A 55581-nucleotide genomic window follows, 5' to 3' on the forward strand; every position below is an offset into this window, starting at 1 on the left:
AGTTGGTTAGAATACCGGCCTGTCACGCCGGGGGTCGCGGGTTCGAGTCCCGTCCACTCCGCCACTTATATTAAGCCCCAGTCGAAAGACTGGGGCTTTTTTCGTTTTGGTTCCCCGACTTACCTTAAACCCACTTTCGTATTGAAACCTTGCATCGAGAGGCCGGCTTCCCTCTGGCGATGCTTTCTAAGCCCTGTTATGAGTGAAGTGGAACTCAGTTTTGTGTGGTTTCTACTGAACCGGGTCCTAGTATCGAGCGCTAGTTCTCAGCCCTTGTGCTTACTTACCAAAGCTTCCTTTATTATTACCTGGAAAATTTATTCACTAGGTTATGTTATTTTCGGGGGAGATTTCTCTGCTTTAGATGTTTTGATTTAGCCATAGGCGCTTATTAATATAAACTCAGCGCATTTAAAACTTTCCAAACATGGATTTTGTTTTGTCGACCTATTTAAGCCAGTGTCTTAAAGTATATTCGCTACTTCTTCCCTCTAACCCTCTCCAACCTTCAAAGCCATCACTACGTACGTATAACGTGAGCGGTATAGGTGCTTTCATAGCTGTGTTTGCTGAGTAAGCAGTTCACCTGGCACATTGACTGAGGAAAAGTCTTCTTTCTGTGGACCTTCGTGTAAGTCACGATAGTTTTAATAATTATCTGGTACTTTTTATTCTAAAGGTGTACGCTTCACATCGAATATTTTTTCGACAGTAAATCATGTTATATCTCTTGTTTAAAAGCTTTGTAAGAAGGCTGAACTCCGTGCAAAAAACGCGATGAAGTGTTGCCCGGAGTCTTAAATTAATCTTCATCAGGTGTTTTATGCGTGAGTAACTTCGCTGAAGTTATACGCAGGCGTCTGTACACCTGATAAAAGAGAAGAGATGGCCGGTGATATTTCATCATCGGCCTTTTTGTATCTGTTAAGCAGCTACAAAGCATTATCCAGTATTGAAATAAGGGCCGGTATTGATCACCGGCCCTTTTTATTTGGTTAAAAGCATGAGTATTTTACAAGTTAAAAATTTGTCTTATCAGATCGCTGATAAGAGTTTATATAACAACGCGACATTTCGAATTAACGTGGGAGAGAAAATAGGTATCACTGGAGCGAATGGCGTTGGAAAAAGCACCTTATTAAAACTGCTTATTGGTGAATTATCTGCAGATAAGGGCTGCATTGACTGGTTACCAAACCTTGAGGTGGGGTATTTAGAGCAACATTTTAAGATGGATAATGCGCTGACGGTTTATGAATGCTTAAAGAGTGCTTTTGAGAACTTATACGCTGCCGAGCAGAAGCTTTGGACTTTGTATCAGGCGATGACCGAGTCTCACTCTACATCTCTTTTAAGCCAAGTCGCTCGGCTACAGGCATATTTAGAAGATGAAGACTTCTATGCAATTAATACCAAAATTGAACGAGTTGCTGTAGGTCTTGGTATTTATCAATTTGGCTTAGATACACCGCTTGTCTCGCTAAGTGGCGGTCAAAGACACAAAGTCCTTTTAGGCAGGTTGTTACTCCGCAACCCCGATGTGTTAATTCTTGATGAGCCGACAAACTATCTTGATGCTCCGCACATTGAATGGCTAGTCACGTTTCTCAATGATTACATTGGCACAGTTTTACTGGTTTCTCATGATGTTGATTTCCTTAATCAAGTAGCGACCAGTATTTGTGATATTGATTATCAAACGGTTCGAAAATACAGCGGTACTTATGTCAAAGCAATGCAGCAAAAGCAGCACGACGGTGCTTTATTAGAAAAGCAATATAAGGCTCAGCAAAGTGAAATTCGAAAGCTAGAGCAATTTATTGCCAAAAATGGTGCAGGAGTTAACGCGAGTCTTGCTAAAGGGCGTAAGAAAAAACTGGATAAAATCGAACGTATTCAACTGAATAATGTAGAGAAAGTATCGACGTTTGACTTTGCTTACCAGCCCATTGAGCAACCGAATGTGGTTGAGGCAAAAGCGTTGATGATCGGTTATCAGCAGCCTCTGCTTCCAGTATTTGATATCACGTTAGCGCGCGGGGAAAAGTTGGTTGTTGCTGGCTTTAACGGCGTGGGTAAGTCGACCTTACTTAAAACCCTGATGGGGGAGATCGAGCCACTCTCTGGTGAGGTGGTATTGGCAAAAGGTGCAATGATTGGTTATTTTTCTCAAGATTTGTCTTGGCGCCATCCTCAGAACACGCCTGAACAGGAGCTGTGCTCTTGTGCGCCAACAATCTCAAGCAAAGAGTCACGCAAGCTATTAGCTCGCTTTGGGATCTCGGGGGATAAGACGCAGCGCCACTTAGATACATTGAGCGGTGGTGAGCAAACTCGGGTGAAACTGTGTTGTTTATCGGTTCAGAAATGCAATGTTTTGCTGTTGGACGAACCAACAACACATTTGGATAGCAGCAGTAAAAATGCGCTTAAAGAGGCTCTCCAGCGCTTTTCCGGTAGCGTGATTGTGGTATCTCATGAGAAGGCATTTTTGCAATCTTGGCCTGATAGAGTTTTAGATATTTCGTTGCTCACTTGTGCTGAATCGGAAACAGAACAGGAGGTGGAGCTATGATGCAGTCCATGATCCTATTTCTCGTTGCTTTTCTTGTTGGTGCTGATGAGTTGATGCTTGGATCTATTCTTGAACCTATCGGAAATGATTTAAGTGTTCAACCGAGTCAGGTGACCTTATTTATTACGGCATATAGTTTAGCCATAGCAATTTGCGCTCCTTACTTGGGCCGTTTATCAGACCGAGTTGGGCGTATTCGTATCATGGTGCCTGCTTGCTTTGTATTTGGGGTTGCGTCTATTACGACGGGCATAGTTCATGATTTTGAACTTGCTATTGCAACTCGTGTGATCACTGGTATTGCAAGTGCAGGCATGTTACCAATTGCATTCGCGTTAGCGGGAGACGCGAAGGGTAATAGAGCGATGCGTCAAATTGTGATGGTTCAGGCGGGATTAACGCTAGGTATGATAACTAGTCCGGCGATCGGAGCATTGTTGACCCAGCTTTTATCATGGCGTACCGCTTTTATTATTTTGGGCGTGGCGGCTCTTTTTGTCGGTGCCATGAGCGTAGTGTCCATGAACAACAAGCATAATGAGTCCAAGAAGTCAGATACTCTGCCACCTATCACAGACGTCATTCATCTTCCAGGCGCGTTGAGGGCGATTCTAGCGATGTGTTTAGGCCTAGGGGGAGGTATTGGTGTATTTAACCTGATAGGCCTTCATATTCGAGATACCAGCGAGTTGGCGCTCGGTTGGGTGGGCGCTATTTATGCTGCTCTAGGGATCGTGAGTGTGGTTGGAAATATGTGCGTGGGGAGAGCTTGCCGTTGGCTTGGTAGCTCTCGAGCTGTTATGCGAGTGGCTTTAATGGTGTGCATACCTTGCAGTGCATGGGTGTTCTCAAGTGAGATGAGTACGGTTACCGCTTATCTTCCAGCTCTAGTGCTCTGGTCTCTTGCTGGAGGGGTTGGTTCTCCAGCATTACAAGCACATATAACAAACTTATCTGATGAATATCGAGGTGTGTTGATGTCTTCTGGAATGAGTATGATGCACTTTGGTGTCGCGATTTGGTCTGCCTTGGCGGGCTTCGCGTATTCTGTAGGCAATGAATGTGTCGCTGTCGTGGCTTTGCTATTGTTTGGCTCAGCAGTGGTTATCTTAAAGCCAGTTGGTAATACTGCACAAAGTGAGCGTTATTCGTAGTGTTTTAGTAGATAAAGAAAAGCCGTTACCTAAAAAGGTAACGGCTTGTTCCAAATACTTTTTGAAAAACGGTCTTAGTTCATGCCGTATTTCTTAAGTTTCTTGCGAAGAGTACCGCGGTTGATACCCATCATAGTTGCTGCGCGAGTTTGGTTACCGCGAGTGTACTGCATGATAGTATCTAGTAGTGGCTGTTCAACTTCAGCTAGAACTAATTCGTATAGTTCTGTTACTTCCTGGCCGTTTAGTTGAGCAAGGTAGTTTTTAAGAGACGCTTTAACAGAGTCACGTAAAGGCTTCTGAGTAATCTGGTCTTGTGACGTTACTGTAGTTACTGTTAATGCTTCTGAAGTCAGATTTTGTTCGAACATATTCGGTCTAGCTCTTCTCTTAATTATGATGCAACGTTATCAAAATAACCTTCTAACGCCTCAATTTGCAGCGGAGCTGCGTCGATAGCGTTGAAGGTACGGCGAAACTCACTTGCCTGTTCATGCTCTTTCAGGTACCACCCAACGTGCTTGCGCGCGATACGTGGACCTAAGAACTCCCCATAAAACTCATGCAGAGCATTTACATGACCAAGCATAATGGTTTTCACTTCCTCAGTTGGAAGCTCCTCCATTGTGGTGCCGTTTTCCAAATAGTGATGGATTTCCTGGAAAATCCAAGGACGACCCTGGGCAGGGCGTCCAATCATTAAAGCGTCCGCACCGGTGTACTCCAGTACAAATTTGGCTTTCTCCGGGCTATCGATATCACCGTTCGCGATAACCGGAATTGAAATCGCCTCTTTTACCGCTTTAATGCTGTCATATTCGGCCTCACCTTTGTACATACATGCTTTCGTTCTGCCATGCAGAGCAAGAGCTTGTATGCCGCAGTTTTCGGCTAATTTAGCGATCTGGACACAGTTCTTGTTGTCTGTATCCCAGCCAGTTCGAGTCTTTAACGTTACAGGAACGTCCACTGCATTCACGACCGCTTTCAAAATCTCTTCGATAATGTTTGGGTATTGAAGCAGAGCAGAGCCCGCTAGCTTCTTATTCACTTTTTTTGCCGGGCAGCCCATGTTGATGTCGATGATTTGTGCACCGTTCTCAACACTGAATTGAGCTGCGTCCGCCATAAGCTGTGGATCGGAACCCGCAATCTGTACAGAGCGAATGCCCGATTCGCCCTCGTGTACCATGCGCTGTTTCGACTTTGACGTTCCCCATAGTTTTGGGTTAGCAGACATCATTTCACTGACGGCCATTCCCGCACCATAGCGAAGACACAACTCGCGAAACGGTCTATCCGTTACACCAGCCATAGGGGCTACGATTAGATTGTTCTTAAGTTGATAGTTTCCGATTTTCAAAACGTCATCACAGTTCTGTACCAGCAAGGGCGCGCATTTTACGCATTTTTTCACTGCGTGAAAAGACTAATATTTGAGCATTTACAAATTGTTTTTGTAAATTGTATGAATTTCAAACAATTAGCTCTGAAAACCTTGTCTAGCCTTGCTTACGACCAGAGATGCGACACCATTCACTTTGCTCAACAATCGGGTCAATGTGAAGCTCGTCACGGTAATAGTTCGCAACATCTTCAGCTTGAGTGTCTAATACGCCGGACATAGCGAGGTCGCCATTTGGCTTAACTAGTCCTTTGATGATAGGTGCAAGTTCACGTAAAGGTCCCGCAAGGATGTTGGCCACAACGACGTCAGCGACGAGACCTTCAGGTTGATTTTGCGGTAAGTAAACTTCTAGTTTGTCTGCAACGCCATTACGCTCAGCATTGTCTTTTGAAGCAAGCAGGGCTTGAGGATCAATGTCGATCCCTATCACTTTTTCAGCGCCCAGTTTGATCGCTGCGATCGCAAGAATACCTGAGCCACAACCGAAGTCGATAACGGTCTTACCGCTTAAGTCCATGCTTTCTAGCCACTCAAGACAAAGTGCTGTTGTAGGGTGAGTACCCGTACCGAATGCAAGGCCTGGATCCAACATAACATTAACAGCGTCAGGATCTGGAATGTCGCGCCAGCTTGGACAAATCCATAAGCGTTCACCAAATTTCATTGGGTGGAAGTTTTCCATCCATTCGCGTTCCCAGTCTTTATCTTCAAGCTGTTCTACTTTGTAAGCAAAATTGTCAGCCAGCATATTGCTCGCTTTAATTTGGTCGATGATGAAGTTAGTGTCTGCTTCTGCATCATACAGTGCCAGAATATCAGTATCGCCCCATAAGCGAGTTTCGCCAGGTAGAGGTTCGAATACAGGTGTATCCTGCGCGTCTAAGAATGTAACAGACAGCGCGCCAGTCTCTTCCATTAGCATATCGCCGATTTGCTCAGCGTTTTCATTGGTCGCGTTGAGTTTGATTTGAATCCAAGGCATTGGTTTTTGCTCTTAAAGTGAATGAAGTGGCGCAGAGTTTACCAGAACTCTACGATTTGTTTGAGTATATACCCAAATAAGCCGATTTATATGTTGAGCCGTTCGCGTACATATAAAACAAAAATGCCCACGGGAGTGGGCATTTTTAAGACGTTTGCTTAGGTTTATTGTAAGCCAAGCTTCTTCTCTAGGTAGTGGATGTTTGCACCACCGTGTTGGAAGTTTTCGTCATTCATAATGGAGAATTGCAGTGGCACGTTAGTTTTGATGCCTTCGATGATCATCTCACCCAGTGCGTTCTTCATACGTGCAATCGCTACATCACGGTTCTCACCGTAAGTGATCAGTTTACCAATCATTGAATCGTAATGAGGTGGTACTGTGTAGCCTGTGTAGATATGAGATTCCCAACGTACACCCATACCGCCAGGAGCGTGGAAACGCTCGATCTTACCCGGAGATGGTAGGAAGCGCTCAGGGTCTTCTGCGTTGATACGACACTCAATCGCATGGCCACGGATCTTAATATCATCTTGAGTGAATGACAGAGGCTGACCCGCTGCAACGCGAAGCTGTTCTTTGATTAGGTCGATGCCAGTAACCATCTCTGTTACTGGGTGCTCTACCTGAATACGAGTGTTCATTTCGATGAAGTAGAACTCACCGTTCTCGTATAGGAATTCAAACGTACCTGCGCCGCGGTAACCGATCTCGATACATGCACGAGTACAGCGTTCACCGATGTACTTACGCATTTCTTCGGTGATACCAGGTGCTGGAGCTTCTTCCACTACTTTTTGGTGACGACGTTGCATTGAACAGTCACGCTCACCAAGGTGGATTGCGCCGCCTTGACCGTCAGCAATAACCTGAACTTCAACGTGACGAGGGTTTTCTAGGAATTTCTCCATGTAAACCATGTCATTGTTGAACGCCGCTTTTGCTTCAGCACGTGTCATTGCAATAGCTTGGATAAGGTCTTTCTCTGCGCGAACAACACGCATACCACGACCGCCGCCGCCGCCAGATGCTTTGATGATTACTGGGTAACCAATGCGCTTAGCAAATGCTTTGTTTTTCTCTTCGTCATTGTCTAGAGGGCCGTCAGAACCCGGTACACAAGGAACGCCTGCTTTCTTCATTGCATTGATAGCAGATACTTTATCGCCCATTAGGCGGATAGTGTCTGCCTTTGGGCCAACGAAGATGAAACCACTGCGCTCAACTTGCTCTGCGAAGTCTGCGTTCTCAGACAGGAAGCCGTAACCTGGGTGGATAGCAACAGCACCAGTCACTTCTGCTGCAGAAATGATGCGTGGAATGTTTAGGTAGCTGTCGATACCACGAGCAGGGCCGATACATACGGTTTCGTCTGCGAGCAGTACGTGCTTAAGATCGCGGTCAGCTGTCGAGTGAACAGCGACGGTCTTAATACCTAATTCTTTACAAGCGCGAAGAATACGAAGTGCAATTTCACCTCGGTTCGCGATGACTACTTTGTCTAGCATAAGGCAAGCCCCGCTTATTCGATTACAACAAGAGGTTGGTCGAATTCAACTGGTTGGCCGTCTTCAGCTAGGATTGCTGTAACAACGCCAGATTTGTCCGCTTCGATTTGGTTCATCATTTTCATTGCTTCAACAATACATAGAGTATCGCCAGCATTTACTTTCTGACCCACTTCTACGAATGCTTTAGAGTCTGGGCTTGGAGAGCGGTAGAAAGTACCAACCATTGGAGAAAGAACTTGGTGACCTGCAGGTGTTGCTGCTGGAACTTCTGCTGCTGGCGCTTCCGCTACTGGTGCCGCTGCTACTGGAGCAGGTGCCGCCGCTGGAGCTGCTGCGTAGTGAATTGGTGCTTGAGGGGCTGCAGTGCCATGACGGCTGATGCGCACTGACTCTTCACCTTCAGAGATCTCTAGCTCAGCAATGCCAGACTCTTCAACTAACTCAATTAGCTTCTTGATTTTACGAATATCCATCTTTTCTTTCTCTTTTATCTTGTGATTAAGACAACCCTCGTAGGGTTGCAGAGTGTTAGGGTTACTTTGCCTGTAGCTTATTGATCGCTGCAGACAGAGCAAATTCATAACCTTGTGCGCCTAAACCGCAAATCACACCCTCTGCTTTATCTGACAGGTAAGAGTGATGACGGAATGGTTCACGTGCGTGCACATTTGATAAGTGCACCTCAATAAATGGGATGGCGACGCCAAGTAATGCATCTCGCAGCGCCACACTAGTATGAGTGAAAGCCGCTGGATTGATGATGATGAAGTCAATCTTGCCATAGGCAGCGTGAATGGCTTCAATCAGTTCGTACTCACGATTTGATTGTAGGTGTTCCAGTTCTACCCCAGCGTTATGGGCTTGCTCTGTAAGAGTATCCACAACTTGAGCTAAGGTACTGTGACCATAGTGTGTCGGTTCGCGCAGACCCAATAGATTAAGATTTGGTCCGTTTAGAACAAGAATCCGTGACTTTGCAGACATTGTGTTGCTATCTTCCCTTATCGTGAGTGGAACGTTTATATTCCCAAATATACGATAGTTCAGCACGATTTTTTTGTTAAAACCGAGCAAATTTTAAAAAATCGACCAAGATTATAGCTAATTCATAGCAATTAGCAGCAATTTACTGGTCTAATCTCCTAATAGCCACTCTCGTTTCTGTAACCAAGTTAACAAAAACAACATAATTGCCATATTTTTTGTGTGGCCAATTTGTGCACTAAAGCAAAAAACCGCCATGAGTGATGGCGGTTTTTAAAGTGCTTTTAAAACAGTTGGTTGAATTTATGCCAATTCTGCTTTCTCTGCGATAAGTTTATCTACAACGCTCGGATCGGCAAGCGTTGATGTGTCTCCGAGGTTGCTAGTATCACCCGTTGCAATTTTACGCAGGATTCGACGCATGATCTTACCAGAACGAGTCTTCGGTAAGGAATCCGTCCAGTGCAGTACATCTGGTGTTGCAATTGGACCAATTTCTTTACGCACCCAATCTTTCACTTCTTTGTGTAGCTCTGCTGACGGGAATTCACCATCGTTCAAGGTAATGTAAGCGTAGATAGCTTGGCCTTTGATATCATGCGGAATGCCCACAATAGCGGCCTCAGCAATTTTATGATGTGCGACAAGAGCCGATTCTATTTCAGCGGTACCCATGCGGTGACCCGACACGTTTAGTACGTCATCAACACGGCCCGTGATCCAGTAGTAACCGTCTTCGTCACGACGAGCCCCATCACTAGTAAAGTACATTCCCTTAAAGGTTGAGAAGTAGGTCTGTTCAAAGCGCTCGTGGTCGCCATAAACAGTACGCATCTGACCTGGCCATGAATCAAGGATCACCAAGTTACCTTCTGCTGCGGTTTCTTCAATGATGTTGCCCATGTTATCAACCAGTGCAGGTTGGACTCCGAAGAATGGTCGAGTTGCTGAGCCTGGTTTTAAATCTGTTGCGCCTGGTAGTGGTGCAATTAAGATACCGCCGGTCTCTGTTTGCCACCAAGTATCAACGATAGGCGAGCTCTCGTTACCAATCGTTTTGTAGTACCACTCCCACGCTTCAGGGTTGATAGGCTCACCTACTGAACCCATCACACGTAAGCTTGAACGAGATGTCCCTGCTACCGCTTCGTTACCTTTTGCCATTAGTGCACGAATAGCGGTTGGCGCAGTGTAGAGAATGTTCACTTGGTGCTTATCAACCACTTCACTCATACGAGCCGTGCTTGGGTAGTTTGGAACACCTTCAAACAGAATGGTTTTGGCCCCGTTCGCTAGTGGACCATAAATTAGGTAAGTATGGCCTGTAATCCAGCCCACATCCGCGGTACACCAGAAGGTTTCTCCTGGTTGATAATCGAAGACATATTTAAAGGTCATTGCCGCGTAGACGAGGTAACCGCCTGTAGTATGTAGTACGCCTTTAGGTTTACCTGTCGAGCCAGATGTGTAGAGGATGAACAGCGGGTCTTCGGCTTTCATCTCTTCTGGTGGGCAAACGTCAGAAACGTTGGCTGTTGCTTCGTGCCACCAAACATCACGGTGTTCATGCCATTCAACATCACCACCTGTACGTTTAAGCACGACGACTTTATTGATGGTTTTTACGTCTGGGTTGGTTAGTGCTTCATCCACGTTCTTTTTCAGTGGAACAGCGCGTCCGCCACGTACGCCTTCGTCTGCGGTGATCACGACTTTAGCGTCAGAGTCGATGATACGGCCGGATAGCGCTTCTGGTGAGAAACCGCCAAATACTACGGTGTGAACCGCACCAATACGGGTACAAGCGAGCATAGCCACTGCAGCTTCTGGCACCATTGGCATGTATAGACACACCACGTCGCCCTTGCGTACGCCTTGCTCTTTCAATGCGTTGGAGAATTTACACACTTCTTTGTGCAGTTCGTTGAAAGTGAGTGTTTTGTCGTCGGCTGGATCATCGCCTTCCCAAATGATGGCGACGTCATCCCCGTGTTCTGCAAGATGACGGTCAATACAGTTAGCCGAGACGTTCAGTGTGCCATCTTCAAACCAGCGAATATCAACATGGCCAGTGTCGAAAGAAGTGCTTTTTACTTTGGTGAAAGGTTTGATCCAATCAACGATTTTGCCGTGTTCGTTCCAGAAGCCCTCTGGATCGGTTACCGACTGCTGATACATGGCTAAGTAAGTATCATTATCCGCGTGTGTATGAGTTTTAATATTTTCTTTTACCGGATAAACGTGGGCTTCGCTCATGGCTTCTCTCCTTGTGCCTTATTTCTCGGCCTTACACCAATCTAGATAAGATTTTGAATATATTTTTGTAGGGCTGTTTTTTGGTTCTAAATAACTTGGTCGTGGTAATGACGACGTTGTGCTTATAACTGTCAGTCACCGCGCGTATTTCCACAATTAGACTTTAGGATGAGAGTGATAGAAGCGCCGGGAAATCGCTGAAACAAAAGTATTTCTGGGAGCTAGGTCAACTGATTTTTATGTATACGGTGCGGTTAGGTTGGGTAAATCGCCTTTCGTTAAGCGGACAAAGACCAAAGCGGCAGAAATCGCGTCTTGCAAGGCGTCGTGTTTGTCTTGGATAGGAAGTTCGAGGTGTTTACAAATGGCATCCAGACTTAAGTCGAAATAGGCATTCGGCAAATGTCGTTCCAACTTATCGTGATAAATCTGACTGACCTCGATGAGTGGGTTAGGAAGTGGGAAGCCAAGTTGCCTCAGACAAGCAAGGTCTAAGATCTTTTTATCGTAACGAATGTGATAGCCCACAAGTGGTCGGTTGCCGATAAATTCGAGCAGCTCGAGCAGCGCCTCTTTTTCACTGATGCCATCGACTAAGTCTTGGTGGCGAATTCGATGGATCTTGACCGAGCCAGAGTCGAGCGATTGCGGCGCGCGTAAGCGGACTTCAAATGGTTGACTGGTGATGATGCGGTTGTCGATGATCTTGGTGGCTGCAATAGTCACCAGCTCGGCGCGATTTGGGTCAAGGCTGGTGGTTTCGCAGTCAAGAGAGACGTATTCTGTTTTATCTGGCGTGCAAAACAGCGACTGATAAGGCGAGCCTTTCAATTTGTAATGCCAGTATTTGCGTTGTAACCAGTTCATTGCTTACGCCTCTGTGATTTATGAAAATCAGGGTTAATCACGAATTTGATAATGGAAGCCTAAAAATTGCTTAAATTTCTTCACCACATGTAAGCTGTGGCGAAGCAAATCACGCTCAGTTCTATCCAGTTGTTTAATATCAATGTTATTCAACGCTTCTTGCTTTTTGAGTTGCTGATTGAGGCGAAGTTTAAAGAACAATTTCAGTGCTTCGTTGAGATTATCTGCCGTTTCGGATTCTAAGATGCGCTTATTTCTCAGAGCTTCAATGCGCTCAAACGTGTTCTTCTCCTCAATGGCATATTCCAAAGACAAGGTGCGAATGCCGTGTACAATTGGGAAAATACCGCCGCGTTTAATGTCCAATCCGTCTTTAGCACTTTTTACGTTGCCAAATAGAGTTAGGGGCACAGAAAACTGCAAGGCAGGGCGAGTAAAATCAGACAATATCAACATGCGATCTTTCATTGTGTCACGAAGATGCGCCGCAATTGGAGCCAGCAGCTCGCAATTCCCAGCAACAGCATGGGCGTCACTGAAAATGGCTAAGTCCATGATTTGTTCTGGTTCGGCTTTAGCTATCCAGTGGTTTAGGGTGCTTATCCATTCTTGCTGTGTTTTGACCCACTTCGGGTTGTTAACCATCACTTTGCCAAGGCAAAGTGGATAACCGAGCTGTTGTAGGGTGTGTGTGAAGGATTGCATCACTTGTTCGCAATGAGGCCATTCCAGACCATCTTGAATAATCAGGGCATTGTCTTGATCAGTTTTGAGAATTTGCTCTCCTCGGCCTTCAGAGCCGAGTACGATCAAGCAACAATGGTCGTGCAAGGCTGGTGGTATCACTAACTCGAACGCTTTCTCGATAATTTGTTCGTTTACGGCTGAGATAAGCTCCATGATGAAGCGAGTGCGGATGCCGTTTTTCAATAAGCTCTCGACCAATTGACGTTGGCGGTTTGAGGCCAAAGCGAGCTCTTCCACGCTGCTTGCTCGAGCAATACTGAGCGTTAACACGTGAGAGTGGGTTGAGAATGCGCTGAGAATTTGGGTCATATCCAGCATGCCGACAGCTCTGTTGCCTTCACATACCATGAGGCGTTTCATTCTATTTCTGGTCATTGTGATCATGGCGTTGAATAGAAAGTCTCCATCATCAACGTGATAAACAGGAAAGCTCGCGATCTCACCCACTGGTGTGTCGAGCGCGCAACCATCTATCATCACAGAATGCAGCATATTAGTACGAGTCACTATTGCGTACGGGTGGGCTGATGGCCATTTTTCCAATCGTGGATCATCGCCATGGAGTTGAACCAATGCAGCGTCAATCCCATTTTCTTTTAAGGAACGTGTTACCTCGTTAATTGGTGTATTTGGTTCAAGGATCATCGGTGGGTGATAAATGCTGCGGTCAACTTTAGTGAGAATAAACTCCGCTAAGTTTTGCTGTTGATGGGCCGCTTCGATGAGCTCTTGCCGTTTCGATAAATTGTTATCGAAATAGGCTGCAAACTGGCCATTTTCGTTGTAAAGGGCAAGGAAAATTTCTTTCGGCAGTAGGTAAGAGAGCGTGTCCTCAAGCGCGATGTAGTGATGACGTACCTTGTCTTCAAGTAACGAGCGTACATCGAACATATCGTCGTTGGCATAATGTGCGAACACTTCCTGTTGATCGTTGGAGCGCTCTTCTACCGCGCCTTTGATCAGAATATGTAAGTGGGGGTTCTTCTGTCCGCAGGATAAAATAACATCTCGAGCTCGATAGTAGGCGACGTCCAGAGAGGATCGCAGTCGCGTTTGTTGTGCTTCAGTTAAGCGATCGAACGGTGGAGACTGCATGTTAAATTTGTCAGGCATGAGAACACCCAATAATGATGGAAGGAACACTCTCTAAGTCTGACAAATTTCTTACCGGAAGCCAGACGACTTTGGTCTAAATTACGATGTTTTCGCTTGAAGATGCCAAATGTCGCAAAGTTAGTATTCCATCGAGGAAACGATAAGTTTCTTATTCTTCCCTTTTTATAATACGCATGGCGATCCATAATTCCCGGCTCGAACGTTGGTGTTCCCGTTTTAGGATATTAGTAATGTTGAAACCTTCTCCGTATGGCTGGATTTCCCAGTACTTTCTCGGATTCTTCTTTGCGTATGGCGTGTATCTGCCATTTTGGTCACTTTGGTTTAAGGATCAGGGCGTATCTTCGACAGATATCGGTTTGCTGGTCGGGTTAGGCCTTGCGACACGTTGTGTTGCCAATATCGTGATCACCCCACGAGTACACAAAGTCGAACATCTTATGCCTGCTTTACGTTGGTTGAGTTTCGCTGCCCTCCTTTTTGTTGGATTTCACTTTTTTACGGGTGGTAGCTTTTGGTTAATGGCACTAGCGACAGTGTTGTTCAATCTTTGTTGTGGACCGATTATTCCGTTGTCGGACGCGATGGCAAATTACTACGCTCGCCTGAAAATGCTCGATTATGGCCGCACGCGGCTATGGGGTTCGATCGCCTTTATCGCAGGCTCGACGGCAGTGGGCTACCTGGTGGCTGAATTTGGCTCCGATATGATCTTGTATACTGCGATGTTCGGCGTGTTTATCTCGTTGCTGTTTGCTATGCGACCGACTAACCCAATGCCTGTAACGCACGGTGGGCAAAGCGCAGAACGTCCAAAGCTGACCGCTCTTTTGACCGACAAGCCGATACTAAAATTCTTAGTGTTGGTGTCACTAATTCAGGGCAGTCATGCGGCTTACTACGGCTTTAGTGCGATTCACTGGAAGGCCGCTGGTCACTCGGAAGATGTCATTGGCTACTTGTGGAGCTTAGGAGTGGCCGCAGAAGTGGCAGTGTTTGCACTGAGTAAGCGCTTATTCGTAGGTTGGTCAATACGCGCGCTGTTTATTGCTGCTGCCGTTGGTGTAATGATGCGTTGGGGTATTACGGCGTCGACAACATCGATTATTGCTTTGGTGATTGTTCAACTACTACATGGTGTGACTTTCGCTACCGCACACATTGCCGCGATCCAATATATCCAAAACTCCGAAGAAAATAAGATCGTAGCGTTGCAAGCGTTGTATAACGCGATTCCGTTGGGCGCATTTATCGCGTTAATGACCGTATTGAGTGGTTGGGGTTATGAGCACTGGGGACCGCTTGTGTTCTGGGGCATGGCCGCGATGGGGTTATTGGCTCTGTTCATCAAGCTTGATTCACAAGACCCACATCAGGTGGTTGATGTATCAGACAAGCCACTTGAAACACAGAATTAGACTTATGTAACAAAGGTTAAAAACTAAGCTTTGTCTCCGTTATCAAAGCGGTGTTAAATGAAACCTCTCCCTCATGGAGAGGTTTTTTTATTCTCTTGCTTTAAAAGTAGCAAGAAAGGCAAGAAAGGATATCGGATGCAAGGATGGCTGGTGGTTCCCGTTTCTTTAGCGTATTTGGGAGCTTTATTTATCATCGCGTGGTACGGCGACATTCAGAAAAGGTGGCTAGCGCGCTGGCGGCCTTGGATTTATAGTCTTTCCATTGCGGTGTACTGTACATCATGGACCTTCTACGGCACGGTCGGGCAGGCCAGCAGTAATCCTTGGTCTTTCTTGCCCATCTATATTGCCCCCATTTTAGTGTTTACCATCGGATGGCGCGTTTTAGCTCGGCTTATTTTGATTGCTAAACGGGAACACATCACGTCGATTGCTGACTTTATCGGAGCACGCTACGGTAAATCCCAAGGTTTGGCCGTGGTTGTTACGCTCATAGCGGTTGCGGGAATTTTGCCGTACATCGCTTTACAGCTGCGTGGTATCACTATGGGGCTTGAAATTATTGCTCCGGAGCTGGCTACTGATTTTGGTTATCAAAACGATAGCGTGTCGTGGTTTGTTGTGGTCGCATTGGCGATTTTTACGATGCTATTCGGTACCCGCCACATTGATAACACGGAACACCATCGTGGGATGATGATGGCAATTGCCTTCGAATCCATTATCAAACTGCTGGCTTTTTTAGTGGTTGGTGTCTTCATTGTTTGGTTGGCGATGAACTCCGAGAATTTGAGCTTAATTGATGTTGCCGCACAGACGTATCAGTCACCAAATATCCCGACTATATTGATTCATACTGTACTGACCATGCTGGCGATAGTTTGCCTTCCGCGACAATTCCATACGATGGTGGTAGAAAATGAACGTGCTCAAGATTTGCATGTGGCTCGTTGGTTGTTCCCCATTTATCTGATCTTAATGGGGATTTTTGTCTTACCTATTGCGTGGGTAGGGCAAGGTCTCTTGAGTGGCGCTTCGCCTGATACTTATGTCATCAGTGTGCCGATGTCGGTAGGGGCGAGTGAAATCGCCTTGCTTGCGTTTTTAGGCGGTACTTCAGCGGCAAGTGGCATGGTTATCGTATCGACGATTGCCTTAGCGATCATGGTCTCGAATGACTTGGTTATGCCATTGCTATTGCGTCGCATGCGACTGACGCAGCGTAACCATCACCATTTTTCTGAATTATTACTGCGGATCCGCCGTGGTTTGATATTAGTTTTGTTGATTGGCGCGTGGTGTTTCTATCAAGCGTTGGACACTATTCATTCACTTTCTGCTATCGGCTTTCTCTCGTTCGCGGCTATCACGCAATTCGCTCCTGCGCTGGTTGGCGGTATGTATTGGCGTCAAGGGAATAAGAAAGGTGTGTATGTTGGCCTCGCGGTGGGTTTTGCTACCTGGTTGATTACGTTAATGAGCCAAACAGACATGCTTGCCGGAGACGCCAGTAATAACTTCCTGATCTGGTTGATTACGCCACCAGAGGTATTGGCTAGCTTTGATATCGCGATTTCAGATTGGGGGATGATCCTCAGCGTGGTCGCTAATGCAGTGTGTTTTGTTGTGGTTTCTATGGCTACCCGACCAAGCCTAAGTGAGCGCTTACAATCGGCATCATTCGTTGGTACACCGTTGCCTGAAAGCGAAAATATGAGTCTGTACCAGAGCCGCGTTACGGTTGCAGAACTGGAAATGCTAGCGTCCAGATTTGTAGGACGAACGCGAGTTAAAGCGGCGTTTCAAGCCTACTGGAGCCAACAACGAGAAGAGTTAATGCCGAATCAGCAAGCGCCATCTTCTCTGATTCGGCATACGGAGCGTGTGCTGGCAGGGGTATTTGGTGCATCTTCTGCTAAGTTAGTGCTTACTTCCGCTCTGCAAGGAAGAAACATGCAGCTTGAAGAGGTGGCGACTATCGTTGATGAAGCCTCTGAACTGTACGATTTTAGTCGGGGTTTACTCCAAGGCGCGATTGAGCATATTGGACAAGGTATTGCGGTCGTCGATAAGCAACTACGCTTGGTAGCGTGGAACCAACGCTATTTAGAACTCTTTGAATTTCCGCCAGGCCTGATTCAAGTAGGTCGACCGATTGCGGATGTGATTCGGCACAATGCAGAGCAGGGGTTGTGTGGCCCTGGTGACCCTGATGACCACGTCCGTCGCCGTGTTTATCACCTTGAGCAAGGGACTCGGCACACCTCTTCTCGGGTTCGTCCCGATGGTCGCGTGATAGAGGTGCAAGGTAACCCAATGCCAGGTGGTGGCTTTGTGATGAGCTTTACCGACATCACCGTATTCCGTGATGCAGAGCAAGCACTGAAAGACGCCAACGAGACATTGGAAGAAAGGGTACGTCTGCGGACTCGAGAATTAGAACAACTTAACAAGCAACTGGTGGAAGCGACGCAGCGCTCGGATTTGGAATCGAAGTCCAAATCACGGTTCTTGGCGGCAGTAAGCCATGACTTGATGCAACCGCTCAACGCGGCGCGTCTATTCGCTTCTTCACTATCGGAAGTCGCCAAAGACAGCGAAGCCAAAAAGCTGTCAGCACACATTGAAAGTGCTTTAGAGGCTGCCGAAGACTTAATTGGAGATTTGCTGGATATCTCGCGTTTGGAATCGGGCAAGTTGGAAGTCAACGTGCATGGCTTTGCGTTAAATGATGTGTTATCGAATTTGAATGCTGAGTTTAGTGCGTTAGCCAAACAGCAAGGTATAGAGTTCACGATGATTCCGTCCTCACTCATGGTTAAGTCGGATCCCAAACTGCTGCGCCGTGTGGTGCAAAACTTCCTGACCAATGCGTTTCGTTATAACCCGAATGGCAAAGTCGCACTCGGTGTTCGCCGCGTGAAAGGGCGAGTGCGTATTGATGTATGGGATAATGGAGTGGGGATTGAAGAAGAGAAGCAGCAAGAGATTTTTGAAGAGTTTAATCGCGGAACTCAAGTTCGTTCCGACCAAGGTCTCGGACTTGGTTTGGCGATTTCGAAAGGAATTGCTCAGGTACTTGGGCATGAAATTTCGATGCGCTCTTGGGTTGGAAAAGGCAGTGTTTTTTCCATCACCCTAGATAAAGCTGATCATGTTCAGCCTCATCCAGTTCACGTGGCGATGAATAAGCAATCTGAACTTGGTCATCTGAGAATCCTATGTGTCGATAATGAGCCTGACATTCTAGTCGGCATGGAAAACTTACTTTCCCGATGGGGTTGCGATACACGAGTTGCGATTGATTTAGTTGAAAGTCTACAAGCGCTTGAGGATGGTTGGATTCCGGATGTAATTTTCTCCGATTACCGACTTGATGATGGTCGTACTGGTTTAGAAGTGCTACAGCAATGCCGCCTGAGATTAGGCCACAGCTTTGAAGGCGTCATCATCAGTGCAGATCGTACCGATGATATGCTTGATGGCATCAAAGCAAATGGGTTCAGCTTTATTGCTAAGCCAGTTAAGCCGCTTAAGTTGCGTTCGGTGCTCAATCGAGTCGCTTAGGATTGGAGTGTTTGAAAAATCGCTATAAAAGAGACCTCCGAATGGAGGTCTCGATGTTTGTAATCTTAGTTGATAGGCTGAGTTTGCCGTTTATTCTGCGACGCCGCCTTGGGTCAGTTTGGCTGGATTAAGCAATCGCTCTAGTGTGGCTCTATCCAAATCAGTTTCTTCTTCCGCGACATCAATAATCGCGCGCCCCTGTTTGTAGGCTTTTTTCGCGACTTCTGCCGCTTTTAGGTAACCAATGACCGGGTTGAGAGCCGTGACCAAAATTGGGTTTTTGGCGAGTGCTACATCCAAGTTATCTTGGCGAACTTCAAACGTCGCAATGGCTTTGTCAGCTAAAGCGGTTGCGCTGTTAGAGAGTAACTCGATGCTCTCCAATACGTTATGAGCAATAACTGGCAACATGACGTTAAGCTGGAAGTTGCCCGCTTGGCCTGCGACGGTAATGGTGGTGTCATTACCAATGACTTGCGCTGATGCCATCGCTGCGGCTTCTGGGATCACAGGATTTACTTTGCCAGGCATGATGGAAGAACCCGGTTGCAAGCCTTGTAATTCTATCTCACCTAAACCAGCCAATGGGCCTGAATTCATCCAACGAAGATCGTTTGCGATCTTCATGATCGCAACTGCTGCTGTTTTGAGCTGTCCCGACAGAGCGACGATCGCATCTTGACTGCTTAAATTGAAAAAGAAGTTATCACTGGCCGTGAACTGAATACGAGTTGACTGGGTTAGGTTGCTAGCGAATAAGTCTGCAAAGCGTGGATCGGCATTGATCCCCGTTCCAACCGCCGTACCACCTTGGGCTAAGGCTTTTACAGCAGGAAGTGTTTGTTCAATCGCTTGTTTTGCATGCTCGATTTGGAACTGCCAACCGCCAAGTTCTTGAGCAAAGGTAATTGGCATCGCATCCATTAAGTGGGTGCGACCGGTTTTTACAACATCTTTCAATGCTTGTTGCTTAGACTCTAGTGTTTGGCTTAGGTGTGACAGGGCCGGGAAGAGCTGTTTTTCGATGGCTAATGCTGCGCTAACTTGAATGGCCGTTGGTACCACATCGTTGCTGCTTTGCCCCATGTTGACGTGATCATTAGGGCTGACAGTGCCGCCTAGATGCTGGGAGGCCAGTGTTGCAATTACTTCATTCGCATTCATATTTGAGCTAGTGCCTGATCCCGTTTGGAACACGTCAATTGGGAATTGCTCAATATGATTGCCTTCGATAATTGCTTGAGCTGCGTCAGCAATCGCGTTGGCAATATCTCCCTCAAGCAGCCCTAGCTGTGCGTTGGTGAGTGCCGCAGTCTGCTTGATGTGTGCTAACGCTTTGATAAAACCAGATGGCATTTTATGTTGACTGAATGAGAAGTTATCGACGGCGCGTTGAGTTTGGGCTTGGTAGAGAGCATCTGCAGGGACCGTTACTTCGCCCATACTGTCAGTTTCTATGCGGAATTCGGTGCTCATGGTAGGGATCCTTTTGGTTAATCGAGTGAGATTTGAATCAGGCGTAATTGTTGTTGTAGTGCGAGAAATTTCACGTCGCCTTGTTCAAACTGGTAGTAATAGCGTTTGAGGCAGAATAATGGCGTATGGATAGAATCGAGACAAACACGACGGAAGATACGACTGCGAGTTGAGTCTTGAATTGCGTCTAGTAAATGGAAATAAACCTGACGTAAAAACAGCTCACACAACAATAGATTTTCTTCATCGGCATCGTGTTCATAACAGGAAGACAACACCATTCCCCAATGAATATAGTCATGAATCACGTCTGGCTCAAAGCCATGTGGTGCGGCGAGAAGGAATCTATCTTGGGCTTTAAAAAATGCGTTAAAGATGTCCCGTTTGTTGTCCATAACCACCTCTCATTGAATGTAATGATAATTATTATCAATTAACTTGTGGGTTGGCAACCCTTTTTAGAGTAAGAGGTTGTTGAAGAAAGACTTACGGAAACAAAAGCCGACGCAAAGGCGTCGGCTGAGTAGGAATTCATTTATGCTAAGTGAAACTAATTCAATGTCGTTTGAAGACCGGTGAATTAGCTTGTCACCGTTATTCAGTAAATAAGGTTTCGTACTTCACAAATGCGGTTTGTGTTTCACCATAATATAGTGTGCCGCCTGATTGAATGACGACTCTTAACCAGCTTTCTGCAGATGCAGGCTTTGGTAAGGTGATGTACCAGCTTTGGCCTGCTTGATCGGCGGGCTTCATATCAATCGGTTGAGCGTTTTTTTCTTTGTCACTCACAATAGAAACTTTAACCCCTTCGAGTGGGTAAGCGGCGTTGAGTGACAATTCTAAGTTATTTTTAGTGAGTTTTTCCGAGCGAAATTTCACTTTAAAATCGCCATTTTCCATATCACACAGACCGCTGGTGTAACGACAATTAGACTTACTCGCGAGTTTGTAAGTTTCCCCTTCTTGCGCCGCGTGGGGCTTCTCGCTGAGGGCCATATCGGTACCGAAGTAAGCGATCAAAGAGAGAACTGGCGCAATCAGTAGAGCGAGAATAAAGTGCTTGTTTTTGAACATCTTGGCTTCCTTGCAACGACATACTGCGAATATGGTAACTGAAAAGTGAGAATAAAAAAGCCCCGGACGGCTGGTTCCAAACGGGGCTTTTGTGGTTTTGATTAGTTTTTAGTGATCCACTGCGCTACCAGCACCTACTGGTACGCGAACGTGTTCGACTAGGTCTTTTACTTCTTGTGGCGTTTCTGCAGTTACTTTGGAGACAGCGAATGCGACGATGAAGTTAAATAGTGCGCCGATAGCACCAAACGCGTTTGGCTCAATACCTAGGAACCAGTTTGTTCCCCAGCTTTCTAGATACTTCCAATCAGCAACGAAAAGGATGCCTTTGTGTTGGAATACGTAGAACAGCGTAATACTGATACCCGCAATCATACCGGCGATTGCGCCTTCTTTGTTGATGCTCTTGCTGAAGATGCCCATCATCAATGCAGGGAAGATGGATGAAGCGGCAAGACCAAAGGCGAGTGCTACCGTACCTGCGGCAAATCCAGGCGGATTTAGACCGAGATAGCCTGCGGCTGCTATCGCTACTGCCATTGATATTCGACTAGCAAGTAGCTCTTTTTTCTCGGATATGTTCGGATTGATAACCCCTTTGATTAAGTCATGGGAAATAGCTGAAGAAATGGCGAGTAGTAAACCTGCTGCGGTAGATAGTGCAGCTGCAAGACCACCTGCTGCCACAAGTGCGATCACCCAGTTTGGTAGTTTAGCGATCTCTGGGTTAGCCAATACCATGATGTCGTTATCAACGCGCAGTTCGTTGGTGGACGCATCTGAAGTGTATTGGATATTGCCATCGCCATTTTTATCGTCAAAACCGAGTAGTCCAGTTGTTTCCCAGTTTTTGAACCACGCAGGACGCTCGTCATACGCTAGGTGCTGACCCGGAGCTGGATTTACCGTATTCATTAGGTTGAGACGAGCCATCGCTGATACCGCTGGTGCTGTAGTGTAAAGGATTGCGATGAAGATCAGAGCCCAGCCTGCTGATGTACGTGCGTCGCGAACCTTCGGCACGGTAAAGAAACGGATAATTACGTGTGGTAGACCGGCAGTACCAATCATCAGTGACATGGTGTAGACAAACATATTAAGTGTGTCGCCACGTACTTGGGTCGTGTATTCACTAAATCCGAGTTCGGTCACAACTTGGTCAAGCCGATCGAGTAGATAGACATCGGTACCAGCCATGGTACTCCCCAGACCAATTTGTGGGATTGGGTTACCAGTGAGTTGCAGAGAGATAAAGATTGCAGGGATAGTGTAAGCAAGAATGAGTACGCAATATTGAGCAATCTGCGTGTAAGTGATGCCTTTCATGCCGCCAAGAACCGCGTACATGAAAACGATACACATACCAATTAATAGGCCAGTGGAGTAGTCCACTTCTAAGAAGCGACCAAACGCAACACCCACGCCTTTCATCTGACCGATAACATAAGTCACTGATGCGATGATAAGACAAACAACCGCTACGATACGTGCGGTATTGGAGTAAAAGCGTTCACCAACGAACTCTGGCACCGTAAACTTCCCAAATTTGCGTAGGTAAGGTGCTAGCAACAGCGCAAGCAGAACGTAACCACCAGTCCAACCCATTAGAAATACTGAGCCGCCATAGCCCATGAAGGCAATTAAGCCTGCCATTGAGATAAACGACGCTGCGGACATCCAATCGGCTGCGGTTGCCATACCGTTTGCAATCGGGTTTACACCGCCACCAGCAACATAAAACTCTTTGGTTGAGCCGGCGCGAGCCCAAATAGCAATCCCGATGTACAGGATGAACGTGGCGCCAACGACCAGGTAGGTAATAGTTTTCAAATCCATCTGAGTGACTCCTTATTCGTCCACGCCGAATTCACGGTCAATTTGGCGCATCTTCCATGCGTAATAGAAAATAATTCCTAGGAACGCATAGATGGAGCCTTGTTGAGCAAACCAGAAACCGAGTTTGTAACCGCCTAGTTGAAATTGATTTAGTACGTCGACAAATAAAATGCCGCAGCCGAAAGACACGACGAACCAGATGACCATTAGGCCGATCATGAGCTTCACGTTTTTGTCCCAATAGGCTTTGGCTCTTTCTTCGCTTTCAAATGCCATTGCCGTCTCCTTACGATTGGTATTGTTGTTAATGAAATGTTTCAATATGTACATTAGCAAGGTGTTGGCAATAACTCTTTTCAACTTTAGTCGGGGTGTTAAAAATGAAGAACCCCCATATTATGGGCTTTTGCAGCGAAAAAAGGGGTAAAACGTTATGTTAATAAACTGTTAAGTTAGCCAAAGGTCTAAAGGTTGATTGGATAAACAGGCATGATTAAGACGGGCCATTAATCTTTTCTTCATTGAACTTGGAGATGCTGTGTAAGTATTGGTGGTGATCTTGTGGCTCTTAAAGAGAGAAGGCGTAGATAAGAAAGCTCACAAGTAATTTATTTACATAAAGTTTTCGCATCAAATCACCGTTTTAACGCACAATAAAGTAATATAACTGAGTCATTCTCGTACAACCTCGCATTTTGAGACGGTGTAAAGGGGAGGCAGATTAGGGCATTACCTCATTAACGAAGTAGCCTTGCTCATCACAATTATTATCGTTTTTCATTAAGGGAGGGTGAGAATGGACGCAGACACCATTAACAGTTTTTTTCTAATAGGTGCGTTGTTAATCGCACTTAGCGTTCTTTTAAGCCCAGTGTCTTCTAAGTTGGGAATCCCAATTCTTTTGGTATTTTTAGCCGTTGGAATGCTAGCGGGGGAAGACGGCTTAGGCGGCATTTTATTCGATAACTTTTCGATCGCTTATTTGGTTAGTAACCTCGCATTAGCCATCATTTTGCTTGATGGTGGGATGAGAACGCGGGTCGCCAGCTTTAGGGTTGCGTTATGGCCCTCGGTCTCTTTGGCGACATTTGGCGTTGCGATCACCACCATTTTGACCGGGCTGATGGCAACGTGGTTATTCGACTTAGATTTATTGCAAGGCATATTGGTTGGTGCGATTGTTGGCTCCACCGATGCTGCCGCGGTCTTCTCTCTACTCAAAGGTCGTAGCCTGAACGAACGTGTTGGTTCAACGCTGGAAATTGAATCCGGCACCAATGACCCTATGGCGGTGTTTCTGACCGTAACTCTGATTGCTATTTTAGCGAACCCTGGCGCAGATTTAAGTGCGGGCTTTTTGGCGTTCAGTTTTCTTAAGCAGTTTGGTATCGGCGCGTTACTTGGCTTCGCTGGTGGCTGGATCTTATGGAAAGTTATCAATCGCAATCAATTACCAGATGGGCTGTATTCTATTTTAACGGTCAGTGGTGGCTTGCTTATTTTTGCTTTATCTAACACTTTGGGTGGCAGTGGTATTTTGTCGATTTACCTCGTTGGTCTTTTATTAGGTAACCGTCCAACACGCAGCCGCCACTCTATTCTTCATGTTTTAGATGGTATGACGTGGCTAGCTCAAATTGGTATGTTCTTGGTGCTTGGCTTGTTGGTTACACCATCTAATTTACTCTCTATTGCGTTGCCAGGTCTTGCGCTTGCTTTCGGGATGATTTTGTTTGCCCGACCAATCTCTGTTTGGATTGGTTTACTGCCATTCAAGAGTTTCACGCCACGTGAAAAGTGGTTTGTCTCTTGGGTAGGACTGCGTGGTGCTGTACCTATCATCCTCGCGGTATTTCCGATGATGGCAGGGTTGCCAGATGCTCAACTGTACTTCAATTTGGCATTCTTTGTAGTAATGGTGTCTTTGATAGTACAAGGGGGCACGTTGACTAAGGCGATGTCTCTTGCAAAGGTCGAGCTACCTTCTAAGCCTGAGCCAATTTCGCGTACGGGTGTAGAGATTTACCCGACCAGTGAGTGGGAGCTGTTTATCTATAGACTTAAAGCAGATAAATGGTGCATTGGTGAGCCATTACGTAGTCTTTCGATGCCGGAAGGAACGCGTATCGCCGCTGTATTTCGCAGTAAAGAGCTATTGCACCCATCCGGCAGTACGCGTCTTGAGGAAGATGATACCTTGTGTGTATTAGCACAAGAAAAGGATTTAGATGCACTGAGCTTACTGTTTAGTGAAGCCCCAGAGAAAGCGTCGCTAGCGCGATTCTTCGGTGACTTCTTCCTCGATATTGAAGTGAAGCTTGCCGATATTGCCGTGATGTATGGTTTGAATCTGGGGGATGAACCGCTGGATAAAAGTTTGAGAAACCTTGTCGAAGAGCAATTAGGTAGCACGCCAGTATTGGGAGACCATTTCGAGTGGCAAGGTTTGCATTGGATCGTCGCTGATGTTGTTGATCAGCAGGTCACTAAAGTCGGTATCCGATTGCCAAACGAAAAAAGTAAGTCTGACGATAAGATGTCAATCTAGTCGCTCATTTCCGTCAGCATAATCACGGCTTGCGTGCGGTTCTTTACACCGAGCTTACGGAAAATCGCTGTCATGTGCGCTTTTATGGTAGCTTCCGAAACATTCAATTCGTAAGCGATTTGCTTGTTCAGCAAGCCATCGGACAACATTCCCAACACTTTATATTGCTGCGGTGTTAGCGCAGCAATCTTTTCCGCTAAGTCATTACATGCCGCGTTATTGGTGATCAACCCTTCAGGGAAGTATGGGTCGCCATTCAGCACTTGATTGAGCGCGTTCACTAATTCGCGCATGTCGCTGGACTTGGGAATAAAACCAAATGCACCATGGCTTTTCACCTGCGTCACGATCGCCGGCTCTTCACTCGCTGAAACGACGACGATAGGTAAATCTGGATGCTCTGCTCGCAAATGAATCAAGCCAGACATACCATTTGCTCCTGGCATTTTGAGATCCAATAGCACTAAATCTGGCTCTTCCTCTCGCTCCAACAAAGCCAGAAGTGCGTCGAGTGAGTCCGCTTCCAGCAAATTTGCACCACTAATAGCCATGTGGATAGATTGAAACAAGGCATTCCGGAAGAGTGGGTGATCATCTGCAATAATGATGGTGTAGGTCGAATCCATGACGTTAAACACTTTTGACTATTTCGTTAAATTTATTATTGTCCAGCTTTGAGAGAGTGGACAATATTTATTCGCTAAAAGTCTGAACCAAATCGACTTTTATTAGGAAAATTGCATATAAACGCAATGTTCTTATTCAAATCTGAGCAATAAAAAACGCCAGTGGACATCACTGGCGTTTGAATATCTGGTTATCAGAACTGCTTGATATGCTCTAAGAAAGGCTCAGCTTGCATGAATCCCGTCAAACGAGCGTTTGAAACGTGTTCGCCACTGGCATCCCAAAACTCAATTGTTGGTAAACCAAGTACATTCATGTGCTTCAGTAGTTCGATGTCTTGCACTTGGTTTTTGGTCACGTCCGCTTGCAGAAGAACGAAGTCTTGCAGTTTTGCTTCGACGCTTGGGTCATGGAAGGTGTACTTTTCAAACTCTTTACATGCTACACACCAATCGGCGTAGAAATCGAGCATGACGGGTTTACCTGCCGCTTTCGCAAGTGCCAGTTGTTCTTCAAGCTCCGCCACGTTAGCAATGCGAGTAAAGCTAACAGTGGCTTGCTGAGTTTGTGTTGTGCTGTTGCCAAACCAGTAATTTAAGATAGGTTGTGCTGCGGCTAGCAAACCTAAGACGGCGATTATGCCCACGGCACTTTGTTTCCAGCCACCAAACTCTAGACTGTTTTTGATGTGGTATAGCCAACCAAAAGCAGCAATACCCAGTGCTGACCACAGAATCGTTGACCACATTTCTGGCATGATGCGTTCTAGTAAGAAGATAGGTGCGGCAAGCAGAATAAAGCCGAACAGCGTTTTCACGCGGTCCATCCAACCGCCGGCTTTTGGTAGCAACTTGTTGCCAAATACCGCTACAAGGATCAGCGGAATACCCATGCCCATCGCCAGCGCGTATAACGCGATACCACCGGTAAGCAAATCGCCGCTTTGTGCCACGTAAAGTAGCGCACCAGACAGAGGTGCCGTGGTACATGGTGAGCACACCAGTCCAGAAATCGCCCCCATGGCGAATACGCCTGCACTGCTGCCGCCCTGTTGCTTATTACTTAAGTTATTCAACCATGTTTGAACGTTGCTTGGTAGCTGTAATGAGTACAGACCAAACATAGACAAAGCGAGTGCGATGAACAGTACGCTCAAGCCAATCAGCACATAAGGGTGTTGCATTGCTGCTTGGAACTGCATACCTGCAGATGCCACCACAAGGCCGAGTAGGGTGTAAGTCAGCGCCATGCCTTGTACATAGACAAACGACAAGCCTAGCGCACGGCGCTGACTCAGTTTGCCACTGCCAAGCACGATGCTGGTCAGAATTGGGTACATCGGCAGCACACAAGGTGTAAACGCCAAGCCCACACCAAGCGCCAAGAACAGAAGTGGTGTCCACCAGTTATCAGCAAGGTTGGCTGCAAGGCTATCTTGCTGTGTTACTGGCGCTGATGATGTGTCATCAGACGTAGATGATTGCGCCGCTGGTGGCGTTGCTGTTGGTGCTTGTTCTGCTTTTGGTATTGTCGTCGCCGCTGTTGAATCTGAGTTCGACGAAGTAAACGCGCTGATAGGAATCACGCGAGTTTCTGGCGGGTAACAGAAGCCTGCTTTCGCACAACCTTGGTATTGCACCACCACGCGCGCACCGTCTTGCCAATCATGCATTGGTACATTAACGAAGAGAGGTTGAGTATAGATATGCACGTCACCAAAGAATTCATCTTTATGCGGTGTGCCGTCTTCCATTTGCAGTTCGCCTAGCGATACTTTCTCACCAGCTACAGACAAGCGCTCTTGATATAGGTAGTACCCGTCACGTACCTGCCAATCGAGCATCAATTTGTCATCTTGCTGGTAGAAGTTAAATGGAAACGCCTGATCAACCGGAACAAAGCTGTCGCTGCTGCTACCAAAACTGTTGTTCTGGCTACTGTTAAACTGGTCTTTGCCAAATAAAGCTAAAGACGGAGTGGAAAAGGTAATGAGCCCTAAGAGTAAAACGGAAAGTAATGCGCGCATAAAAGAGTCAATTCATCTTAGATAATTGCCGTTAGTGTAACTCAATCAGACCCGGAGGCGAGTCAATAAGTTTCATGAAAATGAAGATTTATTGAGCATAAATCAAGACAACAGGCAATAAAAAAGGGAGCCGAAGCTCCCCGAGTAAGACTCTGTTTCTACTAGATCAGTAGACCACCGAATGCGAAGCCAAGTGCTACCGCAGAAGCGATGGTTACCACACCAGGTACAAAGAATGGGTGGTTGAATACGTACTTACCGATACGAGTTGAACCCGTGTCGTCCATCTCAACCGCTGCTAGAAGCGTTGGGTAAGTTGGCAGCACGAATAGCGCACTTACTGCTGCGAAAGATGCAACTGCGGTAAGTGGTGCGACACCGATTGCTAGTGCTGCTGGCATCAGCGCAACAGTGGTTGCACCTTGTGAGTAAAGCAGCATTGAAGCGAAGAATAGAACGAGTGCTAGCATCCATGGGTAGTCTGCTAGTAGCGCACCAGCCACTTCTTTGATGCCGTCAACGTGCGCGTTAACGAACGTAGAACCTAGCCATGCCACACCAAGAACACACACACACGCTGTCATACCAGAGCGGAATGTTGCTGCGGCTGGGATTTTGCCAGCATCGATTTTACAGCTCATTACGATAGCTGCCGCAGCTGCTAGCATTACCGTCATGATAGCTTCGTTACGGCCTAGAGCAGGGTTCTCGATAAGACCCACAGAGCCAGAAATTGCTGCTGCGTAACACACGACAAATGCGATTGCGCCTAGGAAGATGAAGGTGGCTTTCTTCGCTGTTGGTAGGATTTCGCGTTTTGCTTCTGTATTTAGCTTGATTAAGCCTTTTTCTAGACGCTCTTGGTATTCAGCATCGTCTTTTAGCTCACAGCCCATGAAGTTCGCCACGAACGCACCGATCATGCACGCGATGAACGTCGTTGGGATACAGATTGCTAGTAGTGTTAGGTAGTCAACGCCAAATGGGTGCAGCATTGCCGCGAACGCTACAACAGCCGCTGAGATTGGTGATGCGGTGATAGCGATTTGCGATGCTACGACCGCGATAGACAGTGGACGAGAAGGGCGCACGCCTTGGCCTTTCGCTACTTCTGCAATCACTGGCAAAGTAGAGAATGCCGTGTGGCCAGTACCCGCCATTAATGTCATTAGGTAAGTTACGATAGGCGCATAAAAGGTGATGCGCTCAGGATGCTTGCGCAAAAAGTTTTCAGCAACTTGCACCATCCAGTCTAAACCACCAGCTACTTGCATTGCTGCGATAGCGGTGATTACAGACATGATGATCAAAATTACGTCAACGGGAATGTAAGCTTGGCTTGTTGGTACGCCCAAGATCAAAGACAACGCAATGACCCCTGCACCACCGGCAAAACCAATGCCGATACCACCGATTCTTGCCCCCAAATAGATGAAGAGCAGAACCACGAAGAGTTCGACCATGACCATATTGATACCTCTTTAGTTTTTTATTTGATTCTGATTTTTTGAACACTCAGGAACAGGAGTAAATGCTCAGAGAATGAGAACCTAGTGGTTTAGCGGCAATAAAAGCATATAAAAAATGTGGTTAACCGTATGAGAGCCTAAAAAAGGGGCCTGAGTGGCCCCCTTCGGATTCGTTATTACTCGTAACGTTTTGCTTTGTAAGTAGGATGCATGAAGTTTTCTACTGACAAGATTTCATCAAGCTCCTCTGCTGTAAGCAGACCGCGCTCTAGCACGACTTCACGAACACTTTTACCAGTTTCCGCACAAATCTTACCTACGATGTCACCTTCGTGGTGGCCGATGTATGGGTTTAGGTAAGTGACGATACCGATAGAGTTGTAAACGTAGTTTTCGCAAACTTCTTTGTTCACAGTGATGCCGTCGATACATTTATCACGTAGGTTCACACACGCATTGTGTAGTAGAGAGATAGACTCAAACACGCTTTGTGCGATAACTGGTTCCATTACGTTTAGCTGTAGCTGACCGCCTTCTGCTGCGAAAGAAACCGTGTTGTCGTTACCGAGAACTTTGAAGCAAACTTGGTTTACTACTTCTGGGATAACTGGGTTTACTTTAGCTGGCATGATTGAAGAGCCTGCTTGCATTTCAGGTAGGTTCAATTCATTTAGACCCGCACGAGGACCAGAAGAAAGTAGACGAAGGTCGTTACAGATCTTCGATAGTTTCACTGCTAGGCGTTTTAGTGCGCCGTGAGTCATTACGTATGCACCACAGTCAGACGTTGCTTCGATAAGGTCTTCTGCTGCAACAACGTCAAGGCCTGTTACTTCCGCTAGGTGTTTTACTGCAAGCGCTTGGTAGCCAGTTGGTGTATTTAGACCAGTACCGATTGCGGTTGCGCCTAGGTTGATTTCTAGGAGGAGTTTAGATGTGTAATCTAGAGCACGAATCTCTTCGTTTAGTGTTACCGCCCACGCATGGAACTCTTGACCTACTGTCATTGGTACTGCGTCTTGAAGCTGAGTACGGCCCATTTTCAGTACATCTTTAAACTCAACGGCTTTAAGTTCGAATGCGCCTTTTAGGTACTCAATTGCTTCCATTAGCTTGTGTACGCTGTTGTATACCGCAATACGGAAGCCTGTTGGGTACGCACAGTTGGTTGATTGGCTCTTGTTTACATGGTCATTTGGATTAACAAATTCGTATTGGCCTTTCTCTTTACCCATCAACTCAAGCGCAACGTTTGCGATCACTTCGTTCGTGTTCATGTTAACTGAAGTGCCTGCACCGCCTTGGAATACGTCTGATGGGAACTGATCCATACACTTGCCAGTTTCTAGGATCAAATCACACGCTTCGATGATGTAGTTTGCAACGTCTTTTGGAATAGCGCCAAGTTCTTTGTTTGCTAACGCTGCTGCTTTTTTGGTCATTACCATGCCGCGTACAAATTCTGGTACGTCAGAGATGGTCATATTGGAGATGTTGAAGTTCTCGATCGCACGTAGCGTATGAATACCGTAGTACGCATCTGCAGGGACATGACGTTGACCTAATAGATCTTCTTCAATACGAGTGGCTGGGTTTGCTGTTTTTGGAGCATCAGATAGGGTAGCCATAGCAGGATCCTTAGATGATAATTCTGATAATAAAGTTATTTATTAGCCATTTCTGCAATCTAGAATCCATTCATCAGAATTTTTGGCTGGAAAATCCGTCCTGACTTATGTGGCACATGATACTGCACCTAGCGCATAAAAATAGTAACTAGATCACCTTTTTCGTTTTTCATGAGTCAATAATTTGCAAAGTATGAACGGGTTATTAATAACCCTTTATGGGTACTCGATTTTCCTCGACAAACATGAGTTTTTAGAGTTCGAAATTAGCACTTTAAAAGCACGAAAAAATCGGTATGCAATTGAATGAAACGCGCTCCCGCTACTTTGTCTAAAAAAGAAGGAGACCAGTATGAACACGCTTTTTTACAACGATTCGTTTGAGCTTAGTCTGCTTTTACCATTACACTGAATTAAACAAAGGAGGGCGTGTGTTTCCTATCTTATTATTAGCGTTTATTTTTGTTCCGATCATTGAAATCGGCTTATTTATTCAGGTGGGCGGCTTTTTAGGTTTATGGCCGACCATTGCACTAGTCTTAATCACTGCATTTGTTGGTGCGTCGTTGGTTCGTAGCCAAGGTATACAAACACTGATGTCAGTACAGGGGCGTCTTGAACAAGGTGAAATTCCAGCCCAGCAAATTTTTGAAGGCGTAATGCTAGCGGTGGCTGGCGTGCTACTGTTAACCCCGGGCTTTATGACCGATGCCCTTGGTATGTTGGTGTTGCTTCCTGCGCCACGCGCCGCGATAGCTAAATACTTGATGAGCAAAATGGTGGTGAAAACCATGCATGGCGGTGGCTTCCAAGGTGGTTTCTCTAACCAGGGGCCATTTGAGCAAGACCCGTTCCGTCGTGACCCATTTGATTCCCAGTCAGATAATGGCAATACCTTCGAAGGGGAATACGAGCGTAAAGACGATGATGATCGCAACAAGCTCAACTGATTGAGTTAGTCAGCAAAGAAAACAAAAGGGCGCACCAAGCGCCCTTTTCTGTATTTGGAATTCGTGTCGCTTACAATGCGCCTTCAAAGCCCATTTGACGCCATGCTTCAAAAGCGATGATCGCAACGGCATTCGAAAGGTTTAGGCTGCGCGCATCTGGCATCATTGGAATGCGAATACGCTGCTCCATTGGCAAGCTATCGATGATTTCAGCAGGCAAGCCACGAGTTTCTGGACCAAACATCAAAACATCACCCGCTTGGTATTGTGCATCAACGTGATGACCTGTGGTCTTTGTCGTACACGCAAACAGGCGGTAGTTGCCTTGCTTCTCTTTCTCTAAGTATTCCAAGAATGCTTGATAATCTTTATGACGCGTTACGCGAGCTAAATCATGGTAATCCAAACCAGCGCGGCGGACTTTTTTCTCTTCAAGATCGAAACCCAGAGGTTCAATTAAGTGAAGGTTTGCACCGCAGTTGGCGCATAGTCGAATGATGTTGCCGGTGTTCGGCGCGATTTCTGGTTCGTATAAAGCGATATCAAACATGGTATTGAAATAGAGTTGGTCAAAGAGAGGGGCAGTATATACCCAAGTCACCGAAATATGCGAGATTCAGCAAGATTGACCTGGGTATGAAAGCAGGCATTAGCGCGGATGTTAATACCGTAAGGCTTAATGCTTCTTATAAGAGAGCGTGAGCATAGTTTTCTTCAACTGCTCGCCAGTTGACGACGTTCCACCACGCATCAATATATTCTGGGCGACGGTTTTGGTAACTGATGTAATACGCGTGCTCCCACACGTCTAATGCGAGGATTGGTTCACCGCGCACATCCACTACGTCCATCAGAGGGTTATCTTGATTGCTGGTGGACGTAATGTGAATCTCACCATCTTTTACGATCAGCCATGCAAAGCCAGACCCAAAGGTATTGATGGCAGCTTGGGCAAATGCCTCTTTAAATTGCGCAAAGCTACCAAATTTATCGTTAATTGCTTGAGCAAGCGCGCCTTGAGGCTCTCCGCCACCGTTTGGTGACATGCAATTCCAATAAATGATGTGGTTGTAATAGCCGCCACCATTATTACGTACTGCTGGACTGAGCTTAGAGATATTGTCAAAGATCTCGTCTAATGACTGAGTTTCGAGCTCGCTCCCTTCAACGGCATTTACAAACTTATCAAAGTACGTCTTGTGGTGTTTGCTGTAATGCACTTCCATGGTTTTCGCGTCGATGTACGGCTCTAGTGAATCGTACGGGTAAGGCAGAGCGGGAAATGTATGTGACATAGTAAATCCTCCTTAATTGGAAAATTTACTTTAATGCTAACGATAATTATTATCAACTTTGATCTTTGTAAGGGTATTCTAAGAAGCCTCACCAATTTCTAAAGTGAGGGTGGGGCTGTGAATCACTCACTCTAGAAATATGGTGCGAATTATTGTTAGTTCATCAAATTGAGACTAACAATTGATCGGTAAGGTGATACTCATGCGCAATCCGCCTAAAGGACTTCGGCTGGCTGCGATCGTGCCACTGTGCTGGCGAATGGCACTTTCGGTAATGGTTAGGCCGAGACCTGTGCCGCCAGAGTGGCGATCGCGTGCCGTGGAAACGCGATAGAACGGGCGAAAAATCGCGGCCAGTTCCTCTTCTGGTACACCTTCTCCATTATCGTCAACCGTGATACGAAGCGTATCGTCATCGGCTTTGATGTCGATTTGTACCTCATCTTTTCCGTAGTAAATGGCGTTACGAACGATATTTTCCACCGCACTCATCAGCAGTTTAGGGTTACCGGAAATATTGCGCTTAGGTAATTCTGAATAGTGTAGCTGTTTGCCCATTTGCTCTGCTTCAAACTGCGCATCTTTAATGATCTCTTCCCATAAACTTTCTAATGGCTGTGTTTCGCGAGTCATATGACTGTTCGCCTGCATGCGAGAAAGCTCTAGTAGTTCGCTGATCATCTGTTCCAAGCGCTGCGCTTCGGTATCGATACGAGTCAGTTCTGGGCTTTCGCCTTGTTTACGCGTCGCTAATGCGCTTGCCATGCGCAGACGAGTTAAAGGTGAGCGCAGCTCGTGAGAGATATCGGATAGCAAACGTTGTTGTCCTGAAATCATCTGATTAACCGCTTCGACCATCTGGTTGAAGCTGCTACCTGCTTGACGAAACTCCGCCGTGCCTTTTTCTAAATTTGGGTCTGTGACAAATTCACCTTTCGCCACACGTTGAGCAGCGGCTTCAAGACGACGTGCTGGTTGACTCAAAGCCCAAGCAAGCCATAACAGCAATGGTGTACTAACCAGCATGACCGCAAGCAAGAGCTGGAATGGGTGATCAAACAGACGCAGGAGTAGAGGTGGTGGCTCATTCCACTTGAAGCCCACGTACATCAAGATATCGGAACCTGCCAAAGTGATAGGAATTGGGCCCGCAATCATGTATCGACCATACAGCTTCTGCTTTGGATTATTGTAATCTTCGATACTGGTGACAAAGTTTTGCATTGCACGCAATTGAAAATTGCTGCGTTTTTCTGTCGTAAGAACATTACCGCTGTAGTCAGAAAAAAACACTCGTGGGCGAGGGTCGTGCTTGCCGTGGCGGTTGCCCTCGATACGAAAAAGTATGCGGCCTAAATCTGTTTGCTGGCTGTATTTTTGTTGGATTGAGTCACGCGTTTCTACCATACGTTTGTAGTGTTCTTCTGGAATATCGCGAGCTTTGCGTGGGTCCAAATGTGGCAGTGATAGCACGGCTATCAATACTAATAACATGGTGAACCAAAAAATGGCAAAGATGCGTCCATACAGGCTATTGATGTTTGGCAGTTTGATGCGTGATAGGCGCATTAATCCTCCTCAAGCAGCATGTAGCCACGACCACGCAGGGTTTTGATTCGCGGCTTGCCATTGCTTTGATCTGGTAATTTTTTACGTAAGTTCGAGACATGCATATCGATAGCGCGATCAAAAGCAGCGAGTCGTTTACCAAGCACATCTAAGCTCAGTGTCTCTTTGGTCAGCACTTGTCCTGGGTTTTGTACGAAGTGGGTGAGTAGCGCAAACTCGGTTGCTGTGAGGTCGAGTAGCTGTTGCTCACAATACGCTTCTTGCTTACCGGGATAGAGGCGGATTTCTTGATACTCAATGCAATCGCTGTTTTTGGTATTTTTTTGTGTGCTGCTAGTGCGGCGTAAAATCGCACGGATACGCGCCAACAGCTCTCGGTCACTAAAAGGTTTTGGTAAATAATCATCCGCGCCCATTTCCAAGCCGATCACGCGATCAATTTCTTCCCCTTTAGCGGTCAGCATCAAGACGGGAGTTTCCCAATTTTCACGTAAGCGTTTCAGCGTTTCCATGCCATTGAGTTTTGGCATCATGACATCCAACAAAATCAAATCAATCTTATCATTGATCGCGGCTAAGCCGGCTTCACCGTCATTTGCTTCGCTGACGTCAAACCCTTCGAAACTGAGTACTTCTTTTAATAAGCTGGTTAGCTCGATATCGTCATCGATTAAAAGAATGTTTGCCATGGGGGCACCTATAGTAAGTTACCGATAGCCTAATATTACATTGGAATGATGCGCAACGAAGAGGAGAAAAATCACTCTTTACGATTCTTTACGCTCCCTATACGTCGCTTTACCTAGCGGGTCGTATTCTATACTCAAGCGCTGTGAGAACAGCTCAGAAGAACCACTCACCTGTGTAAGGAATCGTATTATGAAGTCTGCAAAAAAACTTGTGTTAGCTGCTGTTGTTCTACCTCTTACTCTTGGCGCCGCAAGCGCATTCGCTTACGGTGGTAAAAACCATCATAAAGGCCCTCGTGACGAATGCGGCATGGGTATGGACCGAGGTGTCATGCGTCAACTAGACCTGACTGATGCACAAAAAGATCAGCTAAAAGAAATGCGTGAAGCAAACAAAGCAGAAATGAAAGCAAAATTCGCTGATGGCAAAGAAGCACGTATGGCTGAGCGTCAAGCGCATCACGCAAAAGTACAATCGCTTTTGCTGGCGGATAACTTTGATGAAGCTCAAGCTAGCGAATTAGCAAAAGAGATGGTTGAGCGCCAAACGGAACGTCGCGTGCAAATGCTAGAAAGAAAGCACCAAATGCTTAGCGTATTAACACCTGAGCAGAAAGCGAAATTTGTTGAGCTACAAAATGAACGTATGCAAGAGTGTGGCGACAGAATGCACAAGCGCATGGAAAAGTCGCGCAATAATTAAGTCATGAATTGATGTTATATAAAGAGGCAGCCATTGGTTGCCTCTTTTTGATCTGGTTATTTCATGGTCATTCAATATACTCAACGTATGGTTTTAGTTAACTCTTTGATTATGAAACAGCAATACGCACGTTTAGTTACGACCGCCGCTTGGACTGCAACCATTGTGGCGACGCTTCTTCTGATAGTAAAAGTCATCACGTGGTGGGTAACTGGCTCAGTGAGCTTATTGGCTTCATTGATTGACTCCATGTTAGATATCGCGGCTTCAGTTGTGAATCTTGTGGTGGTTCGTTACGCCTTACAACCTGCAGACCGCGAACATACTTTTGGGCATGGTAAAGCTGAGTCCTTAGCGGCCCTAGCCCAAGCAATGTTTATTTCGGGCTCGGCAGTATTTTTGATTCTTAACGGGATTGACCGATTTTTCCGCCCGCATGCTTTACACGCACCGGAGTTAGGTGTGTATGTATCGCTGTTTGCGATTGTGGTCACACTTGGCTTGGTGATGTTCCAAAAACATGTGGTTCGCGTGACGGGGAGCCAAGCAATAGCGGCGGATTCTCTGCATTATCAGACTGACTTGTATATGAATGCTGCGATCATGGTGGCTCTGGGGCTCAGTTATTTTGGAGTGACTCAAGCGGATGCTGTGTTTGCGATTGGTATTGGTGTCTTCATTCTTTATAGCGCTTTCAAAATGGTCAGCGAAGCGATTCAAACCTTACTTGATAGAAAGTTGCCCGATGAAGAACTTGAGCAAATTAGCCAAGCTTGTTTGAGCGTAAAAGGGGTATTGGGTGTGCATCAGTTACGCACACGAATGTCAGGACCGACGCGCTTTATACAGTTGCATTTAGAGCTAGACGATAACTTACGATTAATTGAGGCGCATTACATCGCTGATAAAGTGGAAGATAATTTATTGGCTCTGTTTCCTGATGCGGATGTATTGATCCATCAAGATCCATTGTCTGTCGTTTTCGGACCTGAGAAAGAGCAGAAAGCGCAAGATTGGTAGGCTTGAAAAATCCATCAGTGCCCGACGACAAACAGGTACTTATTGACTATCTTTCCATCAATACTTATTAAGATTCGTGATCCTGATATGAATCAACAAAGTTTCATAGAGAAACTGTAATACTCTTACATAAGTAGAAAAGTTACATAAAAAAGTGCGTTTTCATTGGTAATCCTGTAGAGGAAATGTAACATAACGCACAGTTCTGGATTATGCAGGTTGCTTGGTAACAAGGGGCCTAAAAGAAAATTAAATAATTGATTGCCAAAGATCGAGGGTGAGCATGATTAAGAAGATCGGTGTTTTAACAAGTGGCGGTGACGCACCTGGTATGAACGCTGCGATACGCGGCGTAGTACGTACAGCACTATCCGAAGGATTGGAAGTATTCGGTGTGTACGACGGCTACCTAGGCCTATACGAAGGCCGCATCGAGAAGCTAGATCGTTCTAGCGTTTCAGATGTGATCAACAAAGGTGGTACGTTCCTAGGTTCTGCACGTTTCCCTGAATTTAAACAAGTGGAAGTTCGTGAAAAAGCGATTGATAACCTGAAAAAACATGGTATCGATGCACTAGTGGTAATCGGTGGTGATGGTTCGTACATGGGGGCGAAGAAACTGACTGAAATGGGTTACCCATGTATCGGTCTTCCGGGCACAATCGACAACGATATCGCAGGTACGGATTACACTGTGGGCTACCTAAGTGCACTAAACACCGTTATCGATGCAATCGACCGTCTACGTGATACTTCTTCATCTCACCAACGCATTTCAATTGTAGAAATCATGGGCCGTCACTGTGGTGATTTGACTCTGATGTCTGCAATTGCGGGCGGTTGTGAATACATCATCACTCCGGAAACTGGTCTAGACAAAGACAAGCTGATCAGCAACATCCAAGATGGTATCGCTAAAGGTAAGAAACACGCGATCATCGCGCTTACTGAGCTAATGATGGATGCTAATGAACTAGCACGTGACATCGAAGCCGCGACAGGTCGTGAAACTCGTGCAACAGTACTTGGTCACATCCAACGTGGTGGTCGTCCAACTGCATTTGACCGCGTACTAGCATCTCGTATGGGTAACTACGCTGTTCACCTATTGATCGAAGGTCATGGTGGTCGTTGTGTAGGTATCGTGAAAGAGCAACTTGTTCACCACGATATCATCGACGCAATCGAAAACATGAAGCGTCCAGTACGCAACGATCTATACAAAGTTGCTGAAGAGTTGTTCTAAGCAAGCTTGAAATAGATAAACAAAACCGCGGCTTTCCGCGGTTTTTTTTGTATTTGAGAATCAACAAAAAAGAAACTAGCGATAGACGAGTGCTAAGACACGCTGCTCTGCTCTATGAGCGTTAATTTTCGCTCGCGCAGCGCAAACAAGTAGCCCAGTAGCCCACCCAACGTATTTCCAACCGCGATACCGATAAACAAGCCTTCAATGCTGTAGATTTGGCTCCCGATCCACGCCGATGGCAAGGTAAAAATGAACAGCCGCATAAAGCTCCACTGGAATGCACGCAATGGCTTGTGCATCGCATTCAAACCACTGACTAACATCATCACGATGCCTTGGAAGCCATAACTAAATGGCACCACCAGTAAATAATGCCAAAGCAGGTTTTTCACCGCATCTTCCTGAGAAAACAGCGCAGCCAGAGGAATGCTCAGTGGCACCATCATTAAGAAGATAAACCCTTGGAATACCACTGCAAAACGCATGCTAATAAATAAACCGGAAAAGGCTCGTTGCGGTTGTTTGGCTCCTAAATTTTGTGCCATAAACGGTGTGAGGGCAGAGGTCAGCGACATCAATACTAAAATCAATATAGACTCAATACGCTGCGCTGCGCCGTAAGCAGCAACCGCCGCTGTACCATGGTTGGATAACAGCATCATCAGAATGGCACCGGACAACGGATTCATCGCGTTTGATAGCGCAGCAGGGGTACCAATTTTTAGTGTCTGTTGCCAGTCTTGTTTCAGCAAAGCCCATTGGGGTTGAGCAAGCAATTTTTCCCGTTTAATTAGCACATAGAATGAGCCACACAAAGCACCTAACCAGCTAAAGGCACTTGCTATGGCTGCGCCTTGAATGCCAAGTTCCGGAAAAGGGCCATAACCGAAAATCAACAATGGATCGAGCATGCCATTAATCAAACCAGCCAACATCATGACTTTTGCTGGTGTTTTTGTGTCGCCAGTAGCTCGGATAGCACTGTTGCCCGCCATTGGGATCACTAGCAGAGGAATGGTGAGATACCAGACCTGCATATATTGCTCAATAAGAGGGATGAGATCATCAGACGCACCAAGAAAACGAAACAATGGCGCAATGGTGGTAAAGCCAATAGAAGACGTGATAGCCACAAGTAACACGGCTAACAACAAACCGTGGGTGGTGAACCGAGCAGCTTGTGGTGCATGACCTTGCCCAAGCAAGCGACCAATATTGGTCGATAGTCCCATCCCAATCCCCATCGTAATGCAGTTAACCGCAAAGGTGACAGGGAAGGTATAGCTGATAGCCGCTAGCGCTTGAGTGCCAAGCAGCGAGATAAAAAACGTGTCCACCAAGTTAAACATCAAAATTGCGATCATGCCCATAGTCATGGGGACGGTCATTTTCCGCAGCGTTTCAGGAATGGGTGCGGTCAACAAACCATGCTTATCGGTCGCTTGGGGTTCTAGCTTGTTATTTTCCTGCATGTGTGACAACTATCTGGTGAGCAAACTGCAAGGATACAAGAAAGCGAGATGCCGAGCGAGTGAGCATTTCTAACGCAAACCGTTGCCTAGTTGTTCGTTATTTTAACTAAGTCACAAAAATTTTGTGCCACCCCCTTGGGATCGCTGCTTCGACCCCTTATATAGGGATCACGTGTCTGGGGCTACAGTCCCTAAGGACAATTATCAAATAAACATGGAAATTTTCAGGAGAGACGACCGATGAACATTCGTCCATTACATGACCGAGTTATCGTTGAACGTAAAGAAGTTGAATCTAAGTCTGCTGGTGGCATCGTTCTGACTGGTTCTGCTGCAGAAAAATCGACTCGCGGTGTTGTTCTAGCTGTGGGTAAAGGCCGCATCCTAGAAAACGGCACCGTACTGCCACTAGACGTTAAAGTCGGTGATACCGTTATCTTCGCTGAAGGTTACGGTACAAAAACTGAAAAAATCGACGGTAAAGAAGTGCTTGTCATGTCTGAAAACGACATCATGGCGATCGTTGAATAATAGCAATCATTGAGTAATTTTTTGCTCAGATTCAATTACGAAATTACACACAAAGAATTTTAGAAAGGAAATCAAAGATGGCTGCTAAAGACGTTAAATTTGGTAATGACGCACGAGTTAAAATGCTGGAAGGTGTAAACGTTCTGGCTGACGCAGTAAAAGTAACACTGGGTCCTAAAGGACGTAATGTCGTTCTAGACAAATCTTTTGGTGCACCGACTATCACTAAAGATGGTGTATCAGTAGCGCGTGAAATCGAGCTGGAAGATAAATTCCAGAACATGGGCGCACAAATGGTTAAAGAAGTTGCGTCTAAAGCAAACGACGCAGCGGGTGACGGTACAACAACAGCAACGGTACTAGCACAATCTATCGTTAACGAAGGTCTAAAAGCAGTCGCAGCGGGCATGAACCCAATGGATCTTAAGCGTGGTATCGACAAAGCTGTTGCCGCGGCAGTTGAGCAACTAAAAGAGCTTTCTGTTGAATGTAACGACACAAAAGCGATCGCGCAGGTTGGTACTATCTCTGCAAACTCAGACGCAAGCGTAGGTAATATCATTGCAGAAGCAATGGAGCGTGTGGGTCGTGATGGCGTTATCACGGTTGAAGAAGGTCAGGCGCTACAAGACGAGTTAGACGTAGTAGAAGGTATGCAGTTCGACCGCGGTTACCTGTCTCCTTACTTCATCAACAACCAAGAATCAGGCAGTGTTGATCTAGAAAACCCATTCATTCTTCTGGTAGACAAGAAGATCTCAAACATTCGTGAGCTTCTTCCAACGCTAGAAGCTGTCGCGAAAGCATCTCGTCCACTGCTTATCATTGCAGAAGATGTAGAAGGCGAAGCGCTAGCAACATTGGTTGTGAACAACATGCGTGGCATCGTAAAAGTTGCAGCTGTGAAAGCACCTGGCTTCGGTGATCGCCGTAAAGCAATGCTACAAGACATCGCTATCCTAACTGGCGGTACTGTGATTTCTGAAGAGATCGGTCTAGAGCTAGAAAAAGTTGCACTAGAAGATCTAGGTCAAGCAAAGCGTGTTTCTATCACGAAGGAAAACACGACTATCATCGATGGTATCGGTGAAGAAGAGATGATCTCTGGCCGTGTTGCTCAGATTCGTCAACAAATCGAAGACGCAACTTCAGACTACGACAAAGAGAAACTACAAGAGCGCGTAGCTAAACTGGCTGGCGGTGTTGCAGTAATCAAAGTCGGTGCAGCGACTGAAGTTGAAATGAAAGAGAAGAAAGACCGTGTAGAAGATGCGCTAGCCGCAACTCGCGCAGCGGTTGAAGAAGGTGTTGTTGCTGGTGGTGGTGTTGCACTTATCCGCGCGGCATCTAAGATTGCTCACCTAACGGGTGACAACGAAGAACAAAACGTTGGTATCCGCGTTGCACTACGTGCAATGGAAGCGCCAATCCGTCAAATCACGAAGAACGCAGGTGAGGAAGACTCAGTTGTTGCGAACAACGTGAAAGCGGGTGAAGGTAGCTACGGCTACAACGCGGCAACAGGCGAATACGGCGACATGCTAGAAATGGGTATCCTAGATCCAACTAAAGTTACTCGTTCTGCACTACAATTCGCAGCATCGGTTGCAGGTCTGATGATCACAACTGAAGCGATGGTTACTGACCTACCGCAAAAAGACGCGCCAGCGATGCCTGACATGGGCGGCATGGGTGGCATGGGCGGTATGGGCGGCATGATGTAACAATCCATGCCATGACTTGCTGTTGATTTATAAGGGTTTTTTCTGGATGTGTAGAGACGCATGTAGAGACGTTTATAGCCCCGTTTGGGGTATCAATGGCATGGTCTAGGTAAGACGTTAAAACGCTCATTGTAAGCACTCTAAGAGGCTATCAGGCTTAATCGCTTGGTAGCCTTTTGTTTTAAGTTCTCTATGTTTTTGTTTGAGCCTGTTTTTGTAATATACGCCCTAAGAGATGGTAATTTGTCTAATGTAACTACTTCTGGTGAGACTACTCATACTTACGTTTACAAATCACGAATAGAAAAAATGTAAGGTTTGATTCTATACCGCTAGACTGTACTGACTCATACACGATCTGACACCTATGGTGGTGAAGCGTGACCTAGCCGTACAGACAGTCCTTTATGCCACCAAAATCGCTTCCGGACAAAGCTGAGTTAGGATGGGATTAGCTGCTGATAGAGATTAACGTGCTTCATAAGCTTTGATGAAGTGGCTGAAATCATCAATTAATCAGCGAAATGAACTATTCGTTTAGCTAATAAAATCGCACTGCGAATAGTAAAAACTGGGAGAAACCTCCCAGCTTTGAGACACTTTAAATTAGCTATATTTTGCTAAGGATTCTTTGAATAGGTTTTCGCTTTCATCCTTGAACCTATCTCGCTGATTATTAAGCTCTGCAAATTTTGCATATAGATGTTTGTATATTATTTCGTGTGCTTTGTTATGCACTGTAGCTTCAGAAGGATCGTCCATTTCAAAGCCATCTTCTAAGCACTTGTTCACAATGACTAGTATGTCTTCTTTAGATACTTCGTCGAGTACTTTCCAAGACTCGCCATCCAATGAAAAAACGCCTTTGCCATTATCGATCTTCAAGCACTTCATATTCTCTCCTTCTAGCTAAATATGGTTCGCTACCCGCTTCTAAGCAATCAAGTAGTACCGTGTGATTGTTCGTTTCTCGACCGTCAAGCCCGATAAGCACTTTGTCTGTTGGATGCCCAGTGTATAGCTCGTACTGCACTTTGCCTTCATCTATTCTCTTACTCGTATATACCAGATAGTCAGGTTTTATCGATGCGCCAACAGTACTGTTGTGTGTCACGAGAATCACGGGCATAAAGCCGGACATTTCCTTTATAAGGCTATTAACTTTTCTAAATAGGAATCTGTTATCAAAAGAAGACTCAGGCTCATCAATAAGCAGAAGATCAAACTGACTTGCATCACTTATTTCTTGTAGCAGCCTGTATTCCGAGCGTTCTCCGCCGGATACCTGATAGCCAGACGAGTTTAAAATATCGTAGCTAATTTTTGCGAAAAGCTTGTGATAGTCAGTTTCGGCCAGAGCTTCTATTTTTCGTAGTTCTTCGAGGTAAGCAAAACCACCCGAACCATACTGAGAGAACGCGTTGGAAAAAGCTATCTGCTTTCCTAGAACTGCACCAACATCACGAGCATTAGCAAATGCGCTTCTTCTTGCGACCTTAGAAAAACCTTGTATGTCTTTCCGGAGAAATTCTTTTTCTTGTTGAATAGAGTTGCACAAGGTGTCAAACCTACCAACTTTCTTTTGGTCCAGAGCAAGTTTGTATAAGTCGATCTCACTGATTGGTGCAGCCGCAGTGTGCATCTTCAGCTCACTCTTGATATTGTCCACAATATCATTGACAAATGACTTCTTGAGTTCCAATTCTCTGTTTTTGTTATATTCCTTTATCAAGTCGATGACCAAACCCTTTAGGTCATCACCTGAAATATGTCTATTGATAATCTCTTTGTACCCAATGTTATCAGCTAGAGTCATTGCGGCATTGACTAGTGATTTCAATGAATCCAAATCATCTACAGTAAAGTTTGACTCTGTAAAGAGCTTTGCCTTGGCAAAAGAGTCAAGTTTATGAGATTCCGCTGCGTGATTGAGCAAGGAGTCTACAAAGGCGTTGAGTTCTCTATTTGATCGGGCTAAATCAACATCTCTCATCAAATCTACCGATTCTTTAAACTCTTTTAAGTAATCTTCGGTAATTCTAGACTGACTTGTGGAAAGGTTTCTTGAGAACTCTTTTTCGTCATCTTCATCTCTCTGTAGGAGAGAAAATTGTTTAACATACTTAACTCGTATATCTTCAGTGTCATTCTGTTCTGCAATTAGATTTAGAGTGTGCGATTTACCTGTTGATCGTTCCCCTAGAACGACATTTAGCCCAGTAGATAACGTCAGGCCATTGCTTAAAACCTCAAAGAACTGGTGTCCATCGTCTTTTGATAGGTGTACTTTATGTTTGTCGGATAATGCAACCTTTAGAGCTGTCAGTGTAATATCGCCGATGTCTATATACGTTTGTCTCGCCGGAACAACTTTGAGGTTTTCTTCTATACGCAAGTCACTGAAGCATACAGGCACTAGTGCGCTTTCATCTTTTATGCAATAAGTAAATTTCCTCGGGCTAGTAACTTCTCCCGCTGTTACAAAATCAAAGAGTTTAATTAACGTTTCTTCTTTTACTTCAGGGGATTTCTTATAGTGAGGGATAAGAAGATATTTTGATAGATCAGTAAATACTTCGTGGAATTCTTCAAAAGTGATTGAAGTGTGCTTGTCAGGTATCAATTCCGTGATTTTATCGCAGCGAGCCTTAAAGTCATTGAGTTCATTATCTTCGGCTATAACCAACAGGTGCGTCCCTTCAACATCAACTTCGATCCCCGGAAATACTTTTATCTCAAGCTGTTCTTGGATTAACCGGAATTGAGTTAAGTCAAACATGTTGTGATTGGTTATTGCAATAGCATCTAGGTTGCCCTCTGTTACGTACCACTCCAACCGTTCCATACTAAAATCAAATCGCCTATCACTGGGCGTACTAACAGTATGAATGTGCAAGTCAATCTTCTTCACTAACTATCTGCTCCTATCGCGTTCTAGGTGATTAGAGATTAACATATGTAATTAATTTTAATGTGATGGCACTCATATGAAGTGTTAGCTGGAAGTTGTCACTTTAAGTAAAACAAGTTCACTACATAAAATAATTGGTTACTCAATGCTCTAGGAAAAGATAGCTATGGCGTCAGATCTTTGCTTTTGCTATCCATTACTTTTTTATCTCAAAAGTGGTAACTAATCTGAGGTAAGAATTAGGTCCATAACACACTTTGGGGCAAAAATGAGCTAGAGTAATCTGTCAGATCTGATTATATCTCTGTTAGAGAACTGGCAGAGCACGTCCTGACTAATCCAGATAAATTGTATTACTTAGATCGTCGTTGTAGCCGTTCACTTTGCGGTATTTTATTGCAAGATACCTTTGGATTTTACGGCTTATATCGTTATCAAATTATACTGTTGTGTACACCCTAAGCTCCCTCACTGTACACACGTGTACACCCAGACCAAAAATAGCCTGTAGGCCCCGTGTTACAAGGCTTTCAGGCTAATTTATGGATTTCTAAAAGTCGTCAATGTCAGCAGTGGTTTTTCTTGAAAAGTCTGGGTTTTAGAACTTCAAGCTATCTTCAGTTATCCCGTTCTTTTCACGCCACAGGTTACGCTGAGAGACTGATATACCTAACTTGCAACTTTTATAGCCCCTCACGGCTTTCCGTAAACCTTCTCTAAATATGTCCTCTCCATAATCTTCGATGAGACGGCTGAGTTTGTTTGAAGCATCCTTGATTTGATGCTTTTCCCATTCGTTATCCTCATCAATGGGGAAATTGTCTTTACCAGTGATAGCGTCTGATAGGCGTCTAATCTTAGGGAACCCCTTAGAGTCCCAACAGCTTCGGGGTAATGCATACTGACTTTCTAGGCCAAACTTGAGAGAGTCTACAAAATCATCCATATCAACGATTTCAATATCGGTATACCCTTTCAATGCTGCACCACAGACCTTAAGCCCTCTAGCAATATGTGCCGCTTGGCCTTGGCTACAACCAACCACTTCTTTTACTTCTGATATGCTGAGGTCAAACATTCGATTCACAATGAGTTTACGAAACTTTGCCTGCATTACCTCATCGTGGGTAACTCCAACCCCATGAGATTGATTGGCATCCTGTGCAGCAGAGAAAGCTTCTGCGTAGGTTCTATTATCAACGACTAACGCAGGCAGGAATAAATCCACTTCAGGATTCTCTTCAAGATATTTAAGGCAGGCTTTGGTACGGTGAAATCCGTCCACCACATAATGCCTGTCATCAACCACAAATACGGTAATAGGCTGTCGTATTTGTTGTCCATTACGTAGGTCTTCAAGAATCTCTTTATCTTGGCTTTCTTGCTTTGTTTCTTGTGCTGATCTCAAACGTTTATCCTTGATGAGCTCAACGTCACGAGCTTGCATCATTGGGTCTAAGATCAGGATTCTTGGGTCTAAATCGGAGTGTCTGCTATCTGCCATGAATTGGTTCATAATGTTCTACTTCTATTACTAATTCGTTCTAGGCTGTATGCGCATATGGTCAAAACTAAAATAATTTTTTCTGAGGTTTACTGTGCTGCCCCGTAGGGGAGGAGGGTGCGGAGTACGCTGGGCTATAAGCGATTGCGTCGTCCGGCTACGTTTACACAAAGTGTGATTTAAAAAGTTGATTTTTTTTGGTTAAAAGTTAAACATCTAGCGAGTTAATTAAAGATGACCCCAAGGCTCTCTACAAGCCCCGAGGTCTAATAGGGCTTTAAGCTGCTTCTGTTAAGTCGTGAAACTCATAAAGCTCACCTAGTTCACTATCCGGTATCAGGTGAGACCAGCAGTCCTCACTGAGCTTCCAAAGGTCTACAGTTTCAACTTTATTGACGTGACCACATTCAGGACAAGTACAAAGACTTAATTCATTATTCTTTTCTGTCATTGTGATTATCTCCGTTTGCTTAATGTTGGTTCTATTTTCTTGGAGTTGCCTGTTTGGCTAGCGCATCTGCTTCTTCATTCTCTTTATGACCCGCATGTCCCTTTACCCACTCCCAAGTAACAGACATCTCTTCATTTAGGGTATCTAACTGTCTCCACAGGTCAGCATTGAGGACAGGGGTTCTATTGGATTTACGCCAGCCATTCTTTTTCCAATTAACAATCCACTTAGTGATCCCATCACGCACGTATGTGCTGTCTGTGTAAACCGTAATAGGGTTGTTAGGGTATCTTCCCTTGAGCTCCTCCAGAGCCTTTATAGCGGCTGTTAGCTCCATTCTCTGGTTAGTTGTCTGCTTCTCTCCGCCAGACCTTCTCAAGCGTTTATCATCACGAGCCAGAACGAATCCCCAACCTCCCGGTCCCGGATTACCGCTACAGGCTCCATCGGTATACGCTCGGATAACGGTGTTTGTGTCTACAGTCTTTGCTGGTGGTGTGGTCGTTGTCATAACTCTCCTTTCTTTTTAGCTTCTGCTGATAAGCGTTTAACAGTTGCAATTGATATATTTAGCTTCTCTGCGGTTTTCGCTATGGAAAGCCCCTCAGAGCGTAGCTGAGCCACTTTTTGAGGCGTTGCCTTTGGAGGTCTGCCAATGGTTTTACCTTCAGCTCTAGCCCTTGCTTGTCCCTCCATCGTGCGTTCACGAATACGGGCTCTCTCGAACTCTGCAAATGCAGCAAAGATGTCTAACATCAACTTGCCTTCAGAGCTGCTCAGGTCTTTGTGTGGCAGGTCTAAGCAATGGACATCAATACCTTTTTCCAATAGGAGCTGAGTGGTTTGCTGGATGTCTATGTTGTCACGACCTAAACGGTCAAGCTTCAAGACCACCAGCGTATCGCCTTTTACAAGCTTATGTTCCACCAGCACTTTAAAGCCTTTGCGTTCCATAGCGCATACAGCACCAGAAATGGTGTCCTCAACCACAAAGTCAGGGTTGACCTCATAACCAGCTTTCTTAAAAGCTTCGATCTGGTTTGCTGTGGTTTGCTCTGTCGTGGAGACTCGGCAATAAAAATAAGTCCTAGCAGTCATAAGCAACAGCTCTCCGCCTCAAATAAAGTAGGGTTCATTTTATGAGCCTAGCTCAAAATGTCAATGGGGTACTTAGGAGACAGTTTCCTCTCCTATCAGTTAGGTAGGTTCATAAACGAATGGTTTTGAGCTAGGTATTTTCACGGTTGGTTAATCCTCTTCTTCTCCCATCCCTACATTACAAATGCGGACCAAAATTCTTCTTCCTCCGGGAGGAAGTTCACTGTCAATACGTAGCGCAGCAGATAGCATTACTAGTTTTTCTCCATCGAAGCGCTCTTCACACCTTTCTATTGTGTCAAACATTGGAGCCCAAAAGGCTTCCCACCCCTCTGCTTCTTCTTTATTCCGATGCCAGACGTCCACATGTATCATCATGCGCGAATCGAGATGCATATTCTTAAGCTCGGGTATTGGTTCATTGCGGTCCAAATCTAGGTAAAAGCGCTCCATGTGTAAATGTTCTCCTGTGGTGTAAAACATCTATGTTATCACGGCTTTTATGTGATGTGATGCATATGTGGCAATGCTAAACCTTTAACTAAGCGGAACAATGTGTTAAAAGTTTCAATTTGGCATGGTTTTTATAAAGAAAAGAAGGGGTTTTGCTAATAAAATACGGATTGGTGATCGGTAGGGAAAGTAAAAATTATTGTAGTTGATTAGGGAAGCAGCAACGCTGGTCAATAATATTTTGACCCGTAGGGCTGAGAATTTAAATCAACCCTCGGGTCTGCTAGGTAGAAACTAATTCTTTAGCTTAGCCAGTCACGTTTAATAACTTCTTCAGCTTTGTCTACATATTCTTTAAGGGTCGTTAGCTCATCCCCTTTAGCGTAATAACCATAAGTCATAGTCTTACCGCCTTCATGACCAACAATGAAGGCAGAGCGAACCTCCTGTATTCCTGCTCTAAGCAACGCTGTTGAGAGATGAACACGAAGGCTGTGAAAGCATTGAGATGAGTCTTTGCTAACATTTGCTACTTTAAAGCGAGAGAAATCACGGCTAGCCTTGTCTCCATTTAAACCAAGTAACTTGGCTTCAGGGTCTCTCCCTTCTACCAGTTGTAATACTTCTGTAGCTAATGAATCTGTCAATGGCACCGTTCGTTGGGCTGCTGAGGTCTTACCAACTCTAACTTTGATTGCAGTAACCCCAGAATCTGTATAGACATCTTTAACCTTAATCCTACAGAGCTCCCCAATCCTACTCCCAGTGAAGAGACCAAGGCGGAATAGAAGACCCATGTTTGAACCTTTAGCCGTTTGTTCATCAGCCCATTGAGCCAATAATTGCATTTGCTCTCTAGTGAAGAGTTGCTTAGGTTTCTTTTCCTTCTGCGTTTCGAGGTGAGCCAATGAATGATCTGCAAAAGGGTTGTCTTTGTTCTTGATTCGTCCCATATCCCATGCATGTTTATAGACAGTCTTCAGCCTACTTAAGTGAGCCCTAATCGTTGATACAGAGCACTCGTCTGATAGCTCGTGAATGAAGTTAACAACAGAAGACCGCTCAATACTGAGCAGCGGCAAGTCAAACACTCCACAGTGCTTAAGAAAGCGTTCGGTTGTAGATTTAACTTTGGATATAGTGTCTTTATTTTTGTTTCTATTCAGCTCTAACCACTCAGTCATAGACTCCCGTAATGTACAGGTATATTTGAGTGGTGTTTCACCTGAATAGACAGCCCTCAACGCCTCCTGTTGTATTTCAGGGTAGAGGTCTGTATTGGTTACATCTTCTAAATCAATATTGTAGTGCTGTCCGTAAGGGTCATAACCGTGTATTTCTTTGGCTTCTTTGAGTGTTCTATAGAAGCTGATGAAAGTAGCTCGTCCTCCATCAATAGCTTGCTCTTCTTTTAAACTCATTTCTGCAAGAAGGGCGTTCCTACGTAGTCTGGCTGTTTTGATGCACGAGGTCTGTAAGGACTTGGTATAGACTTCTTTTCCTTCGTATAGGTGCTGGATCTGCTTAGGGATACGTTTAGAAAAAAGCCAAACATCTCGGTTCTTACGCTTCTTTAAATATTTGGTATCTTGAGGCATTGTGTACCCAAAAGTGGAGACTAATGTAGAGACAAATGATACCACAACTCCTTAAATATCGGTAGTTTAAGGCTTTTTTGTGTTTTTGGGTGGCATGATGTAAGCCAGCTTATCTCATCGCTCTAGGGAAACCTTATAGCGGAAAGATAACCGACCAAACCCTTAAAAGTCGAGGCAGATGCCTCGACTTTTTTATGCGTGTCACCTGAGAAACATGACGTTCTGGTGTGGCTTATCATGAAATTTTTGAGCGTAAAAAGCGCCATTTCAGAAGCAAAAAATCGAAGAGAAATATTTTTTCTTTTGAGTCAGATGGTTAAATCTGACCTATTGCTAACACTTTTTGAACGGGGACAGAGCAAAATCTGAACATTACACTATGTTGTAAATTGTTGCTTCCCATCATGGAGATGAAAATGAAAAAGCTTATGACGTCATTGGCGGTTGCAGCCGCTATCGCATCACCTGTTGCTTTTGCCGACAGTACACCTGTGATGTTCTCTACTATCGATAACACAAACGCACCCTCTAATTCTTCAGTAGGTGGCGTTCGTTTAGCTGTGTTGCATGGGCAGGTAAATGAGGTTAAAGGTGTCGACTTTTCACTGCTTGGTATGTCAGAAACGGATCGTACGACAGGTGTGAACTTCGGTCTGTTTTTTGGTGCAGCAAAAGTAAATCAAGAAATGAAAGGCGCGTCTTTAGGCTTAGTTAACTGGAACCAAGGTCAGACGACGGGTGTTAACTTGGGTGCTGTTAACATTACGAACAACGTAAAAGGCTTGAACTGGAGCGCGGTGAACTATTCTGAAGGCTACACCATGGCGGATGTGGGCTTAGCGAGTATCTCTAAGAAGTCTAATTTCCAGTTTGGTTTCTTCAACATGACCGATCAAATCGATGGTGTGCAAATTGGTCTTTTGAACTGTGCGGATAACGGTTTCTTCAAGTGTTTCCCACTCATCAACTTTGCTAAGTAATCCCTGAGAAAGTCAGAATCTTTATATACAGAAAGCCCTCGATGTTCGTCGAGGGCTCTTTAATTACTGATGAGATGAAGCGAGTTTCTCGGAGCGTTAACTATTTAATTAATCGTGATGAAGTTTTGCGTTGTTGAATTCTTTGATGAACACCGCGGCGTAATGCTTTGATGTGGTTTTCTGCTTTATCCACACCTAACAACACGGTTAATGTCAGGAGAGTAATAACCACCGACTGCGTTAAATAACCCAAACCTATCATCAAACCTAAACCTGCTAGCACCCATATTACAGCCGCGGATGTTACGCCATGGATTTTTCCATCAAGTGTCATCATAACGCCAGCGCCTAAGAAGCCGACGCCAGTAATGATCTGACCAAGCACTCGTGCTTGATCAAGAGTATTTGGCGATAACGACACTGCCATCGACATAAACAGGTAGGTGCCTGAAATAATTAATATTGCTGTGCGAATGCCAACCGGTTTACCACGAGTTTGGCGCTCTATACCGATCATGAGCCCATTAATGGCGCAGCATAGTAGGGCAGGCCAACTGAATGGGCCAAGATCGAAAATTTGTTCGAATGCTGTATGCATCTTGACCTCCAAAAGTGCGGAGTATGCATAGACTTACCGTGCAAAGCGAACAAAAATAATCAATCTAGACGACAAATTTAATTGAGTGTCAGAGCTTATTCTAAATGCAAATCCAACGGCGTTTTACTTGGCCTGCCACCAACTTCTCGTGTGAGTTTTGGTACCAGATAACCCGATACACGCGTGATGAGTCCGCGCATAATAGCTTTCGCTTCTTCGTCCGAAATAAAGTAGTGCGCTGCGCCTTGCACCTTATCAAGAACGTGGAGGTAATAAGGCAAGATACCCGCGTCAAATAAGGCCTCACTTAACGCCACTTGAGCTTCTACCGAATCATTCACGCCTTTCAGCAGAACGCCTTGGTTTAGAAGCGTAACGCCCGCTCTTTTGAGCTTGAACATCTGTTCAGCAAATTCGTCATTGATTTCGTTGGCATGGTTGATGTGAGTGACGAGGATGATTTGTAACCTTGATGCTTGCAGAAGTTGGCATAGTTCATCAGTGACTCGAGCTGGAATCACCACAGGTAAACGGCTATGAATACGCAGACGTTTGATGTGAGGAATGTGAGCAATGTGCTCTAAAAGCCAATGAATCTCATCGTCTTTTGCCATTAATGGATCACCACCTGAGAAGATGACTTCGTTCAACTCTGGTTGTTGTGCCATGTACTCTAAGCACTTGGTCCAGGCTTGTTTCCCGCTTTTGTTCTCTTGATAAGGGAAGTGACGACGAAAACAGTAACGGCAATTTACCGCGCAGCCACCTTTGACAATCATCAGGGCGCGGTTGCGATACTTGTGTAGCAGGCCAGGGACTTCATTGTCCTGCTCTTCCAATGGATCATTGGAGTAACCCGGATGCACCTCAAATTCGTCGCTCAGTGGTAAAACCTGACGTAAAAGAGGGTCTTTAGGGTTGCCTTTCTCCATCCTATCGACAAAACTTTGCGGTACACGCTGTGCAAACAGCTTGCGCGCGGCAAACCCGTCTTGCCACGGTGAAGGATCAATTTCCAGTATTTCGAGCAATTTTGCAGGATCAGAGATCCCATTCGCCAACTGTTTGAGCCAGTTTTGCTCAACAGATTCGACTTTTCGGGTTATTATGTGCGGCATTGAATTTAGCTCTAAGAATGTAAGAGGAAAAAATGGCTACAGTTAGCACCAATGAATTTAAAGGCGGTCTTAAGTTAATGCTTGATAACGAGCCTTGTGTAATTCTGGAAAACGAATACGTTAAACCAGGTAAAGGCCAAGCGTTCAACCGTGTTAAAATTCGTAAACTTCTTTCTGGTAAAGTGCTAGAGAAAACATTCAAGTCTGGTGACACTTGTGAAGTGGCAGACGTAATGGATATCGACCTAGATTATCTATATTCAGACGGCGAATTCTACCACTTTATGAACAGTGAAACGTTTGAACAGATCGCAGCGGATGCAAAAGCGGTAGGTGAAAACGCTAAGTGGTTGGTAGAAAACAACACTTGTATGATCACTCTTTGGAACGGTAACCCAATTACTGTTACTCCACCAAACTTCGTTGAGCTAGAAGTTGTAGACACAGATCCAGGCCTGAAAGGTGATACTCAAGGTACTGGCGGTAAACCAGCGACGCTATCAACTGGCGCTGTTGTTCGTGTTCCTCTGTTCATCTCAATTGGTGAAGTGATTCGCGTAGATACTCGTACTGCTGAATACGTAGGTCGTGTGAAGTAAGCACTTTATATGATTGTTAGAAAGGTCGCTTCGGCGGCCTTTTTTATTGCCTGTGATTCTTCTCTTTTAATCCCTCTGCGTAAAACATCGATATCCTCCGCAAATTTTTGATGATTTTGTATTATTCGTAAAAATCTTATTTGTTCCATGAATCTGTCGATTATTCCTTAATGTAACATTTTGATACATTAGTACTTGTTGCTGAGTTGCATAGCAATCTGATTTTTATCGATTTAACTCAGTAACAATCCAAAAAAGGAGAACAAAATGGAAAGCAGAGGTTTAGGAAGGGGTTTAAAGGTGGAAGAAAGACGTCAGTTACTACATAAAGGATTAAAAGCAGCCGTATTTGGCGTACCGCTGTTGGCAATAGGCTTAACGATTAATAGCTCGGTGCTGATGACCGATGCGGGTTACAGCTACGTGCATCAGAATAATATTACTGGTGAGTTGGATGTGTTTACTGAACCTGGCATTCATTTTCGTATGCCATTTCTGTCCAAAATCACCAAGTATGACCAAGTGATCACCGTGTCATTCGGTAACAGCAAGGGCGAAGATTTTTATCAACGTCTTGATGCGATTCAGGTTCGATTTGCCGACACCTATATTGGTCAGATCCCCGTAACATTCCGCTTTAAGCTCAGTAATGACCCTGAAGCGGTGAAGAAGATGCATAAAGAGTTCCGCAACAACAGTAACTTGATCGATGCGCTGCTTGTAAAGAACGCACGTAACGTAACGGTGATTACCGCAACCCAATACACGGGTGAAGAGTTTTTCCAAGGTGGTTTGAACCAGTTCAAATCGAAACTTGGCGATCAGTTACGAGAGGGGATTTATCTAACAGAGCGACGTCAGGTTGAAGTGGAAGAGTTGGATCTTGCGCCTGTTGGGGTGAATCAAGCTAATCCGAACCAATTACAGCGCACCAATCAACTGGTATGGAAAACTGTGCCAGTCGTAGACAAAACCGGGCAACCAATTCGTCAAGACAATCCGTTACAACAATACGGTATTCAAGTGACGCAGGTGACCATTGGTGACCCGCAGCCAGAAAAGCAATTAGATCAGCTATTGGCAGATAAAAAGCGTTTAGTGGCGGATCGTATTCGCGCGATTCAGGAACAAGAAACGTCGAAAGCACAGGCAGAGACCGAGCAGTTACGCAAAGAGATTCAACGAACACGTGAGGTGCAAGACGCCCAGCGTGGTAAAGAACTCGCAATTATTGCTCAACAAAAAGAAGTGGAAGTGGCGCGTCAGATTGCAGAGCGTGAAATCGTTGAAGTGGAAAAAACCAAACGACTTGCTGAAGTCGAGAAGGAGAAAGAGCTAGCTATCGCAGAGGCTAACTTAGCGATTCAAAAAGCGAACGCACTTTCTGCTGAGTTTGAAGCGAAAGCGATATTAGCGAAAGGTCGCGCAGAATCTGAAGTCCTAAAAGGTAAGTATGCAGCGTTAGGAGCAAACCGTGAAGTTTACTTGGCAGAATTGAATCGAGACGTAGCGAACTCGCTGTACAACAATTTGCAAAACTTCCAAGTTCAGATGCCACAAAATTACATTGGTGGAAGTGACGAAACGGGCTTGAAAACAAACCTAGATGTGATTACTGGCTTTGGTGCTCTGGGTCTTATGGACCAGACAAAGAAGGTCGCACAGCAATAAGATCATGGGTGGTCAAAAGCTTAAAAAGCAAAAAGATCATGGGTAACCCTGACCCGTCCTGATATGGGTTGACACTTTTTAACTAAAACGCTCGATGTACTTCATCGGGCGTTTTGTATTTTAAAG

General features: G+C 45.3%; 47 protein-coding genes. 14 read left to right on the forward strand and 33 right to left on the reverse strand.

The annotated features are described in order from the left end of the window. The first annotated feature begins 1003 nt into the window (after positions 1-1003). Together R8N47_RS21060 and R8N47_RS21065 are read left to right on the forward strand one after the other, a co-directional pair. The gene (locus tag R8N47_RS21060; RefSeq protein ID WP_064354390.1) at positions 1004-2575 is read left to right on the forward strand and encodes an ABC-F family ATP-binding cassette domain-containing protein; all 1572 of its coding nucleotides are present in this window, start codon (positions 1004-1006) and stop codon (positions 2573-2575) included. Then, positions 2572-3729, forward strand: a complete 1158-nt coding sequence (locus tag R8N47_RS21065; RefSeq protein ID WP_064354389.1) for an MFS transporter — start codon at positions 2572-2574, stop codon at positions 3727-3729. Before R8N47_RS21060 ends, R8N47_RS21065 begins: the two co-directional genes overlap by 4 nt. Before the next feature lie 74 nt (positions 3730-3803). Here the strand turns inward: R8N47_RS21065 and fis are convergent, their stop codons facing one another. The 9 genes from fis to R8N47_RS21110 form a co-directional block, all read right to left on the reverse strand. Next, entirely contained in the window at positions 3804-4100 is a 297-nt protein-coding gene (fis, locus tag R8N47_RS21070; protein WP_000462885.1) for a DNA-binding transcriptional regulator Fis, read from the reverse strand. 23 nt (positions 4101-4123) lie between these two features. Beyond that, complete coding sequence (gene dusB / locus R8N47_RS21075) at positions 4124-5092, reverse strand: tRNA dihydrouridine synthase DusB (protein WP_005382505.1); 969 nt, start codon at positions 5090-5092, stop codon at positions 4124-4126. Between the two features lie 139 nt (positions 5093-5231). Beyond that, positions 5232-6119: a 50S ribosomal protein L11 methyltransferase gene (gene prmA, locus R8N47_RS21080; protein WP_005382507.1), complete on the reverse strand. Its 888-nt coding sequence runs from the start codon at positions 6117-6119 to the stop codon at positions 5232-5234. A gap of 164 nt (positions 6120-6283) precedes the next feature. After that, positions 6284-7627 carry an acetyl-CoA carboxylase biotin carboxylase subunit gene (accC, locus tag R8N47_RS21085; RefSeq protein WP_005382509.1) on the reverse strand — a complete coding sequence of 448 codons (1344 nt, stop codon included), beginning with the start codon at positions 7625-7627 and terminating at the stop codon, positions 6284-6286. A 14-nt stretch (positions 7628-7641) separates the two neighbouring features. Next, positions 7642-8103 (reverse strand): acetyl-CoA carboxylase biotin carboxyl carrier protein, encoded by a 462-nt coding sequence (accB, locus tag R8N47_RS21090; protein ID WP_064354388.1) that lies wholly within the window; start codon positions 8101-8103, stop codon positions 7642-7644. Positions 8104-8164: 61 nt separating this feature from the next. Then, positions 8165-8614: a type II 3-dehydroquinate dehydratase gene (gene aroQ, locus R8N47_RS21095; RefSeq protein WP_005382360.1), complete on the reverse strand. Its 450-nt coding sequence runs from the start codon at positions 8612-8614 to the stop codon at positions 8165-8167. Between the two features lie 303 nt (positions 8615-8917). Next, positions 8918-10870, reverse strand: coding sequence for an acetate--CoA ligase (gene acs / locus R8N47_RS21100; RefSeq protein ID WP_005386359.1), 1953 nt, complete (start codon positions 10868-10870; stop codon positions 8918-8920). A 237-nt stretch (positions 10871-11107) separates the two neighbouring features. After that, complete coding sequence (locus tag R8N47_RS21105) at positions 11108-11737, reverse strand: 3'-5' exonuclease (RefSeq protein ID WP_064354387.1); 630 nt, start codon at positions 11735-11737, stop codon at positions 11108-11110. Between the two features lie 33 nt (positions 11738-11770). Then, positions 11771-13597 carry a DUF294 nucleotidyltransferase-like domain-containing protein gene (locus R8N47_RS21110; RefSeq protein ID WP_017821769.1) on the reverse strand — a complete coding sequence of 609 codons (1827 nt, stop codon included), beginning with the start codon at positions 13595-13597 and terminating at the stop codon, positions 11771-11773. 233 nt (positions 13598-13830) lie between these two features. Between R8N47_RS21110 and R8N47_RS21115 the strand changes: the two genes are divergently transcribed. Both R8N47_RS21115 and R8N47_RS21120 read left to right on the forward strand, forming a co-directional pair. Then, positions 13831-15018 (forward strand): 3-phenylpropionate MFS transporter, encoded by a 1188-nt coding sequence (locus R8N47_RS21115; protein ID WP_005382367.1) that lies wholly within the window; start codon positions 13831-13833, stop codon positions 15016-15018. A gap of 135 nt (positions 15019-15153) precedes the next feature. After that, positions 15154-18585, forward strand: a complete 3432-nt coding sequence (locus R8N47_RS21120; protein ID WP_025768816.1) for a PAS-domain containing protein — start codon at positions 15154-15156, stop codon at positions 18583-18585. 90 nt (positions 18586-18675) lie between these two features. On the opposite strand, the gene R8N47_RS21125 is transcribed toward R8N47_RS21120, so the two are convergent. From R8N47_RS21125 to R8N47_RS21145, 5 genes are all read right to left on the reverse strand, one after another. Continuing rightward, on the reverse strand, positions 18676-20061 hold the full coding sequence (locus tag R8N47_RS21125) for a class II fumarate hydratase (RefSeq protein WP_005386369.1): 1386 nt from the start codon (positions 20059-20061) through the stop codon (positions 18676-18678). A gap of 17 nt (positions 20062-20078) precedes the next feature. Continuing rightward, a complete protein-coding gene (locus R8N47_RS21130) occupies positions 20079-20456 on the reverse strand; it encodes a hypothetical protein (protein WP_005382370.1) in 378 nt (125 codons plus the stop codon). Between the two features lie 199 nt (positions 20457-20655). Beyond that, a complete protein-coding gene (locus R8N47_RS21135) occupies positions 20656-21138 on the reverse strand; it encodes a hypothetical protein (protein WP_005382371.1) in 483 nt (160 codons plus the stop codon). 108 nt (positions 21139-21246) lie between these two features. Continuing rightward, the gene (locus R8N47_RS21140) at positions 21247-22974 is read right to left on the reverse strand and encodes a sodium:solute symporter family protein (protein ID WP_005382372.1); all 1728 of its coding nucleotides are present in this window, start codon (positions 22972-22974) and stop codon (positions 21247-21249) included. Between the two features lie 12 nt (positions 22975-22986). After that, the gene (locus tag R8N47_RS21145) at positions 22987-23250 is read right to left on the reverse strand and encodes a DUF4212 domain-containing protein (protein ID WP_005382373.1); all 264 of its coding nucleotides are present in this window, start codon (positions 23248-23250) and stop codon (positions 22987-22989) included. Positions 23251-23770: 520 nt separating this feature from the next. Here R8N47_RS21145 and R8N47_RS21150 point away from each other — a divergent pair. After that, entirely contained in the window at positions 23771-25522 is a 1752-nt protein-coding gene (locus tag R8N47_RS21150; RefSeq protein WP_054577280.1) for a potassium/proton antiporter, read from the forward strand. On the opposite strand, the gene R8N47_RS21155 is transcribed toward R8N47_RS21150, so the two are convergent. From R8N47_RS21155 to aspA, 4 genes are all read right to left on the reverse strand, one after another. Further along, a complete protein-coding gene (locus R8N47_RS21155; protein ID WP_005382375.1) occupies positions 25519-26148 on the reverse strand; it encodes a response regulator in 630 nt (209 codons plus the stop codon). The two genes, R8N47_RS21150 and R8N47_RS21155, sit on opposite strands and share 4 nt — an antisense overlap. A gap of 194 nt (positions 26149-26342) precedes the next feature. Beyond that, entirely contained in the window at positions 26343-28175 is a 1833-nt protein-coding gene (locus R8N47_RS21160; protein WP_054577279.1) for a protein-disulfide reductase DsbD, read from the reverse strand. 161 nt (positions 28176-28336) lie between these two features. Beyond that, on the reverse strand, positions 28337-29644 hold the full coding sequence (locus R8N47_RS21165; RefSeq protein WP_005382378.1) for an anaerobic C4-dicarboxylate transporter: 1308 nt from the start codon (positions 29642-29644) through the stop codon (positions 28337-28339). Between the two features lie 176 nt (positions 29645-29820). Then, a complete protein-coding gene (aspA, locus tag R8N47_RS21170) occupies positions 29821-31272 on the reverse strand; it encodes an aspartate ammonia-lyase (protein WP_005382379.1) in 1452 nt (483 codons plus the stop codon). Between the two features lie 431 nt (positions 31273-31703). Between aspA and R8N47_RS21175 the strand changes: the two genes are divergently transcribed. After that, positions 31704-32222, forward strand: coding sequence for an FxsA family protein (locus R8N47_RS21175; RefSeq protein WP_033907286.1), 519 nt, complete (start codon positions 31704-31706; stop codon positions 32220-32222). Positions 32223-32292: 70 nt separating this feature from the next. Here the strand turns inward: R8N47_RS21175 and trmL are convergent, their stop codons facing one another. The 4 genes from trmL to R8N47_RS21195 all read right to left on the reverse strand — a co-directional run bounded on the left by trmL (position 32293) and on the right by R8N47_RS21195 (position 35775). Then, positions 32293-32772, reverse strand: coding sequence for a tRNA (uridine(34)/cytosine(34)/5-carboxymethylaminomethyluridine(34)-2'-O)-methyltransferase TrmL (gene trmL / locus R8N47_RS21180; protein WP_064354386.1), 480 nt, complete (start codon positions 32770-32772; stop codon positions 32293-32295). A 136-nt stretch (positions 32773-32908) separates the two neighbouring features. Continuing rightward, positions 32909-33517, reverse strand: a complete 609-nt coding sequence (locus R8N47_RS21185) for a superoxide dismutase (protein ID WP_005382382.1) — start codon at positions 33515-33517, stop codon at positions 32909-32911. Between the two features lie 174 nt (positions 33518-33691). Next, positions 33692-35086, reverse strand: a complete 1395-nt coding sequence (cpxA, locus tag R8N47_RS21190) for an envelope stress sensor histidine kinase CpxA (protein ID WP_005382383.1) — start codon at positions 35084-35086, stop codon at positions 33692-33694. Next, positions 35086-35775 carry a response regulator gene (locus R8N47_RS21195; protein WP_064354385.1) on the reverse strand — a complete coding sequence of 230 codons (690 nt, stop codon included), beginning with the start codon at positions 35773-35775 and terminating at the stop codon, positions 35086-35088. The genes cpxA and R8N47_RS21195 overlap by 1 nt, the downstream gene beginning before the upstream one ends. 190 nt (positions 35776-35965) lie before the next feature. Here R8N47_RS21195 and R8N47_RS21200 point away from each other — a divergent pair, with 190 nt between their 5' ends. From R8N47_RS21200 to pfkA, 3 genes are all read left to right on the forward strand, one after another. Next, positions 35966-36478, forward strand: coding sequence for a CpxP family protein (locus R8N47_RS21200; RefSeq protein ID WP_005386388.1), 513 nt, complete (start codon positions 35966-35968; stop codon positions 36476-36478). A 111-nt stretch (positions 36479-36589) separates the two neighbouring features. Beyond that, positions 36590-37498: a CDF family cation-efflux transporter FieF gene (gene fieF, locus R8N47_RS21205; protein WP_064354391.1), complete on the forward strand. Its 909-nt coding sequence runs from the start codon at positions 36590-36592 to the stop codon at positions 37496-37498. Positions 37499-37781: 283 nt separating this feature from the next. Continuing rightward, complete coding sequence (pfkA, locus tag R8N47_RS21210) at positions 37782-38744, forward strand: 6-phosphofructokinase (RefSeq protein ID WP_064354384.1); 963 nt, start codon at positions 37782-37784, stop codon at positions 38742-38744. A 92-nt stretch (positions 38745-38836) separates the two neighbouring features. On the opposite strand, the gene R8N47_RS21215 is transcribed toward pfkA, so the two are convergent. After that, positions 38837-40219 carry an MATE family efflux transporter gene (locus tag R8N47_RS21215; protein WP_064354383.1) on the reverse strand — a complete coding sequence of 461 codons (1383 nt, stop codon included), beginning with the start codon at positions 40217-40219 and terminating at the stop codon, positions 38837-38839. A 240-nt stretch (positions 40220-40459) separates the two neighbouring features. On the opposite strand from R8N47_RS21215, the gene R8N47_RS21220 reads away from it, so the two are divergent. Together R8N47_RS21220 and groL are read left to right on the forward strand one after the other, a co-directional pair. After that, on the forward strand, positions 40460-40750 hold the full coding sequence (locus R8N47_RS21220; RefSeq protein ID WP_005381516.1) for a co-chaperone GroES: 291 nt from the start codon (positions 40460-40462) through the stop codon (positions 40748-40750). Between the two features lie 77 nt (positions 40751-40827). After that, positions 40828-42474: a chaperonin GroEL gene (gene groL, locus R8N47_RS21225; RefSeq protein ID WP_005381509.1), complete on the forward strand. Its 1647-nt coding sequence runs from the start codon at positions 40828-40830 to the stop codon at positions 42472-42474. A 606-nt stretch (positions 42475-43080) separates the two neighbouring features. Here the strand turns inward: groL and R8N47_RS21230 are convergent. The 8 genes from R8N47_RS21230 to R8N47_RS21265 form a co-directional block, all read right to left on the reverse strand. Then, positions 43081-43368, reverse strand: coding sequence for a hypothetical protein (locus R8N47_RS21230; protein ID WP_170894107.1), 288 nt, complete (start codon positions 43366-43368; stop codon positions 43081-43083). Further along, entirely contained in the window at positions 43346-45385 is a 2040-nt protein-coding gene (locus R8N47_RS21235) for a histidinol phosphatase (protein WP_170894106.1), read from the reverse strand. The genes R8N47_RS21230 and R8N47_RS21235 overlap by 23 nt, the downstream gene beginning before the upstream one ends. Positions 45386-45983: 598 nt before the next feature. After that, a complete protein-coding gene (locus tag R8N47_RS21240) occupies positions 45984-46901 on the reverse strand; it encodes a ParB N-terminal domain-containing protein (protein ID WP_170894105.1) in 918 nt (305 codons plus the stop codon). Positions 46902-47166: 265 nt separating this feature from the next. Beyond that, positions 47167-47340, reverse strand: coding sequence for a hypothetical protein (locus tag R8N47_RS21245; RefSeq protein ID WP_170894104.1), 174 nt, complete (start codon positions 47338-47340; stop codon positions 47167-47169). Between the two features lie 31 nt (positions 47341-47371). Continuing rightward, entirely contained in the window at positions 47372-47851 is a 480-nt protein-coding gene (gene rnhA, locus R8N47_RS21250; RefSeq protein ID WP_170894103.1) for a ribonuclease HI, read from the reverse strand. Further along, the gene (locus R8N47_RS21255; protein WP_031779495.1) at positions 47848-48438 is read right to left on the reverse strand and encodes a recombinase family protein; all 591 of its coding nucleotides are present in this window, start codon (positions 48436-48438) and stop codon (positions 47848-47850) included. The genes rnhA and R8N47_RS21255 overlap by 4 nt, the downstream gene beginning before the upstream one ends. Before the next feature lie 150 nt (positions 48439-48588). Beyond that, on the reverse strand, positions 48589-48891 hold the full coding sequence (locus R8N47_RS21260; protein WP_318185864.1) for a hypothetical protein: 303 nt from the start codon (positions 48889-48891) through the stop codon (positions 48589-48591). Positions 48892-49193: 302 nt separating this feature from the next. Then, positions 49194-50489 (reverse strand): tyrosine-type recombinase/integrase, encoded by a 1296-nt coding sequence (locus R8N47_RS21265; RefSeq protein ID WP_170894101.1) that lies wholly within the window; start codon positions 50487-50489, stop codon positions 49194-49196. 416 nt (positions 50490-50905) lie between these two features. On the opposite strand from R8N47_RS21265, the gene R8N47_RS21270 reads away from it, so the two are divergent. Beyond that, positions 50906-51469: a VC2662 family protein gene (locus tag R8N47_RS21270; protein ID WP_005381507.1), complete on the forward strand. Its 564-nt coding sequence runs from the start codon at positions 50906-50908 to the stop codon at positions 51467-51469. Positions 51470-51569: 100 nt separating this feature from the next. Here R8N47_RS21270 and R8N47_RS21275 read toward each other — a convergent pair whose 3' ends face one another. Together R8N47_RS21275 and epmB are read right to left on the reverse strand one after the other, a co-directional pair. Continuing rightward, entirely contained in the window at positions 51570-52067 is a 498-nt protein-coding gene (locus R8N47_RS21275; protein WP_005381504.1) for an MgtC/SapB family protein, read from the reverse strand. 95 nt (positions 52068-52162) lie between these two features. Further along, positions 52163-53185: an EF-P beta-lysylation protein EpmB gene (gene epmB, locus R8N47_RS21280; protein ID WP_053307395.1), complete on the reverse strand. Its 1023-nt coding sequence runs from the start codon at positions 53183-53185 to the stop codon at positions 52163-52165. A gap of 32 nt (positions 53186-53217) precedes the next feature. On the opposite strand from epmB, the gene efp reads away from it, so the two are divergent. Both efp and R8N47_RS21290 read left to right on the forward strand, forming a co-directional pair. Beyond that, a complete protein-coding gene (gene efp / locus R8N47_RS21285) occupies positions 53218-53784 on the forward strand; it encodes an elongation factor P (protein WP_005381500.1) in 567 nt (188 codons plus the stop codon). 267 nt (positions 53785-54051) lie between these two features. Then, positions 54052-55455 (forward strand): SPFH domain-containing protein, encoded by a 1404-nt coding sequence (locus R8N47_RS21290; protein ID WP_042523712.1) that lies wholly within the window; start codon positions 54052-54054, stop codon positions 55453-55455. Positions 55456-55581: the final 126 nt, after the last annotated feature.

It is taken from the genome of Vibrio sp. 2132-1 (assembly GCF_033344315.1).

Excerpts from the sequence above, each read along its gene's own strand:
- R8N47_RS21060 (WP_064354390.1), top strand. The coding sequence starts at position 1,004 with ATGAGTATTTTACAAGTTAAAAATTTGTCTTATCAGATCGCTGATAAG.
- R8N47_RS21065 (WP_064354389.1), top strand. The coding sequence starts at position 2,572 with ATGATGCAGTCCATGATCCTATTTCTCGTTGCTTTTCTTGTTGGTGCT.
- fis (WP_000462885.1), bottom strand. The coding sequence starts at position 4,100 with ATGTTCGAACAAAATCTGACTTCAGAAGCATTAACAGTAACTACAGTA.
- prmA (WP_005382507.1), bottom strand. The coding sequence starts at position 6,119 with ATGCCTTGGATTCAAATCAAACTCAACGCGACCAATGAAAACGCTGAG.
- accC (WP_005382509.1), bottom strand. The coding sequence starts at position 7,627 with ATGCTAGACAAAGTAGTCATCGCGAACCGAGGTGAAATTGCACTTCGT.
- accB (WP_064354388.1), bottom strand. The coding sequence starts at position 8,103 with ATGGATATTCGTAAAATCAAGAAGCTAATTGAGTTAGTTGAAGAGTCT.
- aroQ (WP_005382360.1), bottom strand. The coding sequence starts at position 8,614 with ATGTCTGCAAAGTCACGGATTCTTGTTCTAAACGGACCAAATCTTAAT.
- acs (WP_005386359.1), bottom strand. The coding sequence starts at position 10,870 with ATGAGCGAAGCCCACGTTTATCCGGTAAAAGAAAATATTAAAACTCAT.
- R8N47_RS21105 (WP_064354387.1), bottom strand. The coding sequence starts at position 11,737 with ATGAACTGGTTACAACGCAAATACTGGCATTACAAATTGAAAGGCTCG.
- R8N47_RS21110 (WP_017821769.1), bottom strand. The coding sequence starts at position 13,597 with ATGCCTGACAAATTTAACATGCAGTCTCCACCGTTCGATCGCTTAACT.
- R8N47_RS21115 (WP_005382367.1), top strand. The coding sequence starts at position 13,831 with ATGTTGAAACCTTCTCCGTATGGCTGGATTTCCCAGTACTTTCTCGGA.
- R8N47_RS21120 (WP_025768816.1), top strand. The coding sequence starts at position 15,154 with ATGCAAGGATGGCTGGTGGTTCCCGTTTCTTTAGCGTATTTGGGAGCT.
- R8N47_RS21125 (WP_005386369.1), bottom strand. The coding sequence starts at position 20,061 with ATGAGCACCGAATTCCGCATAGAAACTGACAGTATGGGCGAAGTAACG.
- R8N47_RS21130 (WP_005382370.1), bottom strand. The coding sequence starts at position 20,456 with ATGGACAACAAACGGGACATCTTTAACGCATTTTTTAAAGCCCAAGAT.
- R8N47_RS21135 (WP_005382371.1), bottom strand. The coding sequence starts at position 21,138 with ATGTTCAAAAACAAGCACTTTATTCTCGCTCTACTGATTGCGCCAGTT.
- R8N47_RS21140 (WP_005382372.1), bottom strand. The coding sequence starts at position 22,974 with ATGGATTTGAAAACTATTACCTACCTGGTCGTTGGCGCCACGTTCATC.
- R8N47_RS21145 (WP_005382373.1), bottom strand. The coding sequence starts at position 23,250 with ATGGCATTTGAAAGCGAAGAAAGAGCCAAAGCCTATTGGGACAAAAAC.
- R8N47_RS21150 (WP_054577280.1), top strand. The coding sequence starts at position 23,771 with ATGGACGCAGACACCATTAACAGTTTTTTTCTAATAGGTGCGTTGTTA.
- R8N47_RS21155 (WP_005382375.1), bottom strand. The coding sequence starts at position 26,148 with ATGGATTCGACCTACACCATCATTATTGCAGATGATCACCCACTCTTC.
- R8N47_RS21160 (WP_054577279.1), bottom strand. The coding sequence starts at position 28,175 with ATGCGCGCATTACTTTCCGTTTTACTCTTAGGGCTCATTACCTTTTCC.
- R8N47_RS21165 (WP_005382378.1), bottom strand. The coding sequence starts at position 29,644 with ATGGTCATGGTCGAACTCTTCGTGGTTCTGCTCTTCATCTATTTGGGG.
- aspA (WP_005382379.1), bottom strand. The coding sequence starts at position 31,272 with ATGGCTACCCTATCTGATGCTCCAAAAACAGCAAACCCAGCCACTCGT.
- trmL (WP_064354386.1), bottom strand. The coding sequence starts at position 32,772 with ATGTTTGATATCGCTTTATACGAACCAGAAATCGCGCCGAACACCGGC.
- R8N47_RS21185 (WP_005382382.1), bottom strand. The coding sequence starts at position 33,517 with ATGTCACATACATTTCCCGCTCTGCCTTACCCGTACGATTCACTAGAG.
- cpxA (WP_005382383.1), bottom strand. The coding sequence starts at position 35,086 with ATGCGCCTATCACGCATCAAACTGCCAAACATCAATAGCCTGTATGGA.
- R8N47_RS21195 (WP_064354385.1), bottom strand. The coding sequence starts at position 35,775 with ATGGCAAACATTCTTTTAATCGATGACGATATCGAGCTAACCAGCTTA.
- R8N47_RS21200 (WP_005386388.1), top strand. The coding sequence starts at position 35,966 with ATGAAGTCTGCAAAAAAACTTGTGTTAGCTGCTGTTGTTCTACCTCTT.
- fieF (WP_064354391.1), top strand. The coding sequence starts at position 36,590 with ATGAAACAGCAATACGCACGTTTAGTTACGACCGCCGCTTGGACTGCA.
- pfkA (WP_064354384.1), top strand. The coding sequence starts at position 37,782 with ATGATTAAGAAGATCGGTGTTTTAACAAGTGGCGGTGACGCACCTGGT.
- R8N47_RS21215 (WP_064354383.1), bottom strand. The coding sequence starts at position 40,219 with ATGCAGGAAAATAACAAGCTAGAACCCCAAGCGACCGATAAGCATGGT.
- R8N47_RS21220 (WP_005381516.1), top strand. The coding sequence starts at position 40,460 with ATGAACATTCGTCCATTACATGACCGAGTTATCGTTGAACGTAAAGAA.
- groL (WP_005381509.1), top strand. The coding sequence starts at position 40,828 with ATGGCTGCTAAAGACGTTAAATTTGGTAATGACGCACGAGTTAAAATG.
- R8N47_RS21230 (WP_170894107.1), bottom strand. The coding sequence starts at position 43,368 with ATGAAGTGCTTGAAGATCGATAATGGCAAAGGCGTTTTTTCATTGGAT.
- R8N47_RS21240 (WP_170894105.1), bottom strand. The coding sequence starts at position 46,901 with ATGAACCAATTCATGGCAGATAGCAGACACTCCGATTTAGACCCAAGA.
- R8N47_RS21245 (WP_170894104.1), bottom strand. The coding sequence starts at position 47,340 with ATGACAGAAAAGAATAATGAATTAAGTCTTTGTACTTGTCCTGAATGT.
- rnhA (WP_170894103.1), bottom strand. The coding sequence starts at position 47,851 with ATGACAACGACCACACCACCAGCAAAGACTGTAGACACAAACACCGTT.
- R8N47_RS21255 (WP_031779495.1), bottom strand. The coding sequence starts at position 48,438 with ATGACTGCTAGGACTTATTTTTATTGCCGAGTCTCCACGACAGAGCAA.
- R8N47_RS21260 (WP_318185864.1), bottom strand. The coding sequence starts at position 48,891 with ATGGAGCGCTTTTACCTAGATTTGGACCGCAATGAACCAATACCCGAG.
- R8N47_RS21265 (WP_170894101.1), bottom strand. The coding sequence starts at position 50,489 with ATGCCTCAAGATACCAAATATTTAAAGAAGCGTAAGAACCGAGATGTT.
- R8N47_RS21270 (WP_005381507.1), top strand. The coding sequence starts at position 50,906 with ATGAAAAAGCTTATGACGTCATTGGCGGTTGCAGCCGCTATCGCATCA.
- R8N47_RS21275 (WP_005381504.1), bottom strand. The coding sequence starts at position 52,067 with ATGCATACAGCATTCGAACAAATTTTCGATCTTGGCCCATTCAGTTGG.
- epmB (WP_053307395.1), bottom strand. The coding sequence starts at position 53,185 with ATGCCGCACATAATAACCCGAAAAGTCGAATCTGTTGAGCAAAACTGG.
- efp (WP_005381500.1), top strand. The coding sequence starts at position 53,218 with ATGGCTACAGTTAGCACCAATGAATTTAAAGGCGGTCTTAAGTTAATG.
- R8N47_RS21290 (WP_042523712.1), top strand. The coding sequence starts at position 54,052 with ATGGAAAGCAGAGGTTTAGGAAGGGGTTTAAAGGTGGAAGAAAGACGT.